General features: G+C 58.8%; 57 protein-coding genes, 2 tRNA genes, 3 rRNA genes and 6 pseudogenes (1 of these 68 running past the window's edge). 66 read left to right on the top strand and 2 right to left on the bottom strand.

Annotated elements, in window-relative coordinates; genetic code table 11:
• From OMP40_RS17490 to OMP40_RS17205, 58 genes and pseudogenes are all read left to right on the top strand, one after another.
• A protein-coding gene (locus tag OMP40_RS17490; RefSeq protein ID WP_277533354.1) for a hypothetical protein crosses the window boundary here: on the top strand, positions 1–380 show its 3' portion. Its footprint begins 196 nt before the window's first position; only the last 380 of its 576 coding nucleotides appear in the window; the start codon falls outside the window, past its left edge; it ends in the stop codon at positions 378–380.
• A 136-nt stretch (positions 381–516) separates the two neighbouring features.
• A complete protein-coding gene (locus tag OMP40_RS17485) occupies positions 517–1335 on the top strand; it encodes an ATP-binding cassette domain-containing protein (RefSeq protein WP_277533353.1) in 819 nt (272 codons plus the stop codon).
• 211 nt (positions 1336–1546) lie between these two features.
• Positions 1547–2534: pseudogene (locus tag OMP40_RS17480) on the top strand (iron-hydroxamate ABC transporter substrate-binding protein).
• Positions 2535–2614: 80 nt separating this feature from the next.
• Positions 2615–3619 (top strand): FecCD family ABC transporter permease, encoded by a 1005-nt coding sequence (locus tag OMP40_RS17475; RefSeq protein ID WP_277533351.1) that lies wholly within the window; start codon positions 2615–2617, stop codon positions 3617–3619.
• Entirely contained in the window at positions 3616–4626 is a 1011-nt protein-coding gene (locus OMP40_RS17470; protein ID WP_277533349.1) for a FecCD family ABC transporter permease, read from the top strand. The genes OMP40_RS17475 and OMP40_RS17470 overlap by 4 nt, the downstream gene beginning before the upstream one ends.
• Before the next feature lie 142 nt (positions 4627–4768).
• The gene (locus OMP40_RS17465) at positions 4769–5887 is read left to right on the top strand and encodes a GntR family transcriptional regulator (RefSeq protein ID WP_277533348.1); all 1119 of its coding nucleotides are present in this window, start codon (positions 4769–4771) and stop codon (positions 5885–5887) included.
• Positions 5888–6013: 126 nt separating this feature from the next.
• Entirely contained in the window at positions 6014–7774 is a 1761-nt protein-coding gene (locus OMP40_RS17460) for an ABC transporter substrate-binding protein (protein ID WP_277533347.1), read from the top strand.
• Positions 7775–7778: 4 nt separating this feature from the next.
• Positions 7779–9698, top strand: a complete 1920-nt coding sequence (locus OMP40_RS17455) for an ABC transporter permease subunit (protein ID WP_277533346.1) — start codon at positions 7779–7781, stop codon at positions 9696–9698.
• A gap of 5 nt (positions 9699–9703) precedes the next feature.
• Positions 9704–10591, top strand: a complete 888-nt coding sequence (locus OMP40_RS17450) for a carbohydrate ABC transporter permease (protein WP_277533343.1) — start codon at positions 9704–9706, stop codon at positions 10589–10591.
• A 12-nt stretch (positions 10592–10603) separates the two neighbouring features.
• Entirely contained in the window at positions 10604–12670 is a 2067-nt protein-coding gene (locus tag OMP40_RS17445; RefSeq protein ID WP_277533340.1) for a glycosyl hydrolase, read from the top strand.
• Between the two features lie 177 nt (positions 12671–12847).
• A complete protein-coding gene (locus OMP40_RS17440; RefSeq protein ID WP_277533339.1) occupies positions 12848–13594 on the top strand; it encodes a hypothetical protein in 747 nt (248 codons plus the stop codon).
• On the top strand, positions 13539–13910 hold the full coding sequence (locus OMP40_RS17435) for a hypothetical protein (RefSeq protein WP_277533338.1): 372 nt from the start codon (positions 13539–13541) through the stop codon (positions 13908–13910). Before OMP40_RS17440 ends, OMP40_RS17435 begins: the two co-directional genes overlap by 56 nt.
• Before the next feature lie 114 nt (positions 13911–14024).
• Complete coding sequence (locus tag OMP40_RS17430) at positions 14025–17015, top strand: DUF5722 domain-containing protein (RefSeq protein ID WP_277533337.1); 2991 nt, start codon at positions 14025–14027, stop codon at positions 17013–17015.
• A 125-nt stretch (positions 17016–17140) separates the two neighbouring features.
• A complete protein-coding gene (locus OMP40_RS17425; RefSeq protein ID WP_277533336.1) occupies positions 17141–21127 on the top strand; it encodes a DUF5722 domain-containing protein in 3987 nt (1328 codons plus the stop codon).
• A gap of 671 nt (positions 21128–21798) precedes the next feature.
• Positions 21799–22407: an S-layer homology domain-containing protein gene (locus tag OMP40_RS41885; RefSeq protein WP_420871989.1), complete on the top strand. Its 609-nt coding sequence runs from the start codon at positions 21799–21801 to the stop codon at positions 22405–22407.
• Positions 22408–22709: 302 nt separating this feature from the next.
• The gene (locus OMP40_RS17415; RefSeq protein ID WP_090117922.1) at positions 22710–22964 is read left to right on the top strand and encodes a L7Ae/L30e/S12e/Gadd45 family ribosomal protein; all 255 of its coding nucleotides are present in this window, start codon (positions 22710–22712) and stop codon (positions 22962–22964) included.
• A gap of 153 nt (positions 22965–23117) precedes the next feature.
• Positions 23118–23538: pseudogene (gene rpsL, locus OMP40_RS17410) on the top strand (30S ribosomal protein S12).
• A gap of 58 nt (positions 23539–23596) precedes the next feature.
• Complete coding sequence (gene rpsG / locus OMP40_RS17405; RefSeq protein ID WP_090117920.1) at positions 23597–24067, top strand: 30S ribosomal protein S7; 471 nt, start codon at positions 23597–23599, stop codon at positions 24065–24067.
• 36 nt (positions 24068–24103) lie between these two features.
• Positions 24104–26179, top strand: coding sequence for an elongation factor G (gene fusA, locus OMP40_RS17400; protein WP_277533332.1), 2076 nt, complete (start codon positions 24104–24106; stop codon positions 26177–26179).
• 93 nt (positions 26180–26272) lie between these two features.
• A complete protein-coding gene (tuf, locus tag OMP40_RS17395) occupies positions 26273–27463 on the top strand; it encodes an elongation factor Tu (protein ID WP_090117918.1) in 1191 nt (396 codons plus the stop codon).
• A 371-nt stretch (positions 27464–27834) separates the two neighbouring features.
• Positions 27835–28128: a 30S ribosomal protein S10 gene (gene rpsJ / locus OMP40_RS17390; protein WP_277533412.1), complete on the top strand. Its 294-nt coding sequence runs from the start codon at positions 27835–27837 to the stop codon at positions 28126–28128.
• Between the two features lie 56 nt (positions 28129–28184).
• Positions 28185–28805, top strand: coding sequence for a 50S ribosomal protein L3 (gene rplC, locus OMP40_RS17385; RefSeq protein ID WP_090117916.1), 621 nt, complete (start codon positions 28185–28187; stop codon positions 28803–28805).
• Between the two features lie 30 nt (positions 28806–28835).
• A complete protein-coding gene (rplD, locus tag OMP40_RS17380) occupies positions 28836–29459 on the top strand; it encodes a 50S ribosomal protein L4 (protein ID WP_277533329.1) in 624 nt (207 codons plus the stop codon).
• The gene (gene rplW / locus OMP40_RS17375; protein WP_090117914.1) at positions 29459–29752 is read left to right on the top strand and encodes a 50S ribosomal protein L23; all 294 of its coding nucleotides are present in this window, start codon (positions 29459–29461) and stop codon (positions 29750–29752) included. Before rplD ends, rplW begins: the two co-directional genes overlap by 1 nt.
• 39 nt (positions 29753–29791) lie before the next feature.
• A pseudogene (gene rplB, locus OMP40_RS17370) lies at positions 29792–30610 on the top strand (50S ribosomal protein L2); the annotation flags it as partial.
• A gap of 37 nt (positions 30611–30647) precedes the next feature.
• A complete protein-coding gene (gene rpsS / locus OMP40_RS17365) occupies positions 30648–30929 on the top strand; it encodes a 30S ribosomal protein S19 (RefSeq protein ID WP_271754045.1) in 282 nt (93 codons plus the stop codon).
• Positions 30930–30981: 52 nt separating this feature from the next.
• A complete protein-coding gene (rplV, locus tag OMP40_RS17360) occupies positions 30982–31320 on the top strand; it encodes a 50S ribosomal protein L22 (protein WP_090117911.1) in 339 nt (112 codons plus the stop codon).
• Positions 31321–31333: 13 nt separating this feature from the next.
• Positions 31334–32002 (top strand): 30S ribosomal protein S3, encoded by a 669-nt coding sequence (rpsC, locus tag OMP40_RS17355; protein ID WP_277533325.1) that lies wholly within the window; start codon positions 31334–31336, stop codon positions 32000–32002.
• 2 nt (positions 32003–32004) lie between these two features.
• Positions 32005–32442 carry a 50S ribosomal protein L16 gene (gene rplP / locus OMP40_RS17350; protein ID WP_090117909.1) on the top strand — a complete coding sequence of 146 codons (438 nt, stop codon included), beginning with the start codon at positions 32005–32007 and terminating at the stop codon, positions 32440–32442.
• The gene (gene rpmC, locus OMP40_RS17345) at positions 32429–32629 is read left to right on the top strand and encodes a 50S ribosomal protein L29 (RefSeq protein ID WP_090117908.1); all 201 of its coding nucleotides are present in this window, start codon (positions 32429–32431) and stop codon (positions 32627–32629) included. Before rplP ends, rpmC begins: the two co-directional genes overlap by 14 nt.
• A 44-nt stretch (positions 32630–32673) precedes the next feature.
• On the top strand, positions 32674–32937 hold the full coding sequence (rpsQ, locus tag OMP40_RS17340; protein WP_090117907.1) for a 30S ribosomal protein S17: 264 nt from the start codon (positions 32674–32676) through the stop codon (positions 32935–32937).
• Positions 32938–32973: 36 nt separating this feature from the next.
• Positions 32974–33342 (top strand): 50S ribosomal protein L14, encoded by a 369-nt coding sequence (rplN, locus tag OMP40_RS17335; protein ID WP_090117906.1) that lies wholly within the window; start codon positions 32974–32976, stop codon positions 33340–33342.
• 42 nt (positions 33343–33384) lie between these two features.
• A complete protein-coding gene (gene rplX / locus OMP40_RS17330) occupies positions 33385–33738 on the top strand; it encodes a 50S ribosomal protein L24 (protein ID WP_090117905.1) in 354 nt (117 codons plus the stop codon).
• Positions 33739–33773: 35 nt separating this feature from the next.
• Entirely contained in the window at positions 33774–34316 is a 543-nt protein-coding gene (gene rplE, locus OMP40_RS17325) for a 50S ribosomal protein L5 (protein ID WP_090117904.1), read from the top strand.
• Positions 34317–34371: 55 nt separating this feature from the next.
• A complete protein-coding gene (locus OMP40_RS17320; protein ID WP_090117903.1) occupies positions 34372–34557 on the top strand; it encodes a type Z 30S ribosomal protein S14 in 186 nt (61 codons plus the stop codon).
• Between the two features lie 30 nt (positions 34558–34587).
• The gene (gene rpsH, locus OMP40_RS17315) at positions 34588–34986 is read left to right on the top strand and encodes a 30S ribosomal protein S8 (protein WP_090117902.1); all 399 of its coding nucleotides are present in this window, start codon (positions 34588–34590) and stop codon (positions 34984–34986) included.
• Between the two features lie 29 nt (positions 34987–35015).
• Positions 35016–35558, top strand: coding sequence for a 50S ribosomal protein L6 (gene rplF / locus OMP40_RS17310; RefSeq protein WP_090117901.1), 543 nt, complete (start codon positions 35016–35018; stop codon positions 35556–35558).
• Between the two features lie 106 nt (positions 35559–35664).
• The gene (gene rplR / locus OMP40_RS17305) at positions 35665–36030 is read left to right on the top strand and encodes a 50S ribosomal protein L18 (protein ID WP_217597976.1); all 366 of its coding nucleotides are present in this window, start codon (positions 35665–35667) and stop codon (positions 36028–36030) included.
• A 27-nt stretch (positions 36031–36057) separates the two neighbouring features.
• A complete protein-coding gene (gene rpsE / locus OMP40_RS17300; RefSeq protein WP_277533317.1) occupies positions 36058–36555 on the top strand; it encodes a 30S ribosomal protein S5 in 498 nt (165 codons plus the stop codon).
• 12 nt (positions 36556–36567) lie between these two features.
• Positions 36568–36747, top strand: a complete 180-nt coding sequence (rpmD, locus tag OMP40_RS17295) for a 50S ribosomal protein L30 (RefSeq protein ID WP_217597974.1) — start codon at positions 36568–36570, stop codon at positions 36745–36747.
• 50 nt (positions 36748–36797) lie between these two features.
• Positions 36798–37241 (top strand): 50S ribosomal protein L15, encoded by a 444-nt coding sequence (gene rplO / locus OMP40_RS17290; RefSeq protein ID WP_090117897.1) that lies wholly within the window; start codon positions 36798–36800, stop codon positions 37239–37241.
• Complete coding sequence (gene secY / locus OMP40_RS17285; protein ID WP_277533315.1) at positions 37241–38539, top strand: preprotein translocase subunit SecY; 1299 nt, start codon at positions 37241–37243, stop codon at positions 38537–38539. Before rplO ends, secY begins: the two co-directional genes overlap by 1 nt.
• Positions 38540–38576: 37 nt before the next feature.
• A pseudogene (locus OMP40_RS17280) lies at positions 38577–39222 on the top strand (adenylate kinase).
• A 6-nt stretch (positions 39223–39228) separates the two neighbouring features.
• Positions 39229–39981 carry a type I methionyl aminopeptidase gene (gene map, locus OMP40_RS17275; protein ID WP_277533313.1) on the top strand — a complete coding sequence of 251 codons (753 nt, stop codon included), beginning with the start codon at positions 39229–39231 and terminating at the stop codon, positions 39979–39981.
• A 9-nt stretch (positions 39982–39990) separates the two neighbouring features.
• Positions 39991–40299: a KOW domain-containing RNA-binding protein gene (locus OMP40_RS17270; protein ID WP_277533311.1), complete on the top strand. Its 309-nt coding sequence runs from the start codon at positions 39991–39993 to the stop codon at positions 40297–40299.
• A gap of 2 nt (positions 40300–40301) precedes the next feature.
• Positions 40302–40517 (top strand): translation initiation factor IF-1, encoded by a 216-nt coding sequence (gene infA, locus OMP40_RS17265; RefSeq protein WP_090117962.1) that lies wholly within the window; start codon positions 40302–40304, stop codon positions 40515–40517.
• 87 nt (positions 40518–40604) lie between these two features.
• Positions 40605–40718 (top strand): 50S ribosomal protein L36, encoded by a 114-nt coding sequence (gene rpmJ / locus OMP40_RS17260; protein ID WP_003333770.1) that lies wholly within the window; start codon positions 40605–40607, stop codon positions 40716–40718.
• 19 nt (positions 40719–40737) lie between these two features.
• Entirely contained in the window at positions 40738–41106 is a 369-nt protein-coding gene (rpsM, locus tag OMP40_RS17255; protein ID WP_090117892.1) for a 30S ribosomal protein S13, read from the top strand.
• Positions 41107–41135: 29 nt separating this feature from the next.
• Positions 41136–41525 (top strand): annotated as a pseudogene (gene rpsK, locus OMP40_RS17250) (30S ribosomal protein S11); the annotation flags it as partial.
• Positions 41526–41712: 187 nt separating this feature from the next.
• Entirely contained in the window at positions 41713–42657 is a 945-nt protein-coding gene (locus tag OMP40_RS17245; RefSeq protein WP_271754068.1) for a DNA-directed RNA polymerase subunit alpha, read from the top strand.
• Between the two features lie 44 nt (positions 42658–42701).
• Complete coding sequence (gene rplQ / locus OMP40_RS17240; RefSeq protein ID WP_090117889.1) at positions 42702–43067, top strand: 50S ribosomal protein L17; 366 nt, start codon at positions 42702–42704, stop codon at positions 43065–43067.
• 223 nt (positions 43068–43290) lie between these two features.
• Positions 43291–44095, top strand: a pseudogene (truA, locus tag OMP40_RS17235) (tRNA pseudouridine(38-40) synthase TruA).
• 256 nt (positions 44096–44351) lie between these two features.
• Positions 44352–44789 (top strand): 50S ribosomal protein L13, encoded by a 438-nt coding sequence (gene rplM, locus OMP40_RS17230; RefSeq protein WP_277533305.1) that lies wholly within the window; start codon positions 44352–44354, stop codon positions 44787–44789.
• A 20-nt stretch (positions 44790–44809) separates the two neighbouring features.
• Positions 44810–45202 carry a 30S ribosomal protein S9 gene (gene rpsI / locus OMP40_RS17225; RefSeq protein WP_217597898.1) on the top strand — a complete coding sequence of 131 codons (393 nt, stop codon included), beginning with the start codon at positions 44810–44812 and terminating at the stop codon, positions 45200–45202.
• Positions 45203–45356: 154 nt separating this feature from the next.
• On the top strand, positions 45357–46049 hold the full coding sequence (locus tag OMP40_RS17220; protein WP_277533302.1) for a phosphoadenylyl-sulfate reductase: 693 nt from the start codon (positions 45357–45359) through the stop codon (positions 46047–46049).
• 31 nt (positions 46050–46080) lie between these two features.
• Positions 46081–47259 carry a sulfate adenylyltransferase gene (gene sat / locus OMP40_RS17215; protein WP_277533300.1) on the top strand — a complete coding sequence of 393 codons (1179 nt, stop codon included), beginning with the start codon at positions 46081–46083 and terminating at the stop codon, positions 47257–47259.
• A 67-nt stretch (positions 47260–47326) separates the two neighbouring features.
• Entirely contained in the window at positions 47327–48151 is an 825-nt protein-coding gene (gene cwlD, locus OMP40_RS17210) for an N-acetylmuramoyl-L-alanine amidase CwlD (RefSeq protein WP_277533298.1), read from the top strand.
• Between the two features lie 98 nt (positions 48152–48249).
• Positions 48250–49374, top strand: coding sequence for a P-loop NTPase (locus OMP40_RS17205; protein ID WP_277533297.1), 1125 nt, complete (start codon positions 48250–48252; stop codon positions 49372–49374).
• Between the two features lie 58 nt (positions 49375–49432).
• On the opposite strand, the gene gerD is transcribed toward OMP40_RS17205, so the two are convergent.
• Positions 49433–50113, bottom strand: coding sequence for a spore germination lipoprotein GerD (gene gerD, locus OMP40_RS17200; RefSeq protein WP_277533294.1), 681 nt, complete (start codon positions 50111–50113; stop codon positions 49433–49435).
• A gap of 132 nt (positions 50114–50245) precedes the next feature.
• Between gerD and OMP40_RS17195 the strand changes: the two genes are divergently transcribed.
• Positions 50246–50869 carry a KinB-signaling pathway activation protein gene (locus OMP40_RS17195; RefSeq protein WP_277533292.1) on the top strand — a complete coding sequence of 208 codons (624 nt, stop codon included), beginning with the start codon at positions 50246–50248 and terminating at the stop codon, positions 50867–50869.
• 20 nt (positions 50870–50889) lie between these two features.
• On the opposite strand, the gene pdaB is transcribed toward OMP40_RS17195, so the two are convergent.
• Entirely contained in the window at positions 50890–51675 is a 786-nt protein-coding gene (pdaB, locus tag OMP40_RS17190; protein WP_277533290.1) for a polysaccharide deacetylase family sporulation protein PdaB, read from the bottom strand.
• A gap of 196 nt (positions 51676–51871) precedes the next feature.
• On the opposite strand from pdaB, the gene OMP40_RS17185 reads away from it, so the two are divergent.
• From OMP40_RS17185 to OMP40_RS17155, 7 genes are all read left to right on the top strand, one after another.
• Positions 51872–52306: a stage II sporulation protein M gene (locus OMP40_RS17185; protein WP_277533288.1), complete on the top strand. Its 435-nt coding sequence runs from the start codon at positions 51872–51874 to the stop codon at positions 52304–52306.
• A 217-nt stretch (positions 52307–52523) separates the two neighbouring features.
• On the top strand, positions 52524–52748 hold the full coding sequence (locus OMP40_RS17180) for a hypothetical protein (protein ID WP_217597906.1): 225 nt from the start codon (positions 52524–52526) through the stop codon (positions 52746–52748).
• A gap of 343 nt (positions 52749–53091) precedes the next feature.
• A 16S ribosomal RNA gene (locus OMP40_RS17175) occupies positions 53092–54644 on the top strand.
• Positions 54645–54732: 88 nt separating this feature from the next.
• A 5S ribosomal RNA gene (rrf, locus tag OMP40_RS17170) occupies positions 54733–54849 on the top strand.
• A gap of 58 nt (positions 54850–54907) precedes the next feature.
• Positions 54908–54984: transfer RNA gene (locus OMP40_RS17165), tRNA-Ile, on the top strand.
• A 26-nt stretch (positions 54985–55010) separates the two neighbouring features.
• Positions 55011–55086 (top strand) — tRNA-Ala (locus tag OMP40_RS17160).
• 236 nt (positions 55087–55322) lie between these two features.
• Positions 55323–57671: ribosomal RNA gene (locus tag OMP40_RS17155) — 23S ribosomal RNA — on the top strand; the annotation flags it as partial.

The raw sequence follows: 57671 nt of genomic DNA, 5'->3' as shown, positions 1-57671 counted from the left end.
GTCAGCTGGGCGCTTTACCACAAGCGCAGGTTCAAAGGCGCGCTCTGGTGGGGGTTCATCCCTGTAATATGGCTGCTGGCTGCCATTTACGTCGTTTTTTTTCTGGACGCATTCTAAACGCGGATGAGGGAAAGGGTGTCCCGCTTTCCGATCTCCTAACAACCTGTTCGCCTCCTTCTTCAAGAAGCGAGCGAACGGGTTTTTTTAACGTGCCGCGCGGTTGTTCACATGTGAATAGAGGAGGATCCTCCGACACTTGTCCACGGGGGGATAGCCGCTTTAGACCCGAAACGCTTGTGAATAAACGAGAAAAGCATAAAGATGCTCCCCTCTTTCCTCGAAATGCCCACAAGTTCGGGATAATTCCAGCCGGATTGTGAATAAACGCATAGTGAAACGGACTTTAATTTTAATATTATAAATAGAAAGGTCCGTTAAAGAACGGGAGTGAAGACTTTGAATCCGAACGTCATACTCCGTTTAGTGCAGGCGAGCAAAAGTTTAAAAGGGAAAACGGTGCTTAACCGCGTTTCGCTGGAACTGAGCAGGGGAGAGACGGTGGCGGTCACCGGTCCCAACGGCTCGGGCAAGACGACGCTGCTTAAGCTGCTGGCAGGCCTCTCCGCGCTCTCTTCCGGCAAACGAGAAGTGAGCGGATCCGGCGAAGGCGGCAAACTCATCATCGGCTATGCGCCCGATCATCTCCCGAAGCTCAAATTCACGGCACGCGAATATTTGAACCATATGGGCTCGATTCGAGGGCTGGAGGCTGCGACGAGGGAGAGGAAGATCGAGGAGCTGCTCCAACTGGTGGACTTGCGCGACAAGCCGGGACAGCAAATGAGGTTTTTCTCGAAGGGCATGCTGCAAAAAGTAAACCTCGTGCAGTCGCTGCTGGGCGATCCGGAGCTGCTGTTGCTGGACGAGCCGATCGGCGGTCTGGATGAAGAAGCGCAAAGCGCGCTTGCTTCCATGCTGCTTGGTCTGAGGCTGCAAGGAACGGCCATCGTCGTAGCGAGCCACGAGCACGCGCTGGTCAACCAGTGGGCGACGCGGATCATGGCGATATCGGAAGGGCGGATTCAATCGGTCGCGGTGCCGGCCGACTTGGAGGAAAGGAAACGCTGGCGCCGAATCGTGTGCGAGTGGCCGAAGGGAAAAGCGGAGGACGCGAAGACGTTCGCAAGCTGGCCGGGGGTGCTGCGATGCCGAACCGAGAGCGGGCAAGCCGTCTACTGGACCGAGCCTGCGAGCAGCGATGCGCTGCTGCGGGAGCTGCTGGAAGCTGGAGCCTCCGTCGATTCGGTCACGCTAGGATCGGGGAGGATGATGTAACCCGAGCTGCCGCCGATCCGATATCGTTTCTCTTCCTTCACGAGCGCTTCACGCTAATCAACGCCGATATTTTATTGACAAAACAAGCGTTAACCCCTAAAGTAATGATAAGGATTATCAATGATAATGATTATCATTCATATTTGGGGGGTTTAAGGCAATGATTGGACAGGCAAGTTCGTATTTGAGCGGCCGTAAAATCGGCAAACGCATGCTGATGGTTGCATGCCTGATGGTCGTCGTTTTTGCGCTGGCCGCATGCGGCAACAACAAGAACGGAAATAATGCTTCGCCAGACTCGAAAAGTTCCGCCGCAGCCACGGCAAGCGCTTCGGCGACCGGATCCGCGAATCCCTCCGCAAGCCCGTCTGTCGCGGCGCAGACCGGCACGATCACCTACGCGTCCGAAGCGGGTCCGATCGAAGTGCCGGCCAATCCGCAGCGCGTCGTCGTCCTGTCCGGCTATACGGGCGATGTGCTCCAGCTCGGCGTTCCGCTGGTGGGCGTCGACTCGTGGTCGCTGAACAACCCTCGCTTCGCAGAGAAGCTTCAAGGCGTGACCGAGGTGTCCGACGAAGACGTAGAAAAAATCATCGAGCTGTCGCCCGACCTTATCATCGGATCTTCCGACAGCAAAAATCAGGATAAGCTGAAGCAGATCGCGCCGCTCGTCACCTATACGTACAACAAAGTCGACTATCTGACGCAGTATCTGGAGATCGGCAAGGCGTTGAACAAGGAAAAGGAAGCGCAGGCATGGATCGACGATTTTAAAAAACGGGCGACGGAAGCAGGCGAGCAAATCAAGGCCAAGATCGGAGCGGACGCCACCGTCTCGGTCTTCGAGGCGTACGACAAAGAGGTGTACACGTTCGGCGATGCCTGGGGACGCGGAACCGAGGTTTTGTTCCAGCTGATGGGCCTGAACATGCAGCCCAAGGTCAAGGAAGCGACCGCGAAAGACGGCTACTTCACCCTCTCGGCGGAGGTGCTGCCCGATTACGCGGGCGACTACATCGTTCTGAGCAAGGAACCGGGAGCCGACGCTTCCTTCCAACAGACCGCTACGTACAAAAATATACCGGCTGTAAAAAAACAATCGCGTATACGAAGTCGATGCGCGGACGTTCTACTTTAACGACGCCATGACGCTGGAATGGCAGCTTGCGTTCTTTAAGGAAAAGTTCCTCGGCAACTGACGATTCTTCGAATGCACCGGGAATTTCGCGAACGCGCGAAGTTCCCCTTTCCCATATTTATATAGAAAGCGGAGCGGCTGATGAACTCGAATAAGAAAATGAATTTTGCGTTGGCCATCGTCGCCGGATTCATCGCGCTGGCCTGCATGTTCGCGGTCTCGATGGTGTTCGGCGCCAAAGAGACGTCCGTCCGCGACGTATGGCTCGCATTGACCACCCGTATCGAGGGCGAACAGTTCACCGCGCTTCGCGAGCTGCGTCTTCCGCGCGAGACGGCAGCTATGATCGTCGGGGCGGCGCTTGGCGTAGCCGGCGCAATCATGCAAGGCTTGACGCGCAATCCGCTGGCGGATCCCGGTCTGATCGGCTTGTCCTCGGGCGCCAATGCGGCGCTGGCGTTCACGATGGCCCTCATGCCAGCCGTCGGCTACTTCGGCACGATGGTCGCCTGCTTCGTCGGCGCGGGGATCGGCGCTTGCCTGGTGCTGGGCATCGGCGTCTCGCGTAGAGGAGGCATGTCTCCGATCCGGATGGTGCTCGCCGGTTCGGCCGTGTCCATGTTTTTGTATGCCGTAGCGGAGGGCATCGGTCTTGCCTTTAAAATATCCAAAAGCGTATCGATGTGGACGGCGGGCGGTCTCATCGGCACGAACTGGCAACAGATCGCCACGATCACGCCGTTCATCGCTGCGGGAGTCGTCGCGGCCATCGTTCTGGGCAAGGCGCTCACCCTGCTCAGCGCCAATGAAGAAGCCGCCGTCGGCCTCGGACTTCGCACCGGACAGATCAAGCTGATCCTGTACGCCGCGGTCATCGTATTGACGGGCGCGTCCGTGGCGCTTGTCGGCAACATGGCGTTCGTCGGCCTTATGATTCCGCACATCGTACGATTCCTCATCGGTACGGACTATCGCAAGGTGGTGCCGATGTCGGCAGTCGTCGGCGCGCTCTTCATGCTCGCCGCGGACACGATCGCGCGCAACGCGATCGCGCCTTACGAGGCGCCGATGGCTTCGATTATCGCGATCATGGGGCTGCCGTTCTTCCTGTTTATCGTGCGCAAAGGAGTGAAGACCGTCCCATGACCGACGCCCGTTCGATTCGCAAGCAGCGCGCCTTGCTCTTGGCGCTCGCCGCGCTCATCCTGTTGACCGTTTTCGTAAGCTTGGGATTGGGCTCATCTTCCGTATCCTACGATCGAATCCTGCCGACGCTGCTCGGACACGGAGCGTTCAAGGAAAAGTTCGTCCTGTTCGATCTCCGTCTGCCCCGCATATGCATCGTCCTGGCGGCCGGCATGTCGCTGGCCCTGTCGGGCGCCATCCTGCAGGGCGTGACGAACAACGATCTGGCCGATCCCGGCATTCTGGGCATTAATTCGGGAGCGGGACTTGGCGTCGCGGTCAGCTTTTTGCTTATTCCGTCCGAGCCGGGCGCCTTTGTCTACGTCATACCCGTGTCGGCTTTTATCGGAGCGCTTCTGACGGCGATATTGCTCTACGCCTTTTCCTACAGCCGCGAATCGGGGCTCCATCCCATGCGTCTCGTTCTTACGGGCATCGGATTTTCCCTCGCGTTTGCCGGGCTCATGGTGTTCATTACGTCCGCGGTCGATATTTACAAAGTCGACTTCATCTCGCGCTGGCTGGCCGGCAACGTGTGGGGGACCGATTGGACCTTCCTTTGGGCCCAACTGCCATGGCTCTTCGTACTCCTCCCGTACACGATGTACAAATCCAATGCGCTGAACCTGCTGTCGCTGAACGACGCGACCGCCATGGGCACCGGCGTCCGGATCTCCCGGGACCGCGGTCTGCTGCTGCTCGCCGCGGTGGCGCTGGCGGCGTCCGCGGTCGCCGTCACGGGCGGCATCGCATTCGTTGGCTTGATGGCGCCGCATATCGCGAAGTCTCTGGTCGGTCCCAGGTTCCAGCGCTTCGTCCCGGCAGCCGTGCTCATCGGCGGATTCCTTCTGCTGCTGGCAGACACGATCGGACGGAACGTGGCGGGGCCGGAAGGGATCGCGGCCGGCATCGTCGTTTCTTTTATAGGCGCGCCGTATTTTATTTACTTGCTGCTCAAGCGTGCCTGACGCATGGCGAAACGCTGGCTGAGGTTTTAACTTCGCTCTTCTTGTCCGGATCGGACCGATCTTCCTGTAGAAGGAAATATACTTTGCATTCAAATAATCGGTAAAGTATACTAGGTTTGTGACGGGAGGAGCGAGTAGCAGCATGAAGACAGTGAAGCGTCCGATGTACCAATTGATCGTTGACGACGTTAAACGAAAAATATTAAACGGCGAGATCTCGACCGAAGAACCGATTCCATCGCAGATCGAGCTGGCCAAATTATATGAAACGAGCGAAATTACGTCGCGGCGCGCGTTGACCGAATTGGCCCAGGAGGGGCTCATCTACAGAGTCCGCGGCAAAGGCTCTTACGTCAGCCGCGCCTACGCCGAAGCATCCGGCGCCGAAGCGCGCATCGAGACTATTTATTTGATTTATCATGCGCTGCCGGTCGAGCAGTTCAACCATGGCTTTTTCGCCGACCTGCTGCGCGGGCTGCACGAGAAATGCGAGGAAAATCGCGTTCAATTCCAGCTATGGGATATCGGGGAGCGCGAGAAGCTGCCGCCGAATTCCGAGCGCTCCGGCCTGGTTCTGCTGCCGGGGGCGATGGAGACGGACTTCGTATCGGCGGACATCGTGGCCGGCTGGAAGAGCGAAGGCCGCAAAATCGTAACGGTGCATTTTTATTTTCCGCATCTTCAGATCCCGTACGTCATCGTCGACAATATGACGGGCGGATACCTCGCCACCCAGCATCTGCTCTCGATCGGCCACCGGCGGATCGGCATCGTGCTGACGGGAAGCTCGGTCGCGGGACTCAATCAGGAGTTCTCGCTGCGTTTTCAAGGCTACAAGCTGGCGCTGTCGCAGTATAAGATCGAATTCGATCCGACGCTCGTCGTCGTCATCGAGGGCACCATGGAGCAGGCCGACTCGGGCGCCCAGGGCTTCGACCGGCTCATGGACTTGGACGCGCCGCCGACGGCGATCTTTCTGACGAGCGACATCAAGGCGTTCGGCGCGATGAAAGCGGCGGAGCGCAGGGGCATTGCCATCCCCGGAGACGTCAGCGTCGTCGGCTACGACGATTTGTTCGTCAGCAGCTACGTCCGTCCCAGCCTGTCGTCCGTCAATCAGAATACGTACCGGGTGGGCAAGCGGGCGGTTGAATTGCTGCTCGAAGGCGAGGCCGCGAGCGGCAAAACGTTCAGCAAGGATGAGATCGAGCCAAGTCTGATCGTTCGCGACAGCACGGCCGAATGGAACGGAGACGAATGAAACGCAATCCTATCGCGCTTACGGGACGGCCCTCGGGCCGTCTTTTATTTTTCCTCTTGAATAATCCTCTTACAAAGTATATATTAATAAATGCAAGTATACTTAATTTAGTTGAGGAGAGGTCCTATGAGAGCCCTGAACAAATGGTTGCCGGTCGTCGGCTCCACTTTGGCGATCGCCATGGTCGCCGCATGCTCGAACGGCAACGGCAAAACTTCATCGCCTCCGATTGAAAGCGATTCCAACGGTTCTACATCGGCCCCATCCGCGTCTGCATCCCCTTCCGGATCGGCATCCGCGCCGGCCGGTTCGGAGCTGTCGGGAACTTTCAAAATATCGCTGCCAAACGCCTCCGCTTCCGTATGGAACGCGGTCGCGGACGCCTACATGGCCAAGCACCCGGGCGTTAAGATCGCCGTCGACAACAAACCGATGGACGGCTACAAAGAATGGTTGACCTCCCAATTCGCCGCAGGCACGCCGGACGTGGACCTGGCGGTCATCAACGAAGTCGGCAGCCTGCAGGACGACAAAAAGTTCGTGGACTTCCTGCCCTGGCTGGACAAGAACAACCCGTATACGGGCAAAGCGTGGAAGGAGAGCCTCGATCTCGGCACGATGGGCATCAACCTGGATGCGCTCGGAGAAAACGATCATTTGTATCCGCTTAACTTCGAATCGGTGCAGATCGTCTGGCTGTACAACAAGGAGATTTTCGACAAATCCGGCGTGACGCAAGCGCCCAAGACGTTTAACGAACTGATCGAAGCGTTCAAAAAAATCAAGGCGGCCGGCTACATTCCGCTGTCGCTCGCGGGCAACTCCAATTCGATGTGGAGCGGCGAGGCGGGCTGGCTCGTGCGGGTATACGGCGACCAATATATGCGGGACTCGGTTAACGTCATCCGTTCGCAGCCGAACGATTACAACTTCGTGCCCGGCGTGGACGACGTCTGGAAGTACGATCCGACCGATCCGTACAACGACTCCAACAGCAAAGTAACCAAGAACGATCTCCGCGTCTGGAAGGCGATCAAGGATAAAACGGGGCCGTTCAAGATCGAGGGCAATCCGCAGTGGAAGGCGTTTATGGAAAATCTGAAGACGCTGTTCCAGTACACCGAGCCCGGATTTTTCGGCGTGAACGCGGACCAGGCGTACAGCCTGTTCCTGACCGGCAAGGCGGCGACGATGCTCACGACCCCGGGCGCCTATTGGCAGCTGCCGAAGGACTTGGCCGACGAGAAAAAATCGGGCGCCAAAGGCGGCGCCAAGGCATTCGAATACGGATTTTTCAACATGCCGTCGATGGAAGGCGAAGGGGTGCTGGCGCCCGCGCGCACGATCCAGATCCCGATCGGGTTCTACGGTCTGGTATCCAAGGATGCCAAGCAAACCGAACTGGGCGTCGACTTCATGATGTACCTGACGAGTCCGGAAGGCTACAAGGTGTACGTGACCGCCATTCAGAACAGCAAGGATGCTTCGATCGCGGGAGCGCCGGCATTGAAGGATATCGAGCTGCCCGAAGAGATGGCGAAGGCGTTCGCGAACTTCGAGCCGATCGGCAATACGGAAGGCTTCACCAGCGCGAACAATATGCTGGCCCGCGGACTGTGGGACTATCAGCCCTCCGTGCAAGAGTGGGTCGGCCTCATCCAGCAATACTTCGGCGGCAAGATGACGATCGACCAGTACTTGACCAAATATCAAGCGACGGTCGACAAGTATCTGGAGCCTGCGCTGAAGGATAAAAAAGAAGGAGCTGTCCGATCTGGAGACGCCGGAGCGGCAGCCGCCGGAGCGGAAATAAGAATAACGCGGCGTCCCGCTCGCGCGCCTGCGGTCCGCGCGGGACGCCGCGCTTCGAAGCATCGGAGAGGGTGATGACTTGCGCAAAGCCAGGAAGCTGGGTTGGGCCATTATAGCGCTGTGTTTGCTGCTCGCGCCGGTTAGCGCGCGGGCGCAAACGGCGTGGAATCTGGAACAAGGAAAATCGGTCACCGCGATGGCGATGTCTCCGGACGGCAAGCTGCTCGCCGTCGGCAGCTCGGACACGCATGTCTATCTGTTCGACGAGGCCGGCAAGCAGATCGCCGTCATGAAGACCGGCAACGTCGTCACGAGCGTGGGCTTCGCCGGCGCGGACCGGCTGCTGGCGTCCTCGGACGACCGCAGCTTGTACGCCTTCGGCTTGGGCGGCGAACTGCTGTGGAAGCAGGATCTGAAAAAACGCGTCGAAGGCGTTGCGCCGTCGACTGACGGTTCTACGGCAGCCGTGACGGTACAGAACAGCTCCGAGCTGCTCCTGATCGACCCGGCCGACGGAACGACGCAAGGCAAGGCGTCGCTGGGCGCCCGCGCGGCCGATGTCGCTGCGGCTCCGGGCGGGGGTTATATCGCGGTCGGCGGCAAGGATCAGAACGTGTATCTGTTGGACGGCAGCGGCAACGTCCTGTTCAAAGCCGGCATGAACGGCACGATCGGCAGCGTGGCCGTATCGGACGAAGGCCGCGTGGCGGCGGGCTTGACGACGTCGGCGGTCGTGCTCCTGGATCGCGACGGCGGCAAGCTGCGCGAGATCGCCGTGCTCGATTCGGTCAAGGACGTCACCCTGACGCCGGACGGAGAGACGATCGGCGCGGCGGATTATGCCGGTCATTTTTATCTGATCTCCTCGTCGGGCAAAACGATCTGGCAGACGCAGGTGCCCGCTCCGGCGACGCAGCTCGCGTTCGGCGCGAAGGGCGAGACGTTGTACGGCGGGACGGAGAACGGCGGCATCTACAGCTACGATGTGGAGAACGTCGTTGCGGGCGCCGAATCCGCGGCGGCGCAAAAACGAATCGTGCAGATCGCCGCGGCCGCGGCCGCTTTACTATTGATCGCCGCCGGGCTTTACCTGCTCAAAAAATATAACCGGCTATCCGTTTTCAAACGCATCTGGCAGGCCAAGTGGATCTATCTGTGCTTGTCTCCGGCCTTCATTCTGCTGATCGGCTTCATGTACGTGCCTGCGCTGTCCGGGTTGTACCACTCGCTCTACGAATGGAACCCCGGCGGGAGATCTTCGTTCGTGGGCCTGGCGAACTTTCGCAGAATCTTGAGCGACGACTACGTCGGCAAAGGCATCGTTAATCTCGGCATTCTGATCGTCACGGGCCTTCTCAAAGCCATCGTGCCCCCGCTGTTCGTAGCGGAGCTGATCTATCATCTGAAAAGCAAGCGGCTCCAGTATTATTTCCGAACGGCGTTCGTGACGTCCATGATCGTGCCGGCAGTCGCGCTGCTGCTGATCTGGCAAAACCTGTACGACCCGAACGTCGGACTCATCAACCGCTTCCTGGAAGCCGTCGGCCTGGACGGATTAACCAACTCGTGGCTCGGCGATCCGAAGACGGCGATTTGGGCCGTTATTTTCATCGGCTTCCCGTTCGTCGGCATCCTGCAGCTGCTCGTGCTCTATTCGGGCCTGATCGGCATTCCCGACGAATTGATCGAAGCCGCCAAGATGGACGGCGCACGGCTGCCGCGCATTATCCGTTCCATCCATTTGCCGCTGCTGGCGGGACAGTTCAAATTTCTGATCATCCTGACGCTGATCGGCGTCATTCAGGACTTTAACGCTATCTTGATCGTGACCGGCGGGGGACCGATGGATTCGACCTACGTGCCCGCGCTGCAGATGTATTACGCCGCGACCAAGTTCGACGAGCTTGGCTACGCCTCGGCGCTCGGCGTCTCGATGTTTTTCGTCATCCTGATCATCACGGTCGTCAACATGAAGTTTCTGCGAAGCTCGCAGGAGTGAGGAGGATGCCTATGCCCGCGCCGGTTCGCGCGACGAGCGCGCCCAGAACGATCGCCGGCCTGCCGATGCCGAGCCCGTCGGCCGTCCGTCAGGCGCTGTTGATCGGGACGCTCGCGCTGCTGATCGTCCTGACGCTCGTCCCGATTCTGTTCATGTTTTACAGCTCCCTGAAGAGCAACTCGCAGATTCTCGGCAGCTTCTGGTCGCTGCCCTCGCCGCCGCAATGGGAGAACTACGGAGAGGCGTTCGCCAGCATCTGGCGCTACGTGCTCAATACGATTTTGTACGCAGGAGGGGCGAGTCTGCTCGTCGTCGGCCTGTCCGCGGTATCCGGCTATGTGTTCGCGAAGAAGGCGTTCCCGGGGAAGGAGTTCCTGTTCCTGCTGCTGCTCGCCATGATGATGGTGCCTGGCATCCTTACGTTGATCCCCGCTTACGTCTGGTACGAGAAGCTGGGACTGACGAACACGCCGCTTGCCATCATCATCGCGCACGCGGCCGGCGGGCAAATCTTCGGCACCTTCCTGTGCCGGACTTCGATGGCGTCCGTCCCGTCCTCGCTGTTCGAAGCGGCACGCATCGACGGCGCGAAGGAGTTTACCGTATTCGCCCGTATCGTGCTCCCGCTGTCCGTTCCCATTCTGGCGACCATATTTATTATGCAGACCGTCGGCACTTACAACGATTACGTCTGGCCGCTTCTCACGATCCGGGACAGCAGCATGCAGATGATCGGCGTCGGGCTGACGCAGTTCACCAAGCAGTTCGGCATTACGGACAAAGGCGTCCAGTTCGCCGCCTACTCCATCTCGTCGCTGCCGCTCATCGTTATTTTCTCGCTGGGCATGAAGTATTACATTCAAGGGATGGTCCAGGGCGCCTTAAAAATGTAGGGGGAGTCGCATATGCAAAACGGCTTGTACGAATGGCTGGAGGCCTACGAAGATCCGCCGGCCAAGTACCGGCCCGTGCCGCTATGGTCGATTAACGGACGGCACGACGCGGAGGAGATTCGGGAGCAGGTCGCCCGGCTGCAGGAGATGGGCATGGGCGGCGGATTTTTTCACCCGCGTCCAGGTCTTGCGAACGAGTATTTGAGCGATGAATGGTTCGACCTTTTTGCGGCCGCTTTGGACGAAGCGGAGAAAAGGGGTCTTCAGCTTTATATATACGACGAAAATTCGTATCCTTCCGGCTTCGCGGGCGGGCACGTATCCGCCGAGCTGCCGGATTGCCTGAGCCGGTCCGCCGGCCAGAAGATTCTGGAGCGTCCGGGGCCGGGCGAGCTGCCGTATGCCAATGCGCACTTCCTGTCCAGTCCCGGGCAGCCGATCGCGGTCTATGCGTTCGAGCGCACTTCGGCCGGCCGGATGCGCCTGACCCGCCGTCTGGACGGAATGCCTTCGTCCGAATGGGGGCAGCATGGCCATTCTTACCTGATCTACGACTGGCGCGCCGCGGAGACGAACGGCTGGCTGGGCGGCTTCGCCTACGTCGATCTGCTGCGGCCGGAGGTCGCGCGCGTGTTCATCGAGCGGACGCACGAGCGCTACAAGGCGCGCTTCGGCGCCAGCTTCGGCAAGACGATACCGGCCGTGTTCACCGACGAGCCGGAGGTGTCGCCGGGCAACCTGTTCCAGGCGGAGACGGCGGTCCCGTTCTCCTATTGGTTCGCCGCGCAGTTCGCGGACCGCGCCGGCTACGATCTGATCGCGCATCTGCCGCTGCTGTTCCAGGACGCCGAAGACGGTACGGGCGGTCTGCGCGACGCGAAGGAAGTGCGCGCCGATTATTACCGGATCATGTTCGAGCTCTGGCGCGACAACTATGTCATCCCGCTCGGCGAGTGGTGCCGGGCGAACGGGCTTGCGTTCACGGGGCACTATCTGGAGCATCAGTGGCCGATTCCGTGGGTGCGCTTCTCTCCGGGCGTCATGTCGCTCTACGAATACATGGACTGGCCGGGAATCGACTTCCTGACGTGCAGCCCGCTGTCGGCGGACGGTACCGACGCGCTCCTCGTCACCGTGCGGGAGGCGGCGAGCGTCTCTCGCCAGCTCGGCAAGGCGCGGACGCTGTGCGAGGCATTCGGCGCGGGCGGCTTCGACGCGTCGACGCAGGATTTCAAGCGGATCGGAGACTGGCTGCTCGCGCACGGCATCGACTTCCTGAATCCGCATCTGACGGCGGCCTCTCTCGCCGGCGCGAGGAAGCGGGATCATCCGCAATCGTTCGATTGGCGCCTGCCGTGGCAGTATGAGCTGAGGCAGTTGACGGATTATATCGCGCGGGCCCAGCTTGCGCTGACCCAGGGGAAGGCGGACAGGCGCGTCCTGCTGCTGCATCCGACCCGGACCGCCTATCTGTATCCCGCCACGACGAGCTGGGAAGCGGCCGGCCATCCCTTCGAGGAGATGGTGGCGTCGTACAAGACGCTGCTGCAGCGGCTTTCGGATGCGGGCATCGATTACGACCTGGGCGACGAGGAGATCATGGCCCGGCACGGCCGAATCGATGCGGCCGGCCGATGGGTCGTCGGCGCTGCGAGCTACGACGAGGTCATTCTCCCCCGCAGGCATGGAGTCGGCGATGCGTTCGACGGTGGGACTGCTGGAAGCTTATGCCGCCGCGGGAGGCATCGTGCGCGTACTGGGGGACCGCATGCCGGACTGCGTGGACGGCATGCGCGACGACGTCTTGGCTGCGCTGGCTGCCCGGCGGCCGGAATCGTTCGTCCGCGCGTCCGCGGACGCGCTGATCGCGGCCTGGTCGGCGGACAGCCGACGGCGTTGCGGGTACGGGCTGAGCCTGGCCGGCGAGGGCTGCGGGGGGGCCGGCGGACGAAGGAGCGGATGCGGCGCAGGGTTCCGATGCGGTCGAAATTCGCGGGCTTGCCGTTCAGTCGCGCGTGCTGCCGGAAGGCGGGCGGCTGCTGTTCCTTGCCTACAGCGCGCCGGAGCCGCTGGCCGTGAAGCTGACCCTGCATGCGCCGGCGGCGATGCGGCTCGACCTGCTGCGCGGAACGGCCGTTCCGGCCGCCGCTACCGGAGAGGCGCAGGAGCTGAGGCTGGAGCAGGGGGGAGTCTTGCTGCTATCTGCTGCTGGACGACGCGGCGGCGTTCGCCCGGATCGGATCGTCGCTGCCGTTTATGCGGACCGCGGAGGGTGCGGACCCGGTCGCGGAAGAAGTCCCGGCCGAGGCGAACCTCGAAGTGCGGGAAGACGGGCGCGCGGCTGCGAAGGTAGCCGGTTCCGACGGCAGCCTGCCGATTCAAAGCATCGTTCCGCTCGGCGAAAACGCGCTAATGCTCGATTATGCGAACGTAACGGGCAGACACCTAAAGATGAAAGGCGTGTCCGTATACCGGGCGTGCCCGCTGCTCTATCGGGAGAACGGCTTCGACGGCAATCCGTGGGACAATGCCGTGCAGTACAAACGCCGCATCGCGGAGCGGGCGCCGAGCGCAAGCACGGAGGGGTTCGAGGCGGCGTTCCGCCTCGCGGTCGACGCCGTTCCGGCGCGCATTCGATTGGCCGTCGAGCAGGGAAGCCGGATGCGGCTCGAGGTCAACGGCATGACGCTCGCACCTTCTCCATCGGGGCGATGGATGGACCGCGCGTTCGCCGTTTACGATGTCGCGTGCGCGCTCTCGGCCGGCGAGAACGAACTGAAGCTGACCGCGCCCGTCTTCGATCCGCTTCTGGAGCTTGAGCCGATCTATGTGCTGGGCGACTTTTCTGTCATGCCTTGCGAAGCGGGATTTCGCATATCGGCAGGCATGCCGAGACTCGCATCCGGCGATTGGACGAATCAGGGGATTGCCCTTCTACGGCGGGCAGGTGGAATACGCGCTGGAGCCGATCGCGGCCGACGAACGGTCGCTCGCGTCCAATAAATACGTGATTCGGCCGGAGGGGCTGCAAGGCGCAGCGGCGCATGTACGCGTCAACGGCTGCCGGCTGCCGATCCATATGGGCGCTGCCGCCGCGGACGTCACCTCGCTGCTGTCCCCCGGGATTAACCGGCTGTCCATTATCGTATCGGCTACCCAGCAGAACGTATGGGGACCGCATCACGCCGGCCCGCCCGCGCGCATCGCTTCGCCCTGGATGTGGAGAAGCGGACCGGCGGAAGGGCCTCCTCCCGGCCGAGCCTACGCCTTCGCGCCTTGCGGGTTGGCGGGCGTGCGGCTGTCCATTCAACGCCACTGATTCACGCCGCGCGAGCCGCAGCTAAGGACGAGGTCGCAAGAGCAAGTCGCATTTGGTTTTCCGATGCCGGCTTGCTCTTTTTATATAGATAGCACGATCAAGAGGAGGCTTGTGATGAAGCTTATATCCAAACGTTGGCTGGCCGCGACGGTCTGCCTGGCTTTGCTGCTGCCGTTCATGCCTTCCGGAGACGGGGGACGGGCGTCGGCCGCCGTGCTCGACGCCGAGATCGGCGGGTTCGAAGGCGGCACCGACGGCTGGCAATGGGGAGCCAACGTGACCGCGCTCTCCCATGTGGCGAGCAGCGCCAACGCGCCGGCGGCGCCCTACGCGGGCAACCGGATGGCCGAGCTGACGACGGCGGGCGTGCCCGGCACGTCCTGGCGGTCGGTGTACCGCGATTTTTCCCCGGCGCTGAACGTCTCGTCCGTGCCTTACTTCCACGGCGCGTTCAACACCTACGGCATCGATGCGTCCAACACCCAGTTCGAAGCGCGAATTACGTTTTACAGCAACAGCCAGACGTTCGTATCCACGCAGGCCATTCAGGGGGACCGCTGGAACGAGCTCAGCGTGGACTTAAGCGGCTGGAGCTACAGAACGGCCATTACGAAAATCGAGGTCGCCTATCGCTCCGTTACCTTCGCGACGAACTGGGCCGGCAAGCATCAACTGGACAACGTCGGCTTTTCCGCTTATCCCGCCGCCTATCCGGGCTCGATCAGCCAGGCGACGGCTTCGGCGACGCAAATAAGCTTTTCCGGCACGTATGCGACTTCCGCTTCTGCGCAGCTCGACCTCATCGAGCTGCAACCCTATGAAAAGTACGATATGACCGCCTCCTATACGGCCATGGCCACGCAATCCGTCGCGCCGAGCGGCGGCGTCGCGAGCTTCACGCTGAGCGGAACGAGATACGGCGGCTCCCGGGACAAGGTGTATTCCAAGTTCGTCGTCGTCGACCATGCCACGAAAAAGCTGGTTGCGAGCCCGACCTACATCACCTCTCAGACGGCGCCGGTCAATACGTACGCCTTTCCGACAGCCGCCTCGATCAAGGGACTTCAGGTGCAGACGATCGACGACGCCCAGAAGCTCGGCATCGGCCACGCGGCGCTGAACGTCGCGTTCAACCAGCTGTTCGTCGACAGCGCGGCGGGCGCGGTCCCTTTTGTTTTGGACGGAACGACCTATTATTTGAACGCCTCGTACGTGGCGCAGCTGGATCGCGACATCAAGACGCTGTCCGACGAGGGCGTCGTCGTCAGTCTGATTCTCATTCTGTATCCGGATACCGGGACGATTGCCGCCAAGCTGAAGCATCCGGGTTTTTCGGGCAGCGGCACGGTCGCCGCCATCAATGTCACGGACGCGGAAGGAACCCGTTACTGGAAGGCCGGCATGGAGTTTCTGGCGAGCCGCTACACGAGAGCCGACCAACAGTACGGGCGGGCGGTCAACTATATCGTCGGCAACGAGGTGAACTCGCAGGCTTATTGGTACGATATGGGGTCGAAGACGCTGCAGGATTTCGTGGAGCAGTACGCCCGCGCTTACCGCATCGCCGAGACGGCGGTCAAAAAATATTACGCGAACGGCCGGACGTACATCTCGCTCGATCACTTCTGGAACGGCAGCGTCGGGACGGACGCCCTCCGTACGTACAAAGGCAAGGCACTGCTCGACGAGTTCAACCGGCGCATCCGGGCGGAGGGCAACATTCCGTGGAACATCGCTTATCATCCGTACCCGGAAGACTTGTTCGATCCGACCGTGTGGAACGATACGACCGCGACGGCGTCCGCCGACACGCTCCGCATCAATTTCAAAAACCTCCAGGTGCTGACCGGCTACATCGGTGCTTCCGACTACTTGTACAACGGGAGCAAACGCCGGATCATCCTGTCCGAGCAAGGCTTTCACTCGCTCAGCAACTCGCTGGCCGACCAGAAGACGCAAGCCGCTGCGTATGTCTACGCCTACTATAAGGCCAAGTTTCTCGGCGGCATCGATTCGTTCATCCTGCACCGGCACGTGGATCACGGCCAGGAGGGCGGGCTGAATCTCGGCCTGTGGACGCGCGATCCGACCAAATCCGCCGCATCGGCCCCCAAAGATCCCAAGTACGTTTACGATGTGTTCCAAAAAAATCGATACGAGCGAGTCCGCAGCCGTCGCGAGCTTCGCCAAGAGCATCATCGGCATCTCGGACTGGGCGAGCGTCATTCCCGGCTACAATGCCGCTCAGCTCGCCGATCGCGAGCCCCCCGCGGCCGGAACGCTGTCCGCCGTCGGTTCGATCGCGCCTTCTCTGGCCTTATCGGGCTTCGAGACGTCGTCCGACGGATGGACGGCATCCGAATATGCGGCGTCCGTCGCGACCGTGTCGAGCTTCGCCAACGCGCCGGGAACGCCGTTCGCGGGGACCAGGTCGCTGGAAGTGACGATGGACACGGCGACGGCCGGCGACGGCGTCGGAGGCGCGCGGGCGGAAAAAGGAATCGTGAAGACGTTCGCCGCGCCTGTCGACGCGACTGCCGCTCCGAAGTTCCAGTTCGCGATCGACGCCTACGGCGGCTGTCCAGGTGCCACCCAATACAAGGTGACCGTACGTCTGTACAGCGGCAGCCATGTGCTGGAAGGCAAGGCGACGATGACGCCGAACGCATGGAACAAGTTCTCGATGGACGCCGGCGCTTGGCCTTACAAGGGCAGCGTCGACAAGATCAAGATATGGTTCAGTACCGATTCGACGGCGCTCTGGAACGCCAAGTATCAGGTCGATCAGGTCGGCTTCGGCGTTTAACCGTGCGAAAGAGCGTGCCTCCGGGCCGACTCCGATCCCGACTCCGATCCCGATCCCGATCTCGATCTCGACGCGGCTTGCGGGCCGCCTGGAGCGCGCGCCTACGACTAAAACAAAGGTGGGAGACGTTTCATGCGACATCGCTTATTTCGAACGACTGCGATCATCATTATTGCAATCGCTTCCATGCTGGTTCAGCTGATCGGCGGGTCCGGCGCGCTGGCCGGCGCTTACGAACCGACGTTGACGGAGAAGGATGCCTATCAAGGGCATGCCATCTACCCGCTGCGGATGATTAACGACTTTAACGATGCTTCGCAGGCGGCGCTGTGGACGCCCGGCCCGAACGTGGACAAGACGGGCGTGACCGGCACGCTGCTGAACGCGCCGGGGGGCGCCGTTCGAGGGCGCGGGGGCGCTCGAGGTGACGCCCCTAAAGGTCAAGGCTTACGAATGGCGCACGATCTCGCGCGCTTTCGACGCGCCGCTCGACCTGTCGGACGCGAACTTCATCGCCGCCGCCGTCGACATCTGGGGCTGGAAGCAGGACGACTTCTTCGTGAAGCTGACGCTGCATAGCGGAGACGATACGTTCGAGGCGATATCCGGGATCGCGGCCAACAAGTGGAACGTCGTCTACTTCGACGTCCGCGAATGGGACGGCAGAGCCGGCATCGACGGGATGTCGATCTCTTATATGAAGAATTACGATCTGGAAGGCATGTCTTCGGGGGATCCCGGCTACGAATATTGGGACGGCAGGCTGCAGATCGATTCGCTCGCCGCGACGGCGGCCGCCGATCTGGACTTTCATATCCCGGGCTCGGACGAAGGCTTCGTCGCCGCGTCGGGCACGGCCGTTCAGTCGGCCGCGTCGGGCTCCCTGATCTATACGGTGACGGATCCGGCGGAATCGTACCTTGAGTCGCCCGGCCTGTCCCTGGACGCAGCGAAGCGCAATGCCGTCCTGCTGCGGATGGCCGGCGACACAGGCGCATCTAGCCTTAAGGTCGCCTGGACGACGCGCGAGGATCCGAATTGGGACGAGGCGAAGTCGCAGTCGTTCCCGGCCTCGGACGCGGCTATGTTCGCGGATTACGAATTGGTGATGACGAGCCCGCTATGGAAAGGCATCGTCGATCGCATCCGCATTTATCCGGAGGGAGCGGCGGCCGGCACGACGCTGGACATCGACAAGATCGGCTTTGCGCTCCGCAACGTGGACGATTACGCGTATCAAGGCAAGCTCGAGCGTCTGACCGTCGCCGGCGATCCGGCGGTTGCGGCAGCGGAGGGAAGCGTGGACGCCGCTTATCTGACCGCCCATCCGGGCGCGACGGTCGGGATCTACGCGCTGCCTCTGTACGAAGACGAGAAAGAGGCGGACTTCGCGTCCATGACTCCGCTTGCGGAGAGCGCTGCGGGACCGACCTTCAGCCTTTCGTTCCCGGCGGTCGAGGGCGCCAAAAACCGGGCGTACGACAAGTTCGTCGCCGTGCTGGCGGACGGCGGCGAATTCGCGCTGGCGGACGGGCCGAAGTACGTGACCAATCCCGAGGCGCTGGCCGCGAACCGGGAGCCTTATCCGGTCACCGACAGCATCAAGGGGCTGCAGGTGCAATTGCCGGCGGACGCCGAGCGACTGGGCGTGCGGCACGGCGCGATCAATATCGCCTACAACGAGATGCTGACGCTCACCGACCACGGAGCCTCCTCGATTCCTTTTACGTACGAGGGCCAAACTTATTATTTCCGAAAATCCGCGGTAGACGGCCTCGACAGCCAGATCAAATCGATGACGGACAATCAAATGGCCGTGACCGCGATTCTGATCCTGTACCGGACGGGGATGACGGACCCCGACTCGCCCAACAAGGACATCGTGCATCCCGACGCCACGGCGGAAGGAACCGTGTTCGCGCCGAATCTGACGAACGAGACAGGCGTCCGGTACTACGCGGCGATCACCCGCTTCCTCGCCGAGCGCTATTCGCGCGCGGACCGGGCCTACGGCAGGCTGGCGGGCTATATCGTCGGCAACGAGGTGGGGCAAAATAAGGTGTGGAACAACATGGGGCCGAAGCTGCTGGGCGAATACGTGAAGCAGTACGAGCGCCAGCTCCGGCTGACCTACAACATCGTGCGCAGCGTGAACGCGAGCGGGAGGGTGTACATCTCGCTCGACCATTTCTGGAACGATTACCAGTCGCCGGACTCGCAGTGGATCTACAGCAACAGGGCGCTCGTGGACGCGCTGGCCAAGCTGGCCCGCGAAGGCGGGGACTATGCGTGGAACGTCGCCTTCCATCCGTATCCGGAGGACCTGTTCGATCCGAAAACGTGGGAGGACACGACGGCGACCGACAGCTTCGACACGCAGCGGATCACCTTCAAAAACCTTCAGGTGCTGACGCAATACCTGCAGCTGGCTTCGATGACGTACGAGGGCGCCCAGCGCCACGTCATCCTGTCCGAGCAAGGCTTCCACAGCGGCGGCAATACGCCCGAGGAGCAGCGCATTCAGGCTGCGGCGTATGCCTACGCCTATTACAAGGTGAAGTCGCTGACGGGAATCGACGCCTTCATCCTGCACAGGCACGTGGATCATGCCGGCGAAGGCGGGCTCAATCTCGGCTTGTGGACCAACATGAAAGGACAGATCGCGGAGGCGGACCAGCCGAAGGCGATCTACGACGTATTCAAGCGGATCGACACCGTCCAGTCGCTGGAGGCGACGGCGTTCGCCAAGGCGATCGTCGGCGTCGCCGATTGGGCGGAGGCCATCCCCGGCTTCGATCCGTCGAAGCTGGAGATGAAACCGGCCCAGGAGACGGCGAGGATGGGAACGGCTTCAGATGTACAAGGCGAAGTGCCGCTCAGCGACTTCGAGGCCGACGCGGACGGCTGGAAGGGCACGGACAATGTGTCTGGCGCAGAGCGGGACACGACGGATCATGCTTCGGGCGCGGCCAGTCTGAAGGCTCGCGTCGTGGGGACGTACCGCGGCGATTTCAAGGGCGTGACCCGAAGCTTCGCGTCTCCGCTCGACCTGTCGGCGACGCCGGTCATACGGGCGTCGGTCAAGGCAAGCGGCATCGGGACCGGCGCCAAGGCCGAGTTCATGATCCGCGCCTACAGCGGCGCTCGCGTGATCGAAGGCTCGGCCGTCGGGTCTGCCGAGTCCTGGAACGACGTGGCCATCGATCTGACCGGCTGGGAGGGACTCGGCGGCGTCGATCGCATCAAAATATGGGCGCGGCCGAACGAAAAGGTCGCCTGGACGAACGGCGCGCTGCAGGTGGACGACGTCTCCCTGGCCGCTTCTGCGGCGATCTCGAACGTGTCCGTCTCGCTGGATCCGCTACCGCGGCCGGGGCAGGCACAGGCAGGCGACAAGCTGACGATCGCGTTGCATAACGGGGGCAACCGCGTCTTCGCGGGCGAGGTCGGCCTGAAGGGGATGGGCGGCGTCGCGCTCGACCGGAGCGTCGCGCAGGTGTCCGTGCAGCCCGGCGCAGACGAGCGGATCGAAGCGATCATAGCCGGCATCGTGCCCGTCGCGGGGCAGAAGGGCAAACTGGAGGTGACGGCGGACGGGCAGACGTTCGCGTTCGACCTGACCGAAGCGTATGTGCCGGACTACAAGCAGGACGGCGCCCGCCTCGTGTTCGGCGACTTCGAGGGCGGCGTGCAGGACGGATGGATCGCAGGTTCCGAGACGTCGGCGGTCGGCGCGGTGAAAAGGGGCTCCTCGAACGGCACGCCGGGCGCGGCGAAGCAAGGAAGCTATATGCTGGAGGCGGCGAAAACCGCCAAAATCGCGACGACCGAGAGCAAGGTGTCTAAGACGTTTCAATCACCGGTCGATCTGAGCGCATACGGCAAGGTCGAGTTCGACATCTTCGGCTGGGGCGGCACCTCGTCGGCGTATATCGCCGGCATCAAGCTGACGTCGGAGAGCGGCGAGACGTTAACCGTCGAACGGCAGATCGCGAGCGACAGCTGGACGACCGTGTCCGCGGACATCTCCGCGTTCGCGGGCCGCGATCGCGTGAAGCGCCTGGAGATCTCTTATCGGGGCAAAGATACGGCGCATTATTCGGGACCGTGGGGCGGGTATTTCTTTATCGATCATATTCGCACCGACGCCGCGGCGCCCGTGGCGACCGGCATCTCGGCAGCGAGGACGGCGGAGACGATGACGCTCGGTCAGGGCGGGGTGCAGCTGGCCGTCCGGGCGGCGATGTCGGACGGGAGCGAACGGGACGTGACGGCTTGCGTCGGCGGGCGCCAGGTACGAAGGCTACGACAGTTCGATTTTGTCCGTGAGCCCGGACGGATGGATGGAAGCGAAGGCTGCGGGGACGACAGTCGTCAAGGCGGTATACGGCGCGTTCGAGACATCCGTTAACGTAACGGTCGTCGGCTCCGTCGATCCGGAGAATCCAAGCGGTCCCGACCTTCCGTCGACAACTGAGCAGCCATCGATACAGCAGGTGGCCGTGCCGGGCGGCATCGCTACGGCGATGCTCGACCGCGCCGCGAAGGAGCTGGACATAACGTTGGATTCGGCAGCGCTGGCCAAGGCGCTGGATGCCGCTTCGGAGAGCGCGGGAGGCAATCGAACGGTTCTGATCGAGCTGCCGGAGACGTCGGGCGTCGATTCTTATAAACTGAAGCTGCCGGCCGGCTTTTTCGCCGCAGGCGACGGAGACCGCCGGGTGTCCGTGAAAACCGCGCTCGGAACGGTAACGATCCCTTCCGACATGCTGCAGCGGGATCGGGCGGACGAGGGCGCTGGCGGCGAGATCGCGATTCGGGTGTCCCCGGGCGATCGGTCGCGGCTCGATCCGTCGGCTGCTGAGGCAGTTGGCGACAGACCGTTGATCGACCTCGTCCTGTTTCGGAACGGCGTTTCCGAAGAATGGCGCAACCCGCAAGCCAAGATTACGGTAGCGATTCCTTATGCGCCTTCGGAGGAGGAGCTTCGGACGCCGGGTGCCATCATCGCTTATTACGTGGATGCCCAAGGGCGAATGATGCCGATTCCTAACGGCCGATACGACAGCGCGAGCGGCGCCGTTGTCTTCGCGACGGACCATTTCTCGCGGTTCGGGGTTGCTTTCTCGAAAAAAGAGCTTCGCCGATTTGGAGCGCCATGCATGGGCGCGCGACAGCATCGAAGCGCTCGCGTCAAAAGGGATCGTCGGCGGCGTAGGCGGCCAGGCCTTCGAACCGGGCCGCGGCGTCACGCGAGCCGAATTCGCCGTTATGCTGGTCGAGGCCTTGGGGCTTGCGGGCGATACGCCGTCGAGCTTCACCGACGTGAAGCCGGGGGATTACTTCTACCGGGCTGCCGGCGCTCTGCGGCAGAACGGCATATCGAATGGCGCGGGAGACGGCCGCTTCCTGCCGAACGCGGTCATATCCCGGCAGGAGATGATGACGATGGCGGCGCGGGCGCTCCGGTCGCAAGGCATGCTGGAAGCGCCGGAAGCCGGATCTCCGCCTGAGTTTGAGGATTTCGGCCAGATTTCCGCTTACGCCCGCGAAGGAATAGCGAGACTCGCGGCCGCCGGGCTGATTCAAGGCAATGAAGGAAGAATTCGCCCCGTCGAACACGCGACGAGGGCTGAAGCGGCAGTCTTTCTATACCGAATATATCTTTATGCGGGCGAGGCAGCAGAATAGATTAGCGAAGCCGAAAGCGCTCGCTTCATCGAAATAAACGCCAAGACAGCTGCGTGGCCCTTCCCCGGCGCGCAGCTGTCGTCTTTGTCTGTACGATCGGGAATCTTTTCGTCCCTGCCACACAGCGATTGAAACCATTAAAGATGCCGCGAAACGGATTGCAACCCGTAGACGTTCTGAGCGCTCGGACGCGATGAAATTGGCGTTAAAGGCTTCCTTGACACTGCCTAACCAAGGTGTTAAGATAGCCTATGTGTGTGCCCGACGTGGTGGATTTTGATCGTTTCGTAGGAGTTGTTTCGATGGACTTGATGGCTCATCATCTTGCGAACAACGTCAAAGTCGGCACCAAGCAGACGACCAAGATGGTAGAACAAGGCAAGGCCATCGGCGTCTATGTCGCGCAAGATGCAGATTCGCGCCTGATCGGCCGCATCGCGCAGCTGTGCCAGCAGCGTGGCGTTCCCTTAACCGAGGTGAGCACCATGCGAGAGCTCGGCAGACAGTGCGGTATCGATGTCGGCACGGCGATGGCCGTGGTAGTAGAGAGAGCATGAACCGGGACCTTACCGCGCTTCTCGTTTGGGGAGTTCAGCGGGCGGACCCTTTCGTTTTTCTCAAAATGAACCGCCTGGATCTGTGGGCTTCGCGCCGCGGGAACCGGTAGCCGTTAGTTTTATGCAAGGCAATCATGGGAAGGGGGTGGCAACATGCCAACAATTAACCAGCTCGTTCGCAAAGGTCGCGAGCCTAAGGTGGTCAAGTCCAAGTCTCCTGCACTGCAAAAGGGATTCAACGCCCTGAAGCGCATCGAGACCGACCTGAGCGCTCCTCAAAAGCGCGGCGTATGCACGCGCGTAGGCACGATGACGCCGAAAAAAACCGAACTCCGCACTTCGTAAGTACGCGCGTGTACGTCTGACGAACCGCGTAGAAGTCACGGCTTACATTCCGGGTATCGGTCACAACCTGCAAGAGCACAGCGTCGTATTGATTCGCGGCGGCCGGGTCAAGGACCTTCCGGGCGTACGTTATCACATCGTTCGCGGCGCGCTCGATACCGCAGGCGTCAACAACCGCAAGCAAGCTCGTTCCAAGTACGGCACGAAGCGCGCTAAGGTGAAGAAGTAAGATTAATTTTGCCGGAACATTTCGGCTTTATCATTGATATGGGAAAGGAGGAACTCAAGTGCCACGTAAAGGACCAGTACCGAAGCGGGACGTGCTCCCGGATCCGGTCTACAACAGCAAGCTCGTCACTCGCCTCGTCAACCGCATCATGATCGACGGCAAGAAGGGCGTAGCCCAGCAGCTGCTTTACAATGCGTTCACGCTGATTCAAGAGCGCTCCGGCAAGGATCCGATGGAAGTTTTCGAAGCTGCCATCAAGAACATCATGCCAGTGCTCGAAGTCAAGGCTCGCCGCGTAGGCGGCGCCAACTACCAAGTTCCGATCGAAGTCAAGCCGGAGCGCCGCACGTCCCTTGGACTGCGCTGGCTCGTCAACTACTCCCGCAACCGCGGCGAGAAGACGATGGAAGAACGTTTGGCTGCCGAGATTCTCGACGCTTCGAACAACACCGGCGCTGCCGTCAAGAAGCGCGAAGACACGCACAAGATGGCTGAAGCCAACAAAGCGTACGCCCACTACCGCTGGTAATCCCGCGGACACTAGGGAACGAAAGGAGACAAATGCATGGCTAGGGAGTTCTCCTTGCAAAATACGCGCAACATCGGCATCATGGCGCATATCGATGCGGGCAAGACGACCACGACCGAGCGGATTCTGTTCTATACCGGCCGTGTCCACAAGATCGGCGAAGTGCACGAAGGCGCCGCTACGATGGACTGGATGGAGCAAGAGCAAGAGCGCGGCATCACGATCACGTCTGCTGCGACGACCGCTCAATGGAAGGGTCACCGCATCAATATTATCGACACACCGGGACACGTTGACTTTACGGTTGAGGTCGAGCGCTCGCTGCGCGTATTGGACGGGGCTGTAGGCGTATTTAGCGCCAAAGAAGGCGTAGAACCTCAGTCCGAGACGGTATGGCGTCAAGCCGACCGTTACGGCGTTCCGCGCATCGCGTACGTGAACAAGATGGACATCATCGGCGCAGACTTCCTGAACGTCGTATCCGATATGCGTTCGCGTCTGCAAGCCAACGCTGTCGCCATCCAGCTTCCGATCGGCGCCGAGAACGGCTTCGTCGGCATGGTCGACCTGATCGAACGGGTCGCTTATGTTTACGAGGACGATCTGGGCAAGGATCCGAAGACGGTCGAGATCCCGGCCGACCTGGCGGATCAAGCCGAAGAACTTCGTCTTGAGCTCGTCGAGAAGGTCGCCGAGCTTGACGACGATCTGATGGCGAAGTATCTTGAAGGGGAAGAACTGTCGGTCGCAGAGATCAAGGCAGCGCTTCGCAAGGGCGTCGTGGAAGTTCGTATCTTCCCGGTCGTCTGCGGCTCTTCTTACCGCAACAAAGGCGTTCAGCCGATGCTGGACGCAGTCGTCGACTTCCTCCCGGCTCCGATCGACGTCCCTGCAATCAAAGGCACGACCGAAGACGGCGAAGAGACGGTTCGTCATTCTTCCGACACCGAGCCGTTCTCGGCGCTGGCGTTCAAGATCATGACCGACCCGTTCGTCGGCAAGCTGACGTTCTTCCGCGTTTACTCCGGCGTCCTGAACTCCGGTTCGTACGTCGTCAACGCGACGAAGAACAAGCGCGAGCGTATCGGACGCATTCTGCAGATGCACGCGAACAGCCGTCAAGAAATCAGCATCGTCTACTCCGGCGATATCGCCGCTGCGGTCGGACTGAAGGACACGACGACCGGCGACACGCTGTGCGACGAGAAGAATCCGGTTATCCTCGAATCGATGAACTTCCCGGAGCCGGTTATCCAGCTTGCGGTTGAGCCCAAGACGAAGGCCGACCAAGACAAGATGGGTATCGCGCTGCAGAAGCTCGCCGAAGAAGACCCGACTTTCCGCGCGCACACGGACGAAGAGACTGGCCAGACGATCATCGCCGGCATGGGCGAGCTTCACCTGGAGATTCTCGTCGACCGCATGCTTCGCGAGTTCAAAGTCGAGACGAACGTGGGCAAGCCGCAAGTCGCTTACCGCGAGACGTTCAAGCAAGCTGCGAAGGTCGAAGGCAAGTTCGTTCGTCAATCCGGCGGCCGCGGCCAATACGGCCACTGCTGGGTCGAGTTCGAACCGCTCGAAGCCGGTTCCGGCTTCGTGTTCGAGAACAAGGTTGTCGGCGGCGTAGTTCCGCGCGAGTACATCGCGCCGGTACAAGCCGGTATCGAAGAGTCGATGAAGAACGGCGTATTGGCCGGCTTCCCGCTCGTCGATATCAAAGCGACGATCTTCGACGGATCGTACCACGACGTCGACTCGAACGAAATGGCGTTCAAGATCGCCGGTTCGATGGCGCTTAAGGCTGCCAAGGACAAGTGTAACCCCGTCCTGCTCGAGCCGATCATGAAGGTCGAAGTAACCGTTCCGGAAGAGTACATGGGCGATGTCATGGGCATGCTCAGCTCCCGCCGCGGACGCATCGAAGGCAGCGACACCCGTCACGGTGCGCTCATCGTTCGCGCCAAGGTGCCGCTGGCTGAGATGTTCGGCTACTCCACCGTTCTTCGTTCCGGTACGCAGGGCCGTGGCGTATTCTCCATGGAACTGTCGCACTACGAAGAAGTACCGCGTTCCATCTCCGAAGAGATCATCTCCAAGAGCAAGGGCGCATAAGTTTTCGGGCATTCGGACGAGCCGCGAGGCGTGAAGCCTCCGGCGTTGTCCTCCCTATAAAATGGCTTTACTAACAAGGAGGAGAAAAGATCCATGGCAAAGGCTAAATTTGAACGTAACAAACCGCACGTTAACATCGGTACGATCGGCCACGTCGACCACGGCAAAACGACGCTGACGGCTGCCATCACGACGGTTCTGTCCAAGAAGTACGGCGGCGCAGCCGTTGCGTTCGACCAAATCGACAAGGCTCCAGAAGAGCGCGAGCGCGGTATCACGATCTCCACGGCTCACGTTGAATACGAAACGCCTAACCGTCACTATGCTCACGTTGACTGCCCTGGACACGCCGACTATGTCAAGAACATGATCACCGGCGCTGCTCAAATGGACGGCGCGATCCTGGTTGTATCCGCTGCTGACGGCCCTATGCCGCAAACGCGCGAGCACATCCTGCTCTCCAAGCAAGTCGGCGTTCCTTACATCGTCGTATTCCTGAACAAGTGCGACATGGTTGAAGACGAAGAGCTCCTCGAGCTGGTTGAAATGGAAGTTCGCGACCTGCTGAACGAGTATGAGTTCCCGGGCGACGACACGCCGATCATCCGCGGCGCTGCTCGCGAAGCTCTGCAAAATCCTGACGGCCCTTGGGCTGACAAGATCGTCGAGCTGTTCGAACAAGTCGACACCTACATCCCGCAACCTGAGCGCGACACGGCTAAGCCTTTCCTTATGCCAGTCGAGGACGTGTTCACGATCACGGGCCGCGGTACGGTTGCTACCGGCCGTGTAGAACGCGGTACGATCAAAATCGGCGATGAAGTTGAAATCATCGGCCTGGTTGAAGATTCCCGCAAATCCGTCGTTACCGGCGTAGAAATGTTCCGTAAGTTGCTCGACTCCGCTCAAGCGGGCGACAACGTCGGCGCACTGCTTCGCGGCGTTGACCGTAAGGACATCGAGCGCGGTCAAGTTATCGCGAAGCCGGGTTCGGTTAAGCCGCACACGGAATTCACGGCTCAAATCTACGTCCTGACCAAAGAAGAAGGCGGCCGTCACAAGCCTTTCTTCACGGGCTACCGTCCTCAGTTCTACTTCCGTACAACTGACGTTACGGGTATCATCAACCTGCCGGAAGGCACCGAGATGGTTATGCCTGGCGACAACATCACCGTTACCGTTCAACTGATCGCTCCGATCGCCGTTGAAGAAGGCACGCGCTTCTCCATCCGCGAAGGCGGACGTACGGTTGGCGCCGGCGCTGTTGCTTCCATCCAAAAGTAATTTCAATTCCTTAAATAGACCTTATCGGGCTTAGCAGCTCGGTAAGGTCTTTTTTTGCATTCGGTGCATCCTTTATGATGCGCCATTTATATAGAAGAAACGCGACGAACGATCGCTGTAACCAGGCGCCGATCCTGCGCACAATCATGCTTCTTGAAAAATGTATAGAATTTTGTTGCATTGGCCCATGCGAATCGCTATAATAGTGAATGTTGGTCTGCGACTGTGCGATGATGTGAGAGGTTGCCGACACACCCGGCCCCTTTGCCATAGGGTGGCTGAGCGGTTAACGTCGGGGTATTCTCGCGGAGTATGTCCGATTCCAAAATTGGGCGAATGAAGGAGGGAATTTTCTATGGCAAAGCAAAAAAATCCGTATCCGTTTGAAAGCCTACGACCACCGCATTCTTGATCAATCCGCGGAGAAGATCGTAGAAACGGCAAAGCGCACGGGTGCCGGCGTATCCGGTCCGATCCCGCTGCCGACCGAAAAGCAGATCATCACGATCCTGCGCGCGGTCCACAAGTACAAGGATTCGCGTGAGCAGTTCGAAATGCGTACGCACAAGCGCCTGATCGACATCGTCAATCCGACGCCGCAAACGGTCGACGCGCTGATGCGTCTGGACCTGCCGTCCGGCGTTGACATCGAGATCAAGCTGTAATAAGCAATACCAATCCTTATCCAGATGTGAATAAGAAGTAGAAGAGAGGTGTCAACATGCCAGGAATCTTGGGACGTAAGCTCGGTATGACGCAAGTGTTCGCGGCTGACGGAAGCGTCGTGCCGGTCACCGTCATCGAAGCAACGCCAAACGTCGTGCTGCAGAAGAAAACTTCCGACAACGACGGTTATGAAGCTGTGCAGCTCGGCTTTGCCGACAAGCGCGAAAAGCTCGCAAACAAGCCGGAAACGGGCCATGCAAAGAAGGCCGGTACGGCGCCCAAGCGCTTCATCCGCGAAGTTAGCGGATCTTCGGAACTCGAAGTCGGCGCTGAAGTTAAAGTTGACGTATTTGCCGAAGGGCAATTTGTTGACGTAACGGGGATCTCCAAAGGTAAAGGTACGGCTGGCGCCATCAAGCGTTGGGGCTTCCAACGCGGCAAGATGACGCACGGTTCGAAGTACCACCGCGGTAATGGCTCGCTCGCAACGATTCGCGACGCGAACCGCGTTCCTAAGGGCAAGAAAATGCACGGCCGTCTCGGCTCCGAGACGATCACGGTTCAAAACCTCGAAGTCGTCAAGATCGACGTTGAACGCAACGTGATCCTGATCAAGGGTTCCGTGCCGGGCGCTCGCAACAGCTACCTCAAACTCCGCTCGTCGGTGAAGAAATAATCCGATTCAACAAGAAAGGAGGACTACCACATGCCTAAAGTATCTGTATACAACGTGAGCGGCAGCGCGGTCGGCGAGATCGAACTGTCGGACCTGATCTTCGGCGTCAATCCGAACGCATCGGTCATGCACAGCGCGGTCGTGCTTCAACAAGCATCCGTGCGCCAAGGCACTCACAAGACCAAAGGACGCTCCGAAGTACGCGGGGGCGGCCGCAAGCCATGGAAGCAAAAGGGTACCGGCCGCGCTCGTCAGGGCTCAATCCGTTCCCCGCAATGGAAAGGCGGCGGCGTCGTTTTTGGACCGACTCCGCGCAGCTACGGCTTCAAGCTTCCGCGCAAGGTTCGCCGTCTGGCGATCAAGTCCGCGCTGTCCAGCAAAGTCATCGCCAGCGACATCATCGTTCTGGATCAACTGAGCCTGGCAACGCCTAAGACGAAGGAATTCCAAGGCATTTTGAACAACCTCAAGGTCGGCCGCAAGGCGCTCGTCGTCACTGCCGATTATGAGAACAATGTGGCCCTGTCCGCACGCAACATTCCCGGCGTCAAGTTCGTCTCCGCCAACGGAATCAACGTGCTCGATGTACTTGTTCACGACAAGCTCATCATCACGAAGGACGCGGTCGCTAAAGTCGAGGAGGTATTCGCGTAATGAAAGACCCTCGCGATATTATCAAGCGCCCCGTCATCACGGAACGCACGAGCGAATTTATCGATCAGCTGAAGTACGTCTTCGAAGTCGATCTTCGCACGAACAAGACGGAAATCAAGCAAGCGATCGAAGCGATCTTCAAGGTGAAGGTCGTCAGCGTCAACACGATGCGCGTACCGCCGAAGCCGCGCCGCTACGGCCGCCACTCCGGCTACACTTCCGAATGGAAGAAGGCCATCGTGCAGCTGTCCGCGGACAGCAAGCCGCTCGAATTTTTCGAAGCATCGGTCTAACATCTTCGTAAAGTAAGGAGGGAAACCAAGTGCCAGTCAAAAAAGTTTAATCCGACATCGCCTAGCCGTCGCGAAATGACGATGTCGACGTTCGAGGAAGTCACCACGAACGTACCGGAGAAATCCTTGCTTGCACCGCTGTCGAAGCGCGGCGGCCGTAACCATCAAGGCAAGATTACGGTTCGTCACCAAGGCGGCGGACACAAGCGCAAGTATCGTATCATCGACTTCAAGCGCAACAAAGACGGCGTACCGGGCAAGGTCGCTCAGATCGAGTACGACCCGAACCGTACCTCTTATATCGCTCTGATCCACTACCTGGACGGCGCGAAGAGCTACATCGTCGCTCCTAAGGGACTCAAGGTCGGCGACCAGATCGTCTCCGGTCCGGAGGCCGACATCAAGGTGGGCAACGCCCTTCCGCTGGAGAACATCCCGGTCGGTACGGTTATCCACAACATCGAGCTGAAGCCGGGCAAGGGCGGACAACTCGTTCGCGCTGCAGGTACCGAAGCTCAACTGCTGGGCAAGGAAGAGACTTACGTCACGATCCGTCTGGCATCCGGCGAGATTCGCCGCATCCTGAAGCAGTGCCGCGCTACGATCGGTTCCGTGGGCAACCAAGACCACGAGCTGATCAACATCGGTAAAGCCGGCCGCTCCCGCAACCTCGGCAAACGCCCGGTTGTCCGCGGTGTCGTCATGAACCCGGTCGATCACCCGCACGGCGGTGGCGAAGGCCGCGCTCCAATCGGCCGCAAGTCTCCTCTGTCCCCATGGGGCAAGCCGACGCTCGGTTACAAGACGCGCAAGAAGAAGAAGGCCTCGAGCCAATATATCGTACGCCGCCGCAAGTAAAGGCGAGTCCATTCCGGGCTGAAGGGAGGATTTACCCATGGGTCGCAGCTTAAAGAAAGGCCCGTTCATCGACGGCTATCTGTTGAAGAAAGTCGAAGTGTTGAACGAGTCCAGCAAGAAAGTCGTCATCAAGACGTGGTCGCGTCGTTCGACGATTTTCCCGCAATTCGTAGGTCACACGTTCGCCGTCTACGATGGCCGCAAGCATGTGCCGGTATACGTATCGGAAGACATGGTCGGTCACAAGCTTGGTGAATTCGCGCCTACGCGCACGTACAAAGGCCATACCGCCGACGACAAGAAAACCGGCAAACGATAAATCCTAAGCGCCGGCCTCGTCCGGCGATCGCAATACGGGAGGAGGTACATCGATGGCACAAGAAGCCAAGGCCGTAGCGCGATACATCCGTATCCCGGCCCGCAAAGTCCGTCTGGTCGCAGATCTGATCCGCGGCAAGAAGGTAGGCGACGCAATCGCCATTCTGCGCCACACGCCGCGTTCGGCTTCCCCGATCCTGGAGAAGCTTCTGAACTCCGCAGTGGCTAACGCAGAGCACAACTATCAGCTCGACGTCAACAAGCTGGTTATCAGCGAAGCATTCGTCAACGAAGGTCCGACCCTCAAACGGTTCCAACCCCGTTCGCAGGGCCGCGCGTTCAGCATCTTCAAGCGCTCCAGCCACATCACGCTGGTCGTATCCGAGAAATAAGGAGGGATAACGTGTGGGTCAGAAAGTAAATCCGGTCGGTCTTCGCATCGGCGTCATCCGCGATTGGGAATCCAAGTGGTACGCTGAAAAGGACTTCGGCACGCTTCTTATGGAAGATGTCAAAATCCGCGAATTCCTCAAGGCCAAGCTTAAGGACGCATCGGTATCGCGCTTCGAGATCGAACGCGCTGCGAACCGCGTCAACGTAACGATTCATACTGCCAAGCCGGGCATGGTCATCGGCAAGGGCGGTTCCGAAGTAGAAGTGATCCGCGGTCAGCTGACGAAGCTGACGAACGGCAAGAAGGTGCACATCAACATCTCCGAGATCAAGACCCCGGAAATGGATGCCATCCTTGTCGCCGAGAGCATCGCGCAACAACTCGAACGCCGTATCTCTTTCCGCCGCGCCATGAAGCAATCGATGCAGCGCACGCTGCGCATGGGCGCGAAGGGTATCAAGACCCTCGTTAGCGGACGTCTGGGCGGCGCCGAAATCGCACGTACGGAAGGCTACAGCGAAGGAACGGTTCCGCTTCACACGCTGCGCGCCGACATCGACTACGGTACGGCTGAAGCGCACACGACCTACGGTCGCATCGGCGTCAAAGTCTGGATCTACCGCGGCGAAGTCCTTCCAGCCAAGAAGAAGAGAGTAGTAGCTGAGGAAGGAGGCAACTAAGCATGTTGGTCCCTAAACGCGTCAAACACCGCAAGCAGCACCGCGGGAAGATGAAGGGTCGTGCCAAGGGCGGCACGGAAGTGAGCTTCGGCGAATTCGGCTTGCAAGCACTGGAGCCTTCGTGGGTGACGAACCGCCAGATCGAATCTGCGCGTATCGCGATGACCCGTTATATCAAGCGTGGCGGTAAGGTATGGATCAAGATCTTCCCGTCCAAGCCGATTACCCAAAAGCCTCTCGAGGTGCGGATGGGTAGCGGTAAAGGTAACGTTGAAAAGTGGGTAGCCGTCGTAAAGCCGGGCAAGATTTTGTTCGAGCTGGCTGGCGTACCCGAGGAAATCGCACGCGAAGCGATGCGTCTGGCCGCGCACAAGCTGCCGATCAAGACGAAGTTCGTGAAACGCGAAGAACTGGGTGGTGAAGCAAATGAAGGCCAGTGAATTCCGTAACCTCACTTCGGTTGAAATCGAACAGAAGGTTTCCGGCTTCAAGGAAGAGCTGTTCAACCTTCGTTTCCAACTGGCTACCGGCCAACTGGACAACCCGCACCGCATCAGCGAGCTGCGGAAAGAAATTGCCCGGGCCAAAACCATTTTGCGCGAGCGTGAACTGGGCATCATCAGCTAATTGCTGATTCGATTCCTGAGACGCCTCCGGGAAGGAGTATTACCATGAGCGAACGCAACAACCGTAAGGTTCAGATCGGCAAAGTCGTCAGCGACAAGATGGACAAAACGATCGTAGTGGCTGTGGAGACTCACAAGAAGCATAGCCTGTACCATAAGCGGATCAAGTACACGAAGAAGTTCAAGGCGCACGACGAGAACAACGAAGCGCAAATCGGCGACACCGTCAAGATCATGGAGACCCGCAAGCTGTCCAAGGACAAGAACTGGCGCCTGGTCGAGATCACCGAGAAAGCCGTTATTCTGTAAGAAACGCCACCTTAGCACCGAAAGGAGGACCTCACGATGATTCAACCGTTTACGAGATTGCGCGTTGCCGACAACTCGGGCGCGAAGGAACTGATGTGCATCCGCGTGCTTGGAGGCACGGGACGTCGCGTCGGCCATATCGGCGACCTGATCGTCGCTTCCGTAAAACAAGCAACACCAGGCGGCGTTGTCAAGAAGGGCGATGTCGTTAAATGCGTTATCGTTCGCACGAAGCGTTCGGTACGCCGCAAGGACGGTTCCTACATCGCGTTCGACGAGAACGCAGCCGTCATCGTCAAGGAAGACAAGAGCCCGCGCGGTACCCGTATTTTCGGACCAGTCGCCCGCGAGCTTCGCGAACGTGATTTCATGAAAATCATTTCTCTGGCACCGGAAGTGCTCTAATCCGGCCGATGTCCATGGAGAAACACTCAAGGAGGTGTACCCATGCCCCGTTTGAAAAAAGTGCTGGAATCGCACAACAATAAGCTTCACGTCAAAAAAGACGATAACGTCATCGTCATCACCGGCAAGGACAAGGGCAAGAAAGGGCGCGTAATCGCCGCTTACCCGCGTCAAAACCGCGTACTGATCGAAGGCGTCAACCTGGTGAAGAAGCATACGCGTCCTTCCCAGACGAACCCGCAAGGCGGCATCATCGAGCAAGAAGCGCCGATTCACGTATCCAACGTCATGCACGTGGATCCGAAGAGCGGCAAGCCTACGCGTATCGGCTACAAGGTGCTGGACAACGGCACAAAAGTCCGCGTCGCGAAGAAGTCCGGCCAAGAAATCGACTAATACGATCCCCGAAAGAAAGGAGGTCACTGTGACACATGGCAGCAAGAATGAAAGAACGTTACAACGCTGAAATCGCGCCTGCGCTGGTGCAGAAGTTCAGCTACAAATCGGTCATGCAAGTGCCGAAGATCGAGAAGGTCGTCATCAACATGGGCGTCGGCGAAGCGGTCTCGAACTCCAAGGTTCTGGACGCGGCTGTCGAAGATCTGCAAAAGATCGCCGGTCAAAAGCCGGTCATCACCCGTGCGAAGAAGTCCATCGCAGGCTTCCGCCTCCGTGAAAACGCGCCGATCGGCGTTAAGGTCACGCTGCGCGGCGACCGCATGTACTACTTCCTCGACAAGCTGTTCAACATCTCGCTTCCTCGCGTACGTGACTTCCGCGGCATCTCGAGCAAATCGTTCGACGGTCGCGGCAACTACACGCTCGGCTTGAAGGAGCAACTGATCTTCCCCGAGATCGAATACGACAAGATCGATAAGGTCCGCGGGATGGACATCGTCATCGTCACGACGGCGAATACGGACGAAGAAGCGCGCGAACTGCTGACCCAACTGGGCGCACCGTTCGTGAAGTAACTCCGCCGAGCCTGGCCGGAAGGCCAAGGTACCCTACGGGAGGTGTGAAAGCAAAGTGGCAAAAACGTCGATGAAAATCAAGCAGCAGCGTCCGCCGAAGTTCCAAGTTCGGGCTTACACGCGGTGCGAGCGCTGCGGACGTCCGCACTCCGTGCTGCAAAAGTTTAAAATTTGCCGGATTTGTTTCCGCGAGTTGGCATACAAAGGCCAGATTCCTGGCGTTAAAAAAGCGAGCTGGTAATCAGCCTAGTTCGGGAAGGAGGTTTACCCCATGGTTATGTCTGATCCCATTGCAGATATGCTGACGCGCATTCGCAACGCGAATCTCGTCCGCCACGAATCGGTGGAGCTGCCTGCGTCTACGGTCAAAAAGCAAATTGCTGAGATCCTGAAGCGCGAAGGCTTTATCCGCGACGCCGAATACGTAGAAGACAACAAGCAAGGTTTGATCCGCATCTTCCTGAAGTACGGACCGAACAACGAGCGCGTCATCACGGGCCTGAAGCGTATCAGCAAGCCCGGCCTGCGCGTTTACACGAAGTCGAACGAAGTACCGCGCGTACTCGGCGGCCTCGGCATCGCGATCATCTCGACGTCCAAAGGCATCATCACCGACAAGGAAGCCCGTCAAGGGAAAGCCGGCGGCGAAGTCCTTTGCTACGTCTGGTAATTTAAAGCGACAAGTTAGGAGGTGTACCTATGTCCCGTATCGGACGCAAACCCATCCAGGTGCCAAACGGCGTGAACGTGAACCTGGACAACAACGTCATCACGGTGAAGGGCCCCAAGGGCACGCTGAGCCGCGAACTGCATAAAGACATGAAGCTGGTCGTCGAAGAAGGCGTCATCAACGTCGAACGTCCTTCCGACAACAAAGAACATCGCGCCCTGCACGGCACGACGCGCTCCGTCGTCGCCAACATGGTAAGCGGCGTTACCGAAGGCTTCGCGAAAAACCTTGAGCTTGTCGGCGTCGGTTACCGTGCCAGCAAGCAAGGCGAGAAGCTCGTCCTGAACGTCGGCTACTCGCATCCGGTCGAATTCCTCGCAGCAGGCGGCATCGAGTTCGACGTGCCGGCTCAGAACCGCATCACGGTTCGCGGCATCGACAAGGAAGCGGTCGGCGCGATCGCAGCCAAGATCCGCGAAGTCCGTCCGCCTGAGCCGTACAAGGGCAAAGGCATCAAGTACGAAGGCGAACGCATTATCCGCAAGGAAGGCAAAGCCGGCAAGAAGAAGTAATGAACGGCGGCGACGAGCCGCTCAGCATATGGCACTCGGCCGGCACACGGCGATCCGTTGCCTGACACCGGTCGGATAGCGAAGCGAGAAGGGAGTGAACCCCGGAATGATTACCAAAGGCGACAAGAACAAAGCCCGTCTGAAGCGTCACCTGCGCGTGCGCAAGAAGATCAGCGGCACGAACGAACGTCCGCGCCTCTCCGTGTTCCGTTCTTCCAAGCATATCTATGCGCAGCTGATCGACGACGTCAAGGGCGTGACCCTGGCATCGGCATCCACGCTGGACAAGGAAATCGGCGAGATCGGCAACGGCGGCAGCGTCGAAGCGGCGGCTAAAGTCGGTCAACTGGTGGCAGAGCGCGCTAAAGCGAAGGGATACGAGAGCATCGTATTCGACCGCGGCGGTTACCTGTACCACGGACGCATTCAAGCACTGGCGGACGCGGCTCGCGAAGCCGGTCTTCAGTTCTAATATTACGCAAACAAGGAGGTTAACGACTTGCGTGTAGATCCTAATAGCCTGGAACTTACCGAAAAAATGGTCCAGATCAACCGCGTTTCCAAAGTCGTCAAGGGCGGCCGTCGCTTTAGCTTCAGCGCACTTGTCGTCGTAGGGGACGGCAAAGGTTGGGTTGGCGCGGGCATCGGCAAAGCCAGCGAAGTACCGGACGCAATCCGCAAAGGCGTCGACGACGCCAAAAAGAATTTGATTTTCATTCCGCTTGTCGGCAAGACGATTCCGCACGCCGTTACGGGTCACTTCGGCGCCGGCAAAGTGCTGCTGAAGCCGGCATCCGAAGGTACGGGCGTCATCGCGGGCGGTCCTGTCCGCGCTGTACTCGAACTGGCCGGCGTCGGCGATATTTTGACGAAATCGCTGGGTTCCTCCAACTCGATGAACATGATCAACGCGACGTTGGAAGGTCTGTCCCGCCTGAAGCGCGCCGAAGACGTAGCCAAGCTCCGCGGTAAAACCGTGGAAGAGCTGTTGGGTTAAGGAGGGGTTAAAATGGCGAAATTGCAGATCACCCTCAAGCGCAGCTTGATCGGCCGTCCTGAGAACCAACGCCAAACCGTCAAATCGCTGGGCCTCGGCAAAGTGAACTCGACGGTCGTTAAAGAAGACAACGCGGCGATCCGCGGCATGGTTAACACCGTTAGCCACCTGATCTCCGTCGAAGAAGTATAAGGCTATATAGCCAAAAGCAAGGCAAATCAATCAAGGAGGTGCGACGAACGATGAAATTGCATGAACTTTCTCCTGCAACTGGATCCAAGTTCAGCCGCAAACGCGTCGGTCGCGGCATCGGCAGCGGCATGGGCAAGACGTCCACGCGCGGCCATAAAGGCCAGAACGCTCGTTCCGGCGGCGGCGTACGCCCCGGCTTCGAAGGCGGTCAAAACCCATTGTACCGCAGACTCCCGAAGCGCGGCTTCAACAACGACCGTTTTGCTACGGAATACGCGATTGTTAACCTGGATCAACTGAGCGGATTCGCAGCCGGCACGGAAGTAACGCCGGAACTGCTGCTTTCCGAAGGGATCGTAAAGAACCCTAAGGACGGCATCAAGATTCTGGGCAACGGCGAGCTGACTGCAGCAATCTCCGTTAAAGCCCACAAGTTCTCCAAATCCGCTGCTGAAAAAATCCAGGCCGCCGGCGGTAACTCCGAGGTGATCTAATGTTCGCTACCGTGAGCAACATCTGGAAGGTCGAGGACCTTCGCAAGAGGATCCTATTTACGCTTTTCATACTGCTCGTCTATCGTGTCGGCTCCTTTATCCCGGTGCCGAACATCGACAAGAGCGTGCTCGAACAGGCCAATCAGCAAAGCAATGAGCTGTTCGGCCTGCTCAATACGTTCTCCGGCGGCGCGCTGTTCCAGTTCTCGATCTTCGCGCTCGGGATCATGCCGTACATTACGGCGTCGATCATCGTGCAGCTCCTCTCCATGGACGTCATTCCGAAGCTCGCGGAGTGGGCCAAAGAAGGCGAGATCGGCAAGCGCAAGTCGGCGCAGTTAACCCGTTACCTGACGATTGTCCTCGGTTTGATCCAAGCTTTCGCGACCTCGATCGGCTTCAACCGCATCTACAGCGCGAAGATGGTCATCGATCCGTCGCCGGCGACCTTTATCCTGATCGCCATCGTGCTTACGGCCGGTACGGCCTTCCTGATGTGGCTCGGCGAGCAGATCAACGAGAAGGGCATCGGCAACGGCATCTCGATTCTGATGTTCGCGGCGATCGTCTCCCGAATTCCGACGTATATCCAAGAGATCTATCAGGACCAATTCGTGAACGGCGACCAGATCTTCTGGGCCGTCCTGAAAATGATCATCATCCTGATCGTGATCCTGCTGATCATCGTCGGCGTTATCTTCGTCCAGCAGGGCGTACGCAAGATTCCGGTCCAATACGCCAAGCGCGTAGTCGGACAGAAGATGTACGGCGGCCAGTCGACGCATATCCCGCTCAAGGTTAACGGCGCGGGCGTCATTCCCGTCATCTTCGCTTCTTCGCTCCTGATGTTCCCGATCACGATCGCCCAGTTCTGGGCCGGTCACACTTGGGCCAACTGGATCATCAGTCACCTGTACTACGACAAGCCGCTCGGTATGGTATTCTATATCTTGCTGATTGTCGGGTTCACCTTCTTCTACACGTTCGTACAGTTCAACCCGCAACAGCTCGCGGACAACATGAAGAAGAACGGCGGCTACATCCCAGGCATTCGCCCGGGCAAGCCGACGGCAGGCTACCTGATGAGAGTCATCACCCGAATCACCCTTGCCGGGGCGCTGTTCCTGGCGGTCATCTCGATCCTTCCCGTTATTTTCGGCTCGGCCTTCGGTCTTCCGAAGTCGGTTCAGCTGGGCGGCACGTCGCTGCTGATCGTCATCGGCGTCGCGCTCGAGACGATGAAGCAGGTCGAGAGCAACCTGATCAAGCGTCACTACAAGGGGTTCATCAATAAGTAAGCTGCTTCAAAATGAGGGACATTCAGGAGGTACGGCAATGAACATCCTGTTTATGGGTCCTCCTGGGGCCGGCAAAGGCACGCAGGCGGAACGCATCGTCGATTCGTTCGGCGTGCCGCACATCTCGACCGGCGACGCATTCCGTCTGGCGATGAAGGAAGGCACCGCGCTTGGGCAGGAAGCCAAGAAGTACGTGGACCAAGGCCTCCTCGTGCCGGACGAAGTCACCAACGGCATCGTCAAGGACCGTCTGTCCCTGGCCGACTGCGACAAGGGGTTCCTGCTCGACGGCTTCCCCCCGCACGCTGGCGCAGGCCGAAGCGCTTGACGAGATTCTCGCCGGACTCGGCAAGAAGATCGATCACGTCGTCAACCTGAAGGTGGATCGCGATCGTCTGCTCGCGCGCCTGACGGGCCGACGGATCTGCCGGAGCTGCGGCGCTACGTATCACGTCCTGTTCAATCCGCCGAAGGCGGAAGGCGTCTGCGACAAGGACGGCGGGGAGCTGTACCAGCGCTCCGACGATACGGAGGAGAAGGTCGGTACCCGGCTGGATGAATACACGAGCAAGACGGCTCCGCTGCTTGCCTATTACGAAGGCAAAGGGCTGCTCCGAGAAGTGGACGGGGAGAAGGACATCGACGCGGTTACGGCCGATATTTCCTCCCTCCTCAGAGGGTAACCGGCCATGATCGTGTGCAAGTCCGAATCGGAACTGAACTTGATGAGACGGGCCGGGGAGATCGTCGCGAGGACGCATCAGCTCATGCGTGAAGCTGTTCGCCCGGGCGTGACGACCGCCGAGCTTGACCGGATCGCCGACGCGTACATCCGCAGTCAGGACGCGGTTCCGTCTTTCAAAGGCTACAACGGTTTTCCATCCAGCATTTGCGCATCGGTCAACGAAGAACTGGTGCACGGCTTCCCCGGTCCCCGGGTGCTTCAAGAGGGCGATATCATCAGCATCGACATCGGCGCGCAGTACATGGGCTACCACGGCGATTCCGCCTGGACGTACGGCGTCGGCGCCATCTCGGCGGACGCGCAGCGACTGCTCGAGGTGACCGAAGCCTCGCTGTACGCAGGTCTTGAACTTGTGAAACCCGATGTCAGGCTGTTCACGGTGTCACACGGCATCCAGAAGGTGATCGAAAAGGCGGGAATGTCGGTCGTTCGTGAATACGTCGGGCACGGCGTCGGGCGCGAACTTCACGAAGAGCCGCAGATTCCCAACTACGGCGTACCTGACCGAGGGCCGCGCCTGAAGCCGGGCATGGTGCTCGCCATCGAACCGATGGTGAACCTGGGCTCGCGCTACGTGCGGACCCTCTCGGACAACTGGACGGTCGTGACGGTGGACGGCTCGCTGTGCGCGCACTTTGAGCACACCATCGCCGTAACCGAGGACGGGTTCGAGATTCTGACCCGTGCGGAAGACTAGGCGGCGGCCATGACGGAGACGTCATCGCTGTCGCCCGGGGAAGTCGTGAGAAGCCGCCGCGGCAAAGACGAAGGTCAGCTGGCGGTGGTCATCGCTCTCGAAGACGGGCGATTCGCGTTTGTCGCCGACGGCGATAAACGCCGGTTCGACCGGCCGAAGCGCAAAAACGTGCTGCATCTCGAATCGGTCGGCATCGTGAGCGACGAAGTCGCAAGCAGCATTCGGGACACCGGACGCGTGACCAACGGCAAGCTCAGGCATGCCGTCGTCACTGCCACGAGGCGGCTCGAAGCGCATGCTGAAGAGAAAGGAGAATGACGGTGGCCAAAGAGGACGTAATCGAAGTGGAAGGCGTGGTCGTCGAACCGCTGCCGAACGCGATGTTCAGGGTGAAGCTCGAGAACGGCCATGAGATTTTGGCTCATGTCTCCGGCAAGCTCCGGATGCACTTTATCCGGATCCTGACGGGCGACAAGGTCGTGATCCAGCTCTCGCCGTATGATCTGACGCGAGGCCGCATCACATACCGCAAATAGTTCTTCCGGTCTACCGAACCACACGTGACGGCAGCATGACGCGCATTCGCGCCTCAGCGCCGCCGCACACTTTAGGAGGCTATTACCATGAAGGTGAGACCATCGGTCAAACCCATTTGCGAAAAATGCAAAGTTATTCGCCGCAAGGGTAACGTAATGGTTATCTGCGAAAATCCGAAGCACAAACAAAAACAAGGCTAAGAGGAGGTGCTCCTAACATATGGCACGTATTAGTGGTGTTGACCTCCCGCGCGACAAACGCGTGGAAATCGCCCTGACGTACATCTTCGGGATCGGCAAGACAACGTCCCAGAAGCTTCTTGCTACGGCAGAAATCAACCCCGACACTCGCGTACGCGATCTGACCGAAGACGAGCTCGCCCGTCTGCGCGATGCGATCGACAAGACGCAAAAGGTCGAGGGCGACCTGCGCCGCGAGATCGCGTTGAACATCAAGCGCCTGATCGAAATCGGCTGCTACCGCGGTGTCCGTCACCGTCGCGGCCTGCCTGTCCGCGGCCAACGTACGAAAACGAACGCCCGCACGCGCAAAGGTCCGCGTCGTACGGTAGCGAACAAGAAGAAGTAAGAAGGGAGGATAAATCAGCATGGCACAAAAAAGGCAAGAAGGTTGTCCGCACGAAACGCCGCGATCGGAAAAACGTCGAGTCCGGCGTCGCGCACGTCCGCTCGACGTTCAACAACACGATCGTTACGATCACGGATCCGCACGGCAACGCGATCTCCTGGGCCAGCTCCGGCAACATGGGCTTCAAAGGCTCGCGCAAGAGCACGCCGTTCGCCGCGCAAATGGCTGCCGAGACGGCTGCACGCGCCGCGATGGAACACGGCATGCGCGCCGTCGAAGTTATGGTCAAGGGTCCTGGCGCCGGCCGCGAAGCCGCGATCCGTTCCCTGCAAGCCGCAGGTCTTGAAGTCAGCATGATCAAAGACGTAACGCCGATCCCTCACAACGGCTGCCGTCCTCCGAAGCGTCGCCGCGTATAATATGCGCCACTATGTGGTATCAAACAAAAACAACTTGTGAATAATGGTTGTAATGGTTAGGCATACTACATGGTTTGCCCAATTCGGTTATACTGGTTGAGGGACGGTACGTCATCCCGGTTGACCGGACGGGGCGAACAAACGGCAACGTCAGCAACGCAGCGACGTTTTGAAGGAGGGTTTGGTTGTGATTGTGATCGAGAAGCCAAAGATCGAATCGGTGGAGATTCAAGAAGACAAGAGGTACGGACGCTTCGTCGTGGAACCGCTCGAACGCGGCTATGGCATGACGCTCGGCAACTCCCTTCGCCGGATTCTGCTGTCGTCTCTGCCAGGCGCCGCCGTCATATCGGTTCAGATCGATGGCGTGCTTCACGAATTCTCCACCATTCCTGGCGTGATTGAGGACGTCACCGAGATCATCCTCAATCTCAAGCGCCTCTCCCTGAAGATTCACTCCGACGAGGAGAAGGTGCTGGAGATCGATGCCGAAGGAGAAGGCATCATCACGGCTGGAGACATTCGGGCAGACAGCGACGTGGAGATCCTGAATCCGGATCTGCATATCGCCACGCTGGCTTCCGGTGCGCGTCTTCACATGCGCATCTTCGCCAGACAGGGACGCGGCTACGTCCCGGCGGATCGCAACAAGAAGGAAGATCAGCCGATCGGCGTTATTCCGATCGATTCGATCTATACGCCGATTACCCGCGTTAACTACAAGGTCGAGAATACGCGCGTCGGTCAAGTCACCAACTACGACAAGCTTACGCTTGAAGTATGGACCGACGGCAGCATCCGGCCCGAAGAAGCGGTCAGTCTGGGCGCCAAGATCCTGACGGATCACTTGTCGCTTTTCGTCGGCCTTACGGACGAAGCCAAGGATACCGAGACGATGAAGGAGAAGGAAGAGGACAAGAAGGAGAAAGTGCTCGAGATGACCATCGAAGAGCTCGACCTCTCCGTTCGCTCCTACAACTGCCTGAAGCGCGCCGGTATCAACACGGTTCAAGAGCTGATCACCAAGACCGAAGAAGACATGATGAAGGTCCGCAACCTGGGCCGCAAGTCTTTGGAGGAAGTGCAGGAGAAGCTCGAAGAACTCGGTCTCGGTCTTCGCTTCGAAGAATAGAAGACCGGATAAGACCGCATCAAGCGACAAGGAGGGAATAACAGATGGCATACCAGAAACTGAGTCGTGATTCGAGCTCGCGGAAGGCGCTCTTCCGTGACCTGGTCACCGACCTGTTCCTTTACGAACGTATCCAAACGACGGAAGCGAAAGCGAAAGAAGTTCGCTCCATCGCCGAGAAGCTGATCACGCTGGCTAAGCGCGGCGATCTGCATGCGCGTCGCCAAGTGGCGGCATTCGTGCGTCGCGAGACGCTGAACGGCGAGCAGGACGCGATCCAAAAGCTGTTCTCCGATCTCGCGCCGCGTTACGCGGAGCGCGCAGGCGGCTACACGCGCATCCTGAAGCTCGGACCTCGCCGGGGCGACTCCGCTCCTATGGTGTATCTCGAGCTCGTCGACCGCGCTTAATTCCGCGGATCATGCGCATCGGTTTCGACCTCTCCAAGACGAGAAGCCGTTGCGCGCACGTTAACGGCTTCGCCCTCCTTCGGGAGGCGCGCGTCCGTTCACGCGGAGGAATTCCAGGCTCGCGCCGCCTTCGGCGGTGGGCGCTTTGAATTCAAAAAAAGGATGGACCGAATGCTACCCTTTCGGCACATCCTTTTTTTTGTGCCACAAGGAGGAATGGCGCATGCGCAACATCGCGCTGCTCGTCAGCTACGACGGCACGGCTTATTATGGCTTCCAGAGTCAGCCCGGCGGCAATACGGTGCAAGACAAGGTCGAAGAGGCTATTTTTATGCTCTCCGGCGAGCGCGTCAAGTTGACGGGCTCGGGACGCACCGATGCCGGCGTACACGCGCTCGGGCAAGTCGCGAACTTCCAGACGGCGTCCAGCATTCCGGCCGAACGCTGGGCGATCGCGCTCAATTCGCGGCTGCCGAACGATATCGTCGTGCATGCGGCGGTCGAGGTGGCGCCGGAATTTCACGCCAGACGCTGCGCCGTGGGCAAAACGTATCGTTATTCGATCAATTCCTACCGGTTTCCCGATGTGTTCGCGCGGAATCGCGTATTCCATCATCCGGCGCCTTTAAACTTTGCCGCGATGAGGGAGGGCCTGAAGCATTTGCTTGGCGAGCACGACTTTACGTCCTTCACGTCGCCGCTCTCGACCAAGCCGCACCATGTCCGTACGCTTTACGAGGCTTCGTTGCGCGTGGACACGGGGTCGGCGGGCGGCGAGGAATCCGGAAGAGGAATCGCGCATATTACCGTTACGGGCAACGGTTTTTTTATATAATATGGTGCGAATCATCACCGGAACGGTCCTGCAGGTCGGGGAAGGCAAGCGGAAGCCGGGAGACATCGCCGACATTCTTGCCGCCAAAAACCGGGCAAGGAGCGGACCGACGGCCGTGCCGTACGGTCTGACGATGTGCAGCGTCGCGTACGGGCCTGAGTGGGGATTGAACTGGAAGCCGCCGTATAATTAATGCGTTAAAATGTATGATTAAGTATTGCGGCGCCCAGAGATATCATGTACAATAGTCATTGTGTGTTCTTCATGGCTTCCCACGGCCCCGATGAAGAATACGCAAAGCGGCCGGTCGCGCGCCGCGCTTGCTCCTTCCCGAAGATGGAGACGCAGAAGCGGACCATACGGCAACAATCGCATTTCCCGACCGATACGCAATCGATGAGGCCTAGAGGCCGATCAAGGATAAGAGCAGGATTGAAGGAGGAAGTAACATGCGCACAACGTACATGGCGAAGACGAACGAAGTTGAACGCAAGTGGCATGTCATCGACGCTGAAGGCAAGACGCTGGGTCGTCTGGCTACCGAAGCGGCATCGCTGATCCGCGGCAAGCACAAGCCGGAGTTCACGCCGCACGTCGATACGGGCGATTTCGTCATCGTCATCAACGCCGAGAAGATTGTCCTCACGGGCAAGAAGCTTCAACAGAAGAAGTACTACACGCACTCGCACTACCCGGGCGGTTTGAAGACGACGACGGCCGGCGACATGATCGCCAAGAAGCCGGCTCGCATCATCGAGCTTGCCGTTTACGGCATGCTGCCGAAGAACAAGCTCGGCCACCAGCTTCAGACGAAGCTGAAGGTTTACGCTGGCGCTGAGCACCCGCACCAAGCACAACAACCTGAAGTTTACGAACTTCGCGGTTAATCGAGAGGGAGGACCTACCAATGGCTCAAGTGCAATACATCGGAACTGGCCGACGCAAGCATTCGGTAGCGCGCGTACGTCTCGTGCCCGGCGAAGGCCGCATCGTGATCAACAAGCGCGACATCAACGAGTACTTCGGTCTGGAGACGCTCAAGCTGATCGTTAAGCAGCCGCTGAATCTGACCGAGACCGCTGGCAAGTATGACATTATCGTCCTGGCAAACGGCGGCGGCATCGCCGGCCAAGCTGGCGCGATCCGTCACGGCATTTCCCGCGCGCTTCTGAAGGCTGATCCGGAGCTTCGCGGCTCGCTGAAGAAGGCCGGCTTCCTGACGCGCGATCCGCGTATGAAGGAACGTAAGAAATACGGACTCAAGGCTGCACGCCGTGCGCCTCAGTTCTCCAAGCGTTAATTCTCGCTCTTCAAGCCTCTGCGGCGTCTTCGGACGACGTCGGGGCTTTTTTTATGCCGATTTTATTCTTGTATATTCCGATCAGGAAGCGTATAATTTACTGGACTAAAGCATCGTAAGGTACACCTACTTGTCAACAGGGGGGTAGTTGAAAATGAATTTGCTTGAAAAGGAAGCGCTGATTCGCGAAAAAGCGGAAGCGTTCGAGCATGCTTCTCCGGAGACGGTCATCCGCTGGGCGGTAGAGACGTTCCCGAACATCACGTTCGCCTGCAGCTTCGGCGCGGAGGACGTCGTGCTGGTCGATATGCTGCAGAAAATCAGTCCGAAGACGGACATTTTCTACCTGGATACCGACTTCCACTTCAAAGAAACGTACGAGACCCGCGACAAGCTCGCGGCTTATTATAACCTTGAGTTCGTTCGCGTCAGCCCGCTCATCACGCCTGAGGAGCAGGCCGGCCAGCATGGCCCCGAGCTGTGGAAGGTCGACGCCAACGCTTGCTGCAATATCCGGAAGGTGGAGCCGCTGACCCGCATTCTGGGTCAGTACGAAGCGTGGATCACCGGCATTCGCCGCGATCAGGCGCCTACGCGCGCCAACGCCAAGAAGGTCGAATACGATACCAAGTTCGGTCTTGTGAAGTTTAACCCGATTGCCTCGTGGACGAACGACGACGTTTGGAACTACATCCGTTCCAACAATATCATTTACAATGCGCTTCACGACAATCACTATCCGAGCATCGGCTGCGAATATTGCACGCGTCAGGTTATGCCAGGCGAAGATCCGCGTGCCGGACGTTGGGCAGGACAAGAGAAAACCGAGTGCGGATTGCATAAATAACAAGCAACGCGGAAGGAGAGAACTACATTTCATGAGTACGATTCAGCCGCACGGCGGCGTATTGGTCAACCGCGTGCTTGAAGGCGCTGGGCGAGAGCAACTGCTCTCGCAAGCCGGCAGCTTGAAGTCGATCCCGGTCAACGCCTGGACGATCTCTGACCTCGATCTCATCGGCGTCGGCGCTTTCAGCCCGTTGACAGGCTTTCTGAACGAGCAGGATTACAACAACGTCGTCGACAATATGCGCTTGGCTGACGGCACGGTATGGAGCATTCCTGTCACGCTGACGGTGAGCGAGGAGCAAGCGGCCGGCTTGGCCGTCGGCGACCGCGCTGCGCTTGTAGGCGAGCAGGACGGCATCGTATACGGCGTCGTCGATATCGAGAGCATCTATACGCCGGACAAGAAGCATGAAGCCGTACAGGTCTTTAAGACGGACGATCTGGCGCATCCGGGCGTCGTCAAGCTGATGGAACGTCCGAACGTGTATATCGGCGGACCGGTTCAGGTGCTGAACCGTCCGCAGCCGGAGAAGTTCGGCGAATATTACTTCGACCCGTCCGAGACCCGCCGGATTTTCGCCGAGAAGGGCTGGAAGACGGTCGTCGGCTTCCAGACGCGCAATCCGGTTCATCGCGCGCATGAGTACATTCAGAAGTGCGCGATGGAGATCGTGGACGCCCTCTTCCTGAATCCGCTCGTCGGCGAGACCAAGTCCGACGATGTGCCGGCTAACGTCCGCATGCGCTCGTACGTCGCCTTGCTCGAAAATTATTATCCGAAAGATCGCGTCTTCCTCGGCGTTTTCCCGGCGGCGATGCGCTATGCAGGCCCGCGCGAGGCGATTTTCCATGCGATGGTGCGCAAGAATTACGGCTGCTCCCACTTCATCGTGGGCCGCGACCATGCCGGCGTAGGCGACTACTACGGCACGTACGAAGCGCAGGACCTGCTTAAGACGTTTACGCCGGACGAGCTTGGCATTACGCCGCTCTACTTCGAGCACAGCTTCTTCTGCAAAAAATGCGGCAATATGGCATCCAGCAAGACGTGCCCGCACGACAAGGAAGAACATTTGACGCTGTCCGGCACGAAGGTTCGCGCGCTGCTGCGCGACGGCGTCTGTCCGCCGCCCGAGTTCTCGAGGCCCGAGGTCGCCCAGATTCTGATCGAAGGCATGTCGGCATCCGCCGAGACGGCCGCCCGCTAAGGACGATCATAAATAGCCACCCTGTCCCATAAGATGTAGCGTACATCAAATGGACAGGGTGGTTTTTATGATGCGGCAAACCGAGGATCACCGCTATTCGCGCAGCAAATATCCCAGAAGAATCGTTGTTTGGATCACCCGCAGGGGAGCCTCGCGCCTTGGCGCCATCGCGGCGCTGGCCGCGCTGTTAGGCGCGCTGCTATGGGCGGAGATCCCCGCCATGGAGACGGGAGGGCGCACGTATCTGAGGACGCCGCTGACGGGCAAGACGATCGTGCTGGACGCAGGACACGGAGGCGTGGACGGAGGAGCGGTAAGCCGCGACGGCGTGATCGAGAAGGACATCAACATGGCGCTCGTGCTCCAACTGCGCGATTACCTCCAACAGGCTGGAGCGGTCGTTTATTTGACGCGAGAAGGCGATCACGATCTGGCGGATACGGAAGTTAAAGGCTACTCCAAACGCAAAACCGAGGACCTGTTAAAACGAACCGCACTGATCAAAGCGCAAAATCCTTTTCTGGCTCTTACCATCCATATGAACAGCGTGCCTTCGGCTAAATGGTCCGGCGCGCAGACGTTTTATTATCCATCCAACGCGGAGGGCGGGCGGCTCGCGACGCTGGTGCAAGCCGAGATTCGGGAGTCCGTGGGCAATACGAATCGCGTGGCGCTCACGAAGGACAACGTTTATTTGCTTAAGGCGTTGAAGATGCCGGCGGCGCTCGTCGAAGTCGGCTTCTTATCCAATCCCGCGGAATCGCGGCTGCTCGCAGGCGAAGCCTATCAGACAAAAGTGGCGGCGGCGCTCTACAGAGGCATACTTCGTTATGCCGAAGGGGAGGGGAAAGCGACGTCTCCCAAGACGCCCAAAGCGGCCAATTCGTTTTAGACACGGCGGCCCGTCCCTGCGAGACCCATAGCAGACGTTTGATTGTGCTATAATAAACACTTAAGATCATGCGCAACGGTTGGAGGTTAAAAACGCGAATGGCAACGAGAGAAGAAGTGATCGAGGCGCTGAAGGGGCTTGAAGAACCGACCTTGAAGCAGCCTCTTGCTCAATTGGGCTTGCTTAGAGATATCGTCGTCCGCGATGCGGGCATATCGCTGACGGCCGTGCTTCACCCGGACAGCATCGACGGGGCGTCGCGCCTCGAATCGGAGATTGCGACGGCATTGTCCGCCCTTCATGCAGGCAAGCCTCACGTGCGAATTCGGCCGATGACGGAGCACGAGCAGAGCGAGGCGCAATCGCGCCGCACAGGCGGACAGGCCCAGGCCGCGGCGCCGACGGGCGTCAAGAAAGAGTCGGCGCCGGTCAAAGGCCATAGCGCGGGACTGGAGCAGAATCCGCTGCTCAGGCCGGACAGCGAGGTCGTCTCGATCGCGATCGCGAGCGGCAAGGGCGGCGTAGGCAAGTCCACGGTCACCGTGAACTTGGCTGTCGCGCTGGCGCGGCGCGGCAAGCGGGTGGGCCTGATCGACGGGGATATTTACGGATTCAGCGTGCCGGATATGATGGGGATCGAAGAGCGCCCCGAGCAGGTCGGGGACAAGATCAAGCCGATCGAGCGGTTTGGCGTGAAGGTCATCTCGATGGGCTTTTTCGTCGAGGACAACAGCCCGATCGTATGGCGCGGTCCGATGCTCGGCAAAATGCTCCGCAATTTCTTTGCCGAAATCGATTGGGGCGAGCTCGATTATCTGCTCCTCGACCTGCCGCCGGGCACAGGCGACATCGCCCTGGACGTGCACCAGATGCTCCCCAAGAGCAAGGAGATCATCGTGACGACGCCTCATGCGACCGCAGCCTTCGTCGCCGCGCGGGCAGGCGCAATGGCGATCAAGACCGAGCACGAGATCATCGGCGTCGTGGAGAACATGGCATGGTACGAAAAAAACGGCGAGCGCGACTATGTGTTCGGAAGAGGCGGAGGCGGCATGCTGGCGGATACGCTGCATACGTCGCTGCTCGCGCAGTTTCCGCTCGGGGCGCCGGACAATCACCCTTCGGAGCCCGACTACTCGCCATCCGTGTACAAGGCCGACAATCCGACGGGGCGCGAATACCTGGCGCTTGCGGACGAGGTCATCGCACGCTGCGGCAAATAAAATCGAAACAACCGCCGGCCCTTTTGCGCCGGCGGTTGTTTTTTTTGAACTTTTCGCGTTATTGGCCGCCGCCTCCGGACTGTTGGTCGCCGCCGCCGTCCCCGCCGCTTTGACCTCCGCTTTCGCCGCCGCCTCCCGATTCGCCTTTTGATTGCGAAGGTTTCGGCGTCAGTTCTTCCTTGACGACATCCTGCAAAATTTTCATCAGCTCCAGCTTGAACACCGGGTTTTGAATCGCTTCGCTGACCGCGCTCATCATTTGCTTGCGGTATTCGGCCGTCTTTGTCGTTTCGAACAGGACGGTTTTCATGTCGCCCGTTTTAAAAACGTTCACGAGCTCCTGCTGGTACGTCGGATCCTTAAGCAGGTCCTTGTGGATTTGCTTGTTGTCCTTGCTGACGGCCTTCGCGAATTCTCCGGCGAACTTCGTATCGGTCATGATCTCGCGGAGCACCTTCGAATAATTGGAAGAGGTCAGCACGTCCTTCACGGCCGTGCGGATCTGTTCCTGATCGGAAGGAGTCAAGGATTGCGCATGCAGGGAGCTGGTTCCGTACTTTTCCGTCGACGCTTTATCCAATGCTTCTTGCGCTTCCTGGGAGCCCAGGATGTCGATCACCATCGATTTGACGTCTTTATAGCTCATCTGCTCGCTGCCGGCGCTCGATTCCGGACCGCAGGAAGAGAGCAGGATGACGGCCGTAAGCGCGAGGCCGGTCCACCACAAGCGAAGCCGCATAATGCGATCATCACCCTTTCCGGGAATTTGATCGTAGTATGCGACTTCGGCAGGCCGATTATAAGGAAGACTTCATGGCTTTTTGGGACGGACATGGTAAAATGTTTTTGTACTGACGGGGGAGGAATACAATTGAATTTGCGTAAATGGATGAGCTTGTTCGGCACGACGATTCTCATCGGCGGCGGGGCCGCTTTGATCACCGGCGTCATCATGATGGTTTGCGATCCGAACTTTCAAATCGGCGGCGCCAAAGGCTGGACCTTTAATCTGATCATGATGGCGCTGGCCGGTCTTTCGTTCGGCGCTTTCGCGCATATGGGCTTTTTTGCATATCTGATGCTGAATTACATTGCCCGAAGCATTATCAAACGTCCGTACCTTTGGGTGGCGCTTCAAGGCTTCGTCGCGGTATTCGTGCTGGCGGAAATCGTTTATTGGACGCATGACAGCGAGTTTCCGCCCAACGCCTATTGGATCGTGCCGTTGCTGCTGTCGGTCGGATCGCTCGCGGTGGCTTGGCGCAAGGCGAAGGAGACGACATCCGGCGCCTGGATTCCGACGTTGTTTTTTATGATCGCGGTGACGACGATCGAAGGCTTGCCCGGCTTCCGGTCCGGCGGGCTCTGGACGCAGCTGACGTTTACGCTGGTGCCGATCTTCGTCTGCAATGCATATCAGATTCTGCGCCTGCATCATATCTTAACCGTTCCCGGCACGGCCCAGAAGATCAAGACAGAAGCGGGCAGCCATTAACGGCGGCAATCCGTCGACGATCAGGCGACTTGGTTCCAGGTCTGCTTATCTTGAACCGTCTGTCCCTTGATTTCCGTCTGGCTCATGAGCTGAGACACCGTGACGAATTCATACCCCTTGGCGCGAAGCTGGTCGATGATTTGCGGCAGCGCTTCATGCGTCTGAAGGCAAGAATCGCTCGCGTGCAGCAAAATGATGTCCCCGGGATGAGCTTTGGTCACGACGCGCTGCACGATCGTATTGACGCCCGGGTTTTTCCAATCCAGCGAATCCGTATCCCATTGAACGACTTTGTAATTCATGTCCTCGGCGATTCTGAGTACGCGTTTGTCGAAGTCGCCGTTCGGCATCCGGATCAGGTTCGGACTTTTGCCGGTCTGGTCGGACAGCATGCCGTGAGCGGTTTGGATCTGCTTGCGGATCTCGTCGTCGCTCAATTGGCTGTAGTTTACGTGTTTATGGCCGTGGCTGCCGATTTCATAGCCGCCCTCCACGATGTTTTGCACGATGTCCGGATGCGTTTTGCTCCATGGGGAAGACAGGAAAAACGTTACGTTTTTCACGTTCTTCTCCTTTAGGATGTCCAGAATCGGCTGCGCTCTTTTTTCGCCCCAGCTGATATCGAAGGTCAAAGCGACGATTTTGCGGTCCGTCGGCACGCTATATACGGCAGCGGGCGGATGCGGGGCGAATACGCTGATGTTGTCCCTTTCCGTCCAGATCACCCCCGCAGACAGCAATACGGCGAGCGTGAGGAAAAAGTATCGCTTGATGCGGCGGCCGCTCCATACAAAAAAGTAGTTCATGATTCCGATCCCCTCTCGAATAAGAAGTTAGAATAAGGCTTGGACGCTACAGCTTGTTCTAATTGCAATGTATGCTTGACCCATGGCAAGTTATGATACGGTCGCGAAGGGGGAGATCCAATTTGATCAAAAAAAACGCTACTGCAGGCATGGGCGGACGTCAAACCCTACTTTTTGGCGGCGGCCGTCATCTTTTTTGGCCAGTCTGTTCGCGGGCGCGATGTCGAACGGAGACATCGACTGGCTGGACAAGCAGCTTCGGAGCATTGGTGAGATCGCGAAGCGGGCCAATGAATCGGATAATGCGAGCCTTTCGATGTTCTGGCTGATTCTGGTTAACAATCTCGTAGCTACGGCATTCGCGATGTATCTCGGCATAGCGGCGTGCGTCATGCCTTTATTTACGCTGGGGCTAAACGGATTGGTCATGGGCTATTTATTCAGAAAGCTGGCGAACGAAGGCGCGGACTTAGGGTCGTTGATCGTCAAGGGGATACTGCCGCACGGCATTTTGGAGCTGCCCGCCGTTTTTCTTGCGGGTGCTTATGGCATCCTGCTCGGCGTTCGGCTTGCTGCAGGGCATCGGACGTTCCGTTACAGGCAAGCCCAAGCCTTGGGCAAGGTTCGTTGAAGCGATAAAGGGCTCGATCGCGATATACGCGGTCGTAGCGCTGTTGCTGCTTGCAGCGGCTGTCATCGAGAGCACACTGACGCTTTATTTGGTGAAGTCTTGATTTTTTTGCCGGCTCCCATGTCATAAATCGGGCGCAATTGGTGCATAACAGTAAAACGCTTAAAGGCGGACCGCCGCACGCGATGCTGGGATTGCACAGGAGGCCAACCGTAGGATGCTGGGAATGATGTTCACCGACAAAGAATGCAGAGAGCTGGACTATATGCTCCGCAAAGAACTCGACGAGATGCTGCTGGATCTGGGCGACCGCAGAATGGAGGGGCCGGTAAAAGAAGCGATATTCAAGCGGTACAAGACGATTTTCAGAATGTACGCCAGGATCGCCGCGCCGAGGGAGCTGTCCAGATATGCATCGGGGCTTCGCAATCAACGCTCTTAAAAAAGGCGCGGTTTTGTTATGGAATAAAAGAATTGAAGTTCGCGCAATAAAGGGTTGACGATATACGACGGAATGTGATAAATTATCTAACGCCCCTCCTGATGAGGAGAACGAACAAGCCGGTGCAGCGAAGAAAAAGACGATTTACATATCTTACAAGTTGCATTGTCTGGGCGCGCTGTGATATATTATGAAAGTCGCCGTTGCGAGGAAATCTTGCACACGACCGACGAGATTGCTCCTTGAAAACTGAACATCGAGCGTTAAAACAAACGGACGCTGAAGCCTTTCGGGGCGGAAGCAAAAGTTATACCAGCTTTATCATGAGCAAGTCAAGCTTACCTTTATGGAGAGTTTGATCCTGGCTCAGGACGAACGCTGGCGGCGTGCCTAATACATGCAAGTCGAGCGGATCTCAGATGGAGCTTGCTCCTGACGAGGTTAGCGGCGGACGGGTGAGTAACACGTAGGCAACCTGCCCTGAAGACCGGGATAACATTCGGAAACGAATGCTAAGACCGGATAGGCAGCGAGGCGGCATCGCCTTGCTGAGAAACACGGTGCAAGCTGTGGCTTTGGGATGGGCCTGCGGCGCATTAGCTAGTTGGTGGGGTAACGGCTCACCAAGGCGACGATGCGTAGCCGACCTGAGAGGGTGAACGGCCACACTGGGACTGAGACACGGCCCAGACTCCTACGGGAGGCAGCAGTAGGGAATCTTCCACAATGGGCGCAAGCCTGATGGAGCAACGCCGCGTGAGTGAGGAAGGCTTTCGGGTCGTAAAGCTCTGTTGCCAGGGAAGAATAAGGGCCAGTTAACTGCTGGTTCGATGACGGTACCTGAGAAGAAAGCCCCGGCTAACTACGTGCCAGCAGCCGCGGTAATACGTAGGGGGCAAGCGTTGTCCGGAATTATTGGGCGTAAAGCGCGCGCAGGCGGTCTTTTAAGTCTGGTGTCTAAGTGCGGGGCTCAACCCCGTGATGCACTGGAAACTGGGAGACTTGAGTGCAGAAGAGGAGAGCGGAATTCCACGTGTAGCGGTGAAATGCGTAGAGATGTGGAGGAACACCAGTGGCGAAGGCGGCTCTCTGGACTGTAACTGACGCTGAGGCGCGAAAGCGTGGGGAGCAAACAGGATTAGATACCCTGGTAGTCCACGCCGTAAACGATGAGTGCTAGGTGTTGGGGGGGTCCACCCCTCGGTGCCGAAGTTAACACATTAAGCACTCCGCCTGGGGAGTACGGTCGCAAGACTGAAACTCAAAGGAATTGACGGGGACCCGCACAAGCAGTGGAGTATGTGGTTTAATTCGAAGCAACGCGAAGAACCTTACCAGGTCTTGACATCCCTCTGACCGGTCTAGAGATAGGCCTTTCCTTCGGGACAGAGGAGACAGGTGGTGCATGGTTGTCGTCAGCTCGTGTCGTGAGATGTTGGGTTAAGTCCCGCAACGAGCGCAACCCTTGGATTTAGTTGCCAGCACTTCGGGTGGGCACTCTAGATCGACTGCCGGTGACAAACCGGAGGAAGGCGGGGATGACGTCAAATCATCATGCCCCTTATGACCTGGGCTACACACGTACTACAATGGCCGGTACAACGGGCAGCGAAGTCGCGAGACGGAGCCAATCCTACCAAAGCCGGTCTCAGTTCGGATTGCAGGCTGCAACTCGCCTGCATGAAGTCGGAATTGCTAGTAATCGCGGATCAGCATGCCGCGGTGAATACGTTCCCGGGTCTTGTACACACCGCCCGTCACACCACGAGAGTTTACAACACCCGAAGCCGGTGGGGTAACCCGCAAGGGAGCCAGCCGTCGAAGGTGGGGTAGATGATTGGGGTGAAGTCGTAACAAGGTAGCCGTATCGGAAGGTGCGGCTGGATCACCTCCTTTCTAAGGAGCCCTTCGGGGCAATACGAAGTCCGTGGTTTTAACGCTCGAGTTCAGTTTTGAAGGAGAAATCCTTCAGATCAACAACCGGTTTGGCGATAATGGCGGAAGGGTTCCACGCGTACCCATCTCGAACACGACCGTTAAGCCTTCCAGCGCCGATGGTACTTGGACCGCAGGGTCCTGGGAGAGTAGGACGTCGCCAAGCCGGTCTTGATTCCTTCAACGGAATCGGGATCAAGCCAGCGAGACTGGCCATACAATGCGGGCCTTTAGCTCAGCTGGTTAGAGCGCACCCCTGATAAGGGTGAGGTCGGTGGTTCGAGTCCACTAAGGCCCACCACCAAGTTTTAATTGAATACTTCCCATGGGGACTTAGCTCAGCTGGGAGAGCACCTGCCTTGCACGCAGGGGGTCAACGGTTCGATCCCGTTAGTCTCCACCATTTTTATTCTCCGCGCAGCCTGCTGGTCAGATGGGCGGAGGGCAGAACTTGTTCTTTGAAAACCGGATAGCGAAACGAAAATGCGCAAATTAGAAATTCTCTACAATGCCTTGTGTAGACTTTGCTGAGAGCGAAGAGATGTCGAATGGAACAGCCTTTCGAGGATCGGCCGGACTGCGGAAGCAGGTCGGCGGGTTGATCGGAGAACGCAGTGACATCGACAACTCGGAGCGTTAGGTTAAGCTATTAAGGGCGCACGGAGGATGCCTAGGCGCCAGGAGCCTAAGAAGGACGCGGCGAACAGCGAAATTGCCTCGGGGAGCCGTAAGCAGGCTTTGATCCGGGGATGTCCGAATGGGGAAACCCGGCTGGGGTCATGCCCAGTCATCCATGAGTGAATACATAGCTCATGAGAAGGCACACCCAGGGAACTGAAACATCTAAGTACCTGGAGGAGAAGAAAACAAGAGTGATTCCGTCAGTAGCGGCGAGCGAAAGCGGATTAGCCCAAACCTGAGAGCTTGCTCTCAGGGGTTGTGGGACGTCTCACATGGAGTTACAAAGGAGCAGGTTAGGCGAAGAGATCTGGAAAGGTCCGCCATAGAGGGTAAAAGCCCCGTAGCCGAAAGTCTGCTCCCTCCGAGACGGATCCCGAGTACCGCGGGACACGAGAAACCCCGTGGGAATCCGGCAGGACCATCTGCCAAGGCTAAATACTCCCTGGCGACCGATAGTGAAGCAGTACCGTGAGGGAAAGGTGAAAAGCACCGCGGGAGCGGAGTGAAAAAGAACCTGAAACCGTGCGCTTACAAGAAGTCAGAGCCCGATCTAGGGGTGATGGCGTGCCTTTTGTAGAATGAACCGGCGAGTTACGTTTACGTGCGAGGTTAAGTCGGAGAGACGGAGCCGCAGCGAAAGCGAGTCTGAATAGGGCGCTTGAGTACGTAGTCGTAGACCCGAAACCGGGTGATCTACCCCTGTGCAGGGTGAAGGTGAGGTAACACTTACTGGAGGCCCGAACTCGTGAGCGTTGAAAAGCTCTGGGATGACGTGGGGGTAGGGGAGAAATTCCAATCGAACTCGGAGATAGCTGGTTCTCCCCGAAATAGCTTTAGGGCTAGCCTCGAGATTTAGCATCATGGAGGTAGAGCACTGATTGGGTGCGGGGCCCGCCAAGGGTTACCAAGTCCAGTCAAACTCCGAATGCCATGGATGTATGCTCGGGAGTCAGACGGCGAGTGCTAAGATCCGTCGTCAAGAGGGAAAGAGCCCAGATCATCAGCTAAGGTCCCCAAGTGTGTGTTAAGTGGGAAAGGATGTGGAGTTGCGAAGACAACCAGGATGTTGGCTTAGAAGCAGCCACCATTTAAAGAGTGCGTAATAGCTCACTGGTCGAGTGACTCTGCGCCGAAAATGTAACGGGGCTAAACACACCACCGAAGCTATGGCTCGCGTTTCTTTTAGAAACGCTTGGGTAGGGGAGCGTTGAATGCGGGTAGAAGTCGGACCGAGAGGACCGGTGGACTGCATTCAAGTGAGAATGCCGGTATGAGTAACGAAAAGACAGGTGAGAATCCTGTCCGCCGAAAGCCTAAGGGTTCCTGAGGAAGGTTCGTCCGCTCAGGGTAAGTCGGGACCTAAGGCGAGGCCGAAAGGCGTAGTCGAAGGACAACAGGTTGAAATTCCTGTACCACCGTAATCCGTTACGAGCGATGGGGGGGACGCAGGAGGGCAAGAACGCGAGCTGATGGAATAGCTCGTCCAAGCAGTGAGGGGTGCATGTAGGCAAATCCGCATGCTTTAACCTTGAGCTGTGATGGGGAGGGAAAATTACAGTACCGAAGGTTCCGTGCTCACGCTGCCGAGAAAAGCCTCTAGCCAGGAGAAGGTGCCCGTACCGCAAACCGACACAGGTAGGCGAGAAGAGAATTCTAAGGCGCGCGGAAGAACTCTCGTTAAGGAACTCGGCAAAATGACCCCGTAACTTCGGGAGAAGGGGTGCCTCGGTAGGGTGAATAGCCCGAGGGGGCCGCAGTGAATAGGCCCAAGCGACTGTTTAGCAAAAACACAGGTCTGTGCGAAGCCGTAAGGCGAAGTATACGGGCTGACGCCTGCCCGGTGCTGGAAGGTTAAGGGGAGCGGTTAGGGGCAACCCGAAGCTGTGAACCGAAGCCCCAGTAAACGGCGGCCGTAACTATAACGGTCCTAAGGTAGCGAAATTCCTTGTCAGGTAAATTCTGACCCGCACGAATGGCGTAACGACTTGGGCGCTGTCTCAACGAGAGATCCGGTGAAATTTTAGTACCTGTGAAGATGCAGGTTACCCGCGACGTGACGGAAAGACCCCATGGAGCTTTACTGTAGCTTGATATTGAACTTGGGTACGGTCTGTACAGGATAGGTGGGAGCCTAAGAAGTTGGAGCGCAAGCTTCAATGGAGGCGCTTGGGATACCACCCTGATCGTATCTAGGTTCTAACCTGTCACCGTGAATCCGGTGAAGGGACCGTGTCAGGCGGACAGTTTGACTGGGGCGGTCGCCTCCTAAAGCGTAACGGAGGCGCCCCAAGGTTCCCTCAGAATGGT

The organism is Cohnella rhizosphaerae, from assembly GCF_029525575.1.
GTDB classification, from domain to species: Bacteria; Bacillota; Bacilli; order Paenibacillales; family Paenibacillaceae; genus Cohnella; species Cohnella rhizosphaerae.
This window is presented reverse-complemented; position numbering and strand designations above follow the sequence as displayed.

Bases quoted from the DNA above. Each gene is read 5' to 3' on its own strand.
- rplW (WP_090117914.1), top strand. From the start codon at position 29,459: ATGAAAGACCCTCGCGATATTATCAAGCGCCCCGTCATCACGGAACGC.
- rpsS (WP_271754045.1), top strand. From the start codon at position 30,648: ATGGGTCGCAGCTTAAAGAAAGGCCCGTTCATCGACGGCTATCTGTTG.
- OMP40_RS17440 (WP_277533339.1), top strand. From the start codon at position 12,848: ATGCGGACCGCGGAGGGTGCGGACCCGGTCGCGGAAGAAGTCCCGGCC.
- OMP40_RS17415 (WP_090117922.1), top strand. From the start codon at position 22,710: ATGGACTTGATGGCTCATCATCTTGCGAACAACGTCAAAGTCGGCACC.
- OMP40_RS17180 (WP_217597906.1), top strand. From the start codon at position 52,524: ATGCTGGGAATGATGTTCACCGACAAAGAATGCAGAGAGCTGGACTAT.
- OMP40_RS17460 (WP_277533347.1), top strand. From the start codon at position 6,014: ATGAGAGCCCTGAACAAATGGTTGCCGGTCGTCGGCTCCACTTTGGCG.
- OMP40_RS17470 (WP_277533349.1), top strand. From the start codon at position 3,616: ATGACCGACGCCCGTTCGATTCGCAAGCAGCGCGCCTTGCTCTTGGCG.
- OMP40_RS17430 (WP_277533337.1), top strand. From the start codon at position 14,025: ATGAAGCTTATATCCAAACGTTGGCTGGCCGCGACGGTCTGCCTGGCT.
- tuf (WP_090117918.1), top strand. From the start codon at position 26,273: ATGGCAAAGGCTAAATTTGAACGTAACAAACCGCACGTTAACATCGGT.
- rpmJ (WP_003333770.1), top strand. From the start codon at position 40,605: ATGAAGGTGAGACCATCGGTCAAACCCATTTGCGAAAAATGCAAAGTT.
- rpsH (WP_090117902.1), top strand. From the start codon at position 34,588: ATGGTTATGTCTGATCCCATTGCAGATATGCTGACGCGCATTCGCAAC.
- rplE (WP_090117904.1), top strand. From the start codon at position 33,774: ATGGCAGCAAGAATGAAAGAACGTTACAACGCTGAAATCGCGCCTGCG.
- rplP (WP_090117909.1), top strand. From the start codon at position 32,005: ATGTTGGTCCCTAAACGCGTCAAACACCGCAAGCAGCACCGCGGGAAG.
- OMP40_RS17205 (WP_277533297.1), top strand. From the start codon at position 48,250: ATGGCAACGAGAGAAGAAGTGATCGAGGCGCTGAAGGGGCTTGAAGAA.
- sat (WP_277533300.1), top strand. From the start codon at position 46,081: ATGAGTACGATTCAGCCGCACGGCGGCGTATTGGTCAACCGCGTGCTT.
- rplM (WP_277533305.1), top strand. From the start codon at position 44,352: ATGCGCACAACGTACATGGCGAAGACGAACGAAGTTGAACGCAAGTGG.
- rpsQ (WP_090117907.1), top strand. From the start codon at position 32,674: ATGAGCGAACGCAACAACCGTAAGGTTCAGATCGGCAAAGTCGTCAGC.
- rpmC (WP_090117908.1), top strand. From the start codon at position 32,429: ATGAAGGCCAGTGAATTCCGTAACCTCACTTCGGTTGAAATCGAACAG.
- pdaB (WP_277533290.1), bottom strand. From the start codon at position 51,675: ATGAACTACTTTTTTGTATGGAGCGGCCGCCGCATCAAGCGATACTTT.
- cwlD (WP_277533298.1), top strand. From the start codon at position 47,327: ATGATGCGGCAAACCGAGGATCACCGCTATTCGCGCAGCAAATATCCC.
- OMP40_RS17270 (WP_277533311.1), top strand. From the start codon at position 39,991: ATGACGGAGACGTCATCGCTGTCGCCCGGGGAAGTCGTGAGAAGCCGC.
- gerD (WP_277533294.1), bottom strand. From the start codon at position 50,113: ATGCGGCTTCGCTTGTGGTGGACCGGCCTCGCGCTTACGGCCGTCATC.
- secY (WP_277533315.1), top strand. From the start codon at position 37,241: ATGTTCGCTACCGTGAGCAACATCTGGAAGGTCGAGGACCTTCGCAAG.
- OMP40_RS17450 (WP_277533343.1), top strand. From the start codon at position 9,704: ATGCCTATGCCCGCGCCGGTTCGCGCGACGAGCGCGCCCAGAACGATC.
- rplQ (WP_090117889.1), top strand. From the start codon at position 42,702: ATGGCATACCAGAAACTGAGTCGTGATTCGAGCTCGCGGAAGGCGCTC.
- rpsM (WP_090117892.1), top strand. From the start codon at position 40,738: ATGGCACGTATTAGTGGTGTTGACCTCCCGCGCGACAAACGCGTGGAA.
- rplX (WP_090117905.1), top strand. From the start codon at position 33,385: ATGCCCCGTTTGAAAAAAGTGCTGGAATCGCACAACAATAAGCTTCAC.
- fusA (WP_277533332.1), top strand. From the start codon at position 24,104: ATGGCTAGGGAGTTCTCCTTGCAAAATACGCGCAACATCGGCATCATG.
- map (WP_277533313.1), top strand. From the start codon at position 39,229: ATGATCGTGTGCAAGTCCGAATCGGAACTGAACTTGATGAGACGGGCC.
- rplF (WP_090117901.1), top strand. From the start codon at position 35,016: ATGTCCCGTATCGGACGCAAACCCATCCAGGTGCCAAACGGCGTGAAC.
- rplR (WP_217597976.1), top strand. From the start codon at position 35,665: ATGATTACCAAAGGCGACAAGAACAAAGCCCGTCTGAAGCGTCACCTG.
- rplC (WP_090117916.1), top strand. From the start codon at position 28,185: ATGCCAGGAATCTTGGGACGTAAGCTCGGTATGACGCAAGTGTTCGCG.
- rpsI (WP_217597898.1), top strand. From the start codon at position 44,810: ATGGCTCAAGTGCAATACATCGGAACTGGCCGACGCAAGCATTCGGTA.
- rplV (WP_090117911.1), top strand. From the start codon at position 30,982: ATGGCACAAGAAGCCAAGGCCGTAGCGCGATACATCCGTATCCCGGCC.
- rplD (WP_277533329.1), top strand. From the start codon at position 28,836: ATGCCTAAAGTATCTGTATACAACGTGAGCGGCAGCGCGGTCGGCGAG.
- rplO (WP_090117897.1), top strand. From the start codon at position 36,798: ATGAAATTGCATGAACTTTCTCCTGCAACTGGATCCAAGTTCAGCCGC.
- OMP40_RS17475 (WP_277533351.1), top strand. From the start codon at position 2,615: ATGAACTCGAATAAGAAAATGAATTTTGCGTTGGCCATCGTCGCCGGA.
- rplN (WP_090117906.1), top strand. From the start codon at position 32,974: ATGATTCAACCGTTTACGAGATTGCGCGTTGCCGACAACTCGGGCGCG.
- OMP40_RS17445 (WP_277533340.1), top strand. From the start codon at position 10,604: ATGCAAAACGGCTTGTACGAATGGCTGGAGGCCTACGAAGATCCGCCG.
- rpmD (WP_217597974.1), top strand. From the start codon at position 36,568: ATGGCGAAATTGCAGATCACCCTCAAGCGCAGCTTGATCGGCCGTCCT.
- OMP40_RS17220 (WP_277533302.1), top strand. From the start codon at position 45,357: ATGAATTTGCTTGAAAAGGAAGCGCTGATTCGCGAAAAAGCGGAAGCG.
- OMP40_RS17465 (WP_277533348.1), top strand. From the start codon at position 4,769: ATGAAGACAGTGAAGCGTCCGATGTACCAATTGATCGTTGACGACGTT.